General features: G+C 42.0%; 50 protein-coding genes, 2 tRNA genes, 2 rRNA genes and 1 other RNA gene (2 of these 55 running past the window's edge). 19 read left to right on the top strand and 36 right to left on the bottom strand.

Annotated features, from left to right (window positions below):
* The 11 genes from ACTW1R_RS11550 to dnaE form a co-directional block, all read right to left on the bottom strand.
* Positions 1 to 459: ribosomal RNA gene (locus tag ACTW1R_RS11550) — 23S ribosomal RNA — on the bottom strand; it reaches 2,456 nt to the left of the window's first position.
* Between the two features lie 179 nt (positions 460 to 638).
* Positions 639 to 711: transfer RNA gene (locus ACTW1R_RS11555), tRNA-Ala, on the bottom strand.
* A 76-nt stretch (positions 712 to 787) separates the two neighbouring features.
* Positions 788 to 2,347, bottom strand: a 16S ribosomal RNA gene (locus ACTW1R_RS11560).
* The 16S and 23S rRNA genes sit together here with 1 tRNA gene alongside, the layout of an rRNA operon.
* A gap of 614 nt (positions 2,348 to 2,961) precedes the next feature.
* Positions 2,962 to 4,467 (bottom strand): HAMP domain-containing sensor histidine kinase, encoded by a 1,506-nt coding sequence (locus ACTW1R_RS11565; RefSeq protein ID WP_034696083.1) that lies wholly within the window; start codon positions 4,465 to 4,467, stop codon positions 2,962 to 2,964.
* A 14-nt stretch (positions 4,468 to 4,481) separates the two neighbouring features.
* The gene (locus tag ACTW1R_RS11570) at positions 4,482 to 5,168 is read right to left on the bottom strand and encodes a response regulator transcription factor (RefSeq protein ID WP_005229193.1); all 687 of its coding nucleotides are present in this window, start codon (positions 5,166 to 5,168) and stop codon (positions 4,482 to 4,484) included.
* Positions 5,169 to 5,307: 139 nt separating this feature from the next.
* The gene (gene gndA / locus ACTW1R_RS11575; protein ID WP_005229192.1) at positions 5,308 to 6,729 is read right to left on the bottom strand and encodes an NADP-dependent phosphogluconate dehydrogenase; all 1,422 of its coding nucleotides are present in this window, start codon (positions 6,727 to 6,729) and stop codon (positions 5,308 to 5,310) included.
* A gap of 184 nt (positions 6,730 to 6,913) precedes the next feature.
* On the bottom strand, positions 6,914 to 7,093 hold the full coding sequence (gene rpmF, locus ACTW1R_RS11580) for a 50S ribosomal protein L32 (protein ID WP_005229191.1): 180 nt from the start codon (positions 7,091 to 7,093) through the stop codon (positions 6,914 to 6,916).
* A 56-nt stretch (positions 7,094 to 7,149) separates the two neighbouring features.
* Positions 7,150 to 7,710, bottom strand: coding sequence for a YceD family protein (locus ACTW1R_RS11585; protein ID WP_010749661.1), 561 nt, complete (start codon positions 7,708 to 7,710; stop codon positions 7,150 to 7,152).
* Positions 7,711 to 7,905: 195 nt separating this feature from the next.
* Positions 7,906 to 9,690, bottom strand: coding sequence for a pyruvate kinase (gene pyk / locus ACTW1R_RS11590; protein ID WP_005229179.1), 1,785 nt, complete (start codon positions 9,688 to 9,690; stop codon positions 7,906 to 7,908).
* Between the two features lie 83 nt (positions 9,691 to 9,773).
* On the bottom strand, positions 9,774 to 10,736 hold the full coding sequence (gene pfkA / locus ACTW1R_RS11595) for a 6-phosphofructokinase (RefSeq protein ID WP_005229169.1): 963 nt from the start codon (positions 10,734 to 10,736) through the stop codon (positions 9,774 to 9,776).
* A 161-nt stretch (positions 10,737 to 10,897) separates the two neighbouring features.
* Entirely contained in the window at positions 10,898 to 14,209 is a 3,312-nt protein-coding gene (gene dnaE / locus ACTW1R_RS11600; protein WP_489927281.1) for a DNA polymerase III subunit alpha, read from the bottom strand.
* A 147-nt stretch (positions 14,210 to 14,356) separates the two neighbouring features.
* Between dnaE and ACTW1R_RS11605 the strand changes: the two genes are divergently transcribed.
* Positions 14,357 to 14,539 (top strand): YjzD family protein, encoded by a 183-nt coding sequence (locus ACTW1R_RS11605; RefSeq protein WP_008377814.1) that lies wholly within the window; start codon positions 14,357 to 14,359, stop codon positions 14,537 to 14,539.
* A 47-nt stretch (positions 14,540 to 14,586) separates the two neighbouring features.
* Here ACTW1R_RS11605 and ACTW1R_RS11610 read toward each other — a convergent pair whose 3' ends face one another.
* Together ACTW1R_RS11610 and ACTW1R_RS11615 are read right to left on the bottom strand one after the other, a co-directional pair.
* Positions 14,587 to 15,792, bottom strand: coding sequence for a multidrug efflux MFS transporter (locus tag ACTW1R_RS11610; protein ID WP_005231893.1), 1,206 nt, complete (start codon positions 15,790 to 15,792; stop codon positions 14,587 to 14,589).
* A gap of 101 nt (positions 15,793 to 15,893) precedes the next feature.
* Complete coding sequence (locus tag ACTW1R_RS11615) at positions 15,894 to 17,333, bottom strand: NCS2 family permease (RefSeq protein ID WP_005237180.1); 1,440 nt, start codon at positions 17,331 to 17,333, stop codon at positions 15,894 to 15,896.
* A gap of 261 nt (positions 17,334 to 17,594) precedes the next feature.
* On the opposite strand from ACTW1R_RS11615, the gene ACTW1R_RS11620 reads away from it, so the two are divergent.
* A complete protein-coding gene (locus ACTW1R_RS11620; protein WP_005229159.1) occupies positions 17,595 to 18,398 on the top strand; it encodes a Cof-type HAD-IIB family hydrolase in 804 nt (267 codons plus the stop codon).
* A 54-nt stretch (positions 18,399 to 18,452) separates the two neighbouring features.
* Here ACTW1R_RS11620 and asnB read toward each other — a convergent pair whose 3' ends face one another.
* Positions 18,453 to 20,348, bottom strand: a complete 1,896-nt coding sequence (asnB, locus tag ACTW1R_RS11625; protein WP_010749664.1) for an asparagine synthase (glutamine-hydrolyzing) — start codon at positions 20,346 to 20,348, stop codon at positions 18,453 to 18,455.
* 466 nt (positions 20,349 to 20,814) lie between these two features.
* On the opposite strand from asnB, the gene ACTW1R_RS11630 reads away from it, so the two are divergent.
* The gene (locus tag ACTW1R_RS11630) at positions 20,815 to 20,964 is read left to right on the top strand and encodes a hypothetical protein (protein ID WP_005229155.1); all 150 of its coding nucleotides are present in this window, start codon (positions 20,815 to 20,817) and stop codon (positions 20,962 to 20,964) included.
* Positions 20,965 to 21,023: 59 nt separating this feature from the next.
* Here ACTW1R_RS11630 and ACTW1R_RS11635 read toward each other — a convergent pair whose 3' ends face one another.
* Positions 21,024 to 21,212: a hypothetical protein gene (locus tag ACTW1R_RS11635; protein WP_271812884.1), complete on the bottom strand. Its 189-nt coding sequence runs from the start codon at positions 21,210 to 21,212 to the stop codon at positions 21,024 to 21,026.
* A gap of 228 nt (positions 21,213 to 21,440) precedes the next feature.
* Between ACTW1R_RS11635 and ACTW1R_RS11640 the strand changes: the two genes are divergently transcribed.
* Positions 21,441 to 22,100, top strand: a complete 660-nt coding sequence (locus tag ACTW1R_RS11640) for an Ltp family lipoprotein (protein WP_271812886.1) — start codon at positions 21,441 to 21,443, stop codon at positions 22,098 to 22,100.
* A 214-nt stretch (positions 22,101 to 22,314) separates the two neighbouring features.
* Here the strand turns inward: ACTW1R_RS11640 and ACTW1R_RS11645 are convergent.
* A tRNA-Ser gene (locus tag ACTW1R_RS11645) sits at positions 22,315 to 22,402 on the bottom strand.
* 84 nt (positions 22,403 to 22,486) lie between these two features.
* The gene (locus ACTW1R_RS11650; RefSeq protein ID WP_010749693.1) at positions 22,487 to 23,053 is read right to left on the bottom strand and encodes a TetR/AcrR family transcriptional regulator; all 567 of its coding nucleotides are present in this window, start codon (positions 23,051 to 23,053) and stop codon (positions 22,487 to 22,489) included.
* Between the two features lie 278 nt (positions 23,054 to 23,331).
* Here ACTW1R_RS11650 and ACTW1R_RS11655 point away from each other — a divergent pair, with 278 nt between their 5' ends.
* The 4 genes from ACTW1R_RS11655 to ACTW1R_RS11670 all read left to right on the top strand — a co-directional run bounded on the left by ACTW1R_RS11655 (position 23,332) and on the right by ACTW1R_RS11670 (position 27,320).
* Positions 23,332 to 24,090 carry a threonine/serine exporter family protein gene (locus ACTW1R_RS11655; RefSeq protein WP_271812888.1) on the top strand — a complete coding sequence of 253 codons (759 nt, stop codon included), beginning with the start codon at positions 23,332 to 23,334 and terminating at the stop codon, positions 24,088 to 24,090.
* Positions 24,087 to 24,557, top strand: a complete 471-nt coding sequence (locus ACTW1R_RS11660; RefSeq protein ID WP_016608602.1) for a threonine/serine exporter family protein — start codon at positions 24,087 to 24,089, stop codon at positions 24,555 to 24,557. Before ACTW1R_RS11655 ends, ACTW1R_RS11660 begins: the two co-directional genes overlap by 4 nt.
* A gap of 188 nt (positions 24,558 to 24,745) precedes the next feature.
* Entirely contained in the window at positions 24,746 to 25,345 is a 600-nt protein-coding gene (locus ACTW1R_RS11665; protein WP_005229140.1) for a TVP38/TMEM64 family protein, read from the top strand.
* Positions 25,346 to 25,517: 172 nt separating this feature from the next.
* The gene (locus ACTW1R_RS11670; RefSeq protein ID WP_034858838.1) at positions 25,518 to 27,320 is read left to right on the top strand and encodes a glycerophosphoryl diester phosphodiesterase membrane domain-containing protein; all 1,803 of its coding nucleotides are present in this window, start codon (positions 25,518 to 25,520) and stop codon (positions 27,318 to 27,320) included.
* Positions 27,321 to 27,381: 61 nt separating this feature from the next.
* Here the strand turns inward: ACTW1R_RS11670 and ACTW1R_RS11675 are convergent, their stop codons facing one another.
* The 3 genes from ACTW1R_RS11675 to gdhA form a co-directional block, all read right to left on the bottom strand.
* Positions 27,382 to 27,591: a hypothetical protein gene (locus ACTW1R_RS11675; protein WP_005229136.1), complete on the bottom strand. Its 210-nt coding sequence runs from the start codon at positions 27,589 to 27,591 to the stop codon at positions 27,382 to 27,384.
* 352 nt (positions 27,592 to 27,943) lie between these two features.
* Entirely contained in the window at positions 27,944 to 29,290 is a 1,347-nt protein-coding gene (locus tag ACTW1R_RS11680; protein ID WP_005229134.1) for a glucose-6-phosphate isomerase, read from the bottom strand.
* Between the two features lie 102 nt (positions 29,291 to 29,392).
* Positions 29,393 to 30,742, bottom strand: coding sequence for an NADP-specific glutamate dehydrogenase (gene gdhA, locus ACTW1R_RS11685; RefSeq protein WP_271812890.1), 1,350 nt, complete (start codon positions 30,740 to 30,742; stop codon positions 29,393 to 29,395).
* A 160-nt stretch (positions 30,743 to 30,902) separates the two neighbouring features.
* Between gdhA and ACTW1R_RS11690 the strand changes: the two genes are divergently transcribed.
* Both ACTW1R_RS11690 and ACTW1R_RS11695 read left to right on the top strand, forming a co-directional pair.
* The gene (locus ACTW1R_RS11690) at positions 30,903 to 32,165 is read left to right on the top strand and encodes a BaiN/RdsA family NAD(P)/FAD-dependent oxidoreductase (RefSeq protein WP_128489341.1); all 1,263 of its coding nucleotides are present in this window, start codon (positions 30,903 to 30,905) and stop codon (positions 32,163 to 32,165) included.
* Between the two features lie 137 nt (positions 32,166 to 32,302).
* Positions 32,303 to 33,340, top strand: a complete 1,038-nt coding sequence (locus ACTW1R_RS11695; RefSeq protein WP_271812892.1) for a tagatose 1,6-diphosphate aldolase — start codon at positions 32,303 to 32,305, stop codon at positions 33,338 to 33,340.
* A 55-nt stretch (positions 33,341 to 33,395) separates the two neighbouring features.
* Here ACTW1R_RS11695 and ybaK read toward each other — a convergent pair whose 3' ends face one another.
* The 3 genes from ybaK to ACTW1R_RS11710 are packed head-to-tail and all read right to left on the bottom strand — an operon-like array spanning position 33,396 to position 35,865.
* Entirely contained in the window at positions 33,396 to 33,887 is a 492-nt protein-coding gene (gene ybaK, locus ACTW1R_RS11700; protein WP_015510105.1) for a Cys-tRNA(Pro) deacylase, read from the bottom strand.
* Between the two features lie 50 nt (positions 33,888 to 33,937).
* Entirely contained in the window at positions 33,938 to 34,690 is a 753-nt protein-coding gene (aroD, locus tag ACTW1R_RS11705) for a type I 3-dehydroquinate dehydratase (protein WP_005229128.1), read from the bottom strand.
* A 5-nt stretch (positions 34,691 to 34,695) separates the two neighbouring features.
* Complete coding sequence (locus tag ACTW1R_RS11710; RefSeq protein WP_334202376.1) at positions 34,696 to 35,865, bottom strand: class I SAM-dependent rRNA methyltransferase; 1,170 nt, start codon at positions 35,863 to 35,865, stop codon at positions 34,696 to 34,698.
* 237 nt (positions 35,866 to 36,102) lie between these two features.
* On the opposite strand from ACTW1R_RS11710, the gene ACTW1R_RS11715 reads away from it, so the two are divergent.
* From ACTW1R_RS11715 to ACTW1R_RS11725, 3 genes are all read left to right on the top strand, one after another.
* Positions 36,103 to 38,187 carry an LTA synthase family protein gene (locus ACTW1R_RS11715; protein WP_086338711.1) on the top strand — a complete coding sequence of 695 codons (2,085 nt, stop codon included), beginning with the start codon at positions 36,103 to 36,105 and terminating at the stop codon, positions 38,185 to 38,187.
* A gap of 181 nt (positions 38,188 to 38,368) precedes the next feature.
* Entirely contained in the window at positions 38,369 to 39,106 is a 738-nt protein-coding gene (locus ACTW1R_RS11720; protein ID WP_005229124.1) for a hypothetical protein, read from the top strand.
* Entirely contained in the window at positions 39,085 to 39,558 is a 474-nt protein-coding gene (locus ACTW1R_RS11725; RefSeq protein WP_074933571.1) for a hypothetical protein, read from the top strand. The genes ACTW1R_RS11720 and ACTW1R_RS11725 overlap by 22 nt, the downstream gene beginning before the upstream one ends.
* A gap of 117 nt (positions 39,559 to 39,675) precedes the next feature.
* Here the strand turns inward: ACTW1R_RS11725 and ACTW1R_RS11730 are convergent, their stop codons facing one another.
* Genes ACTW1R_RS11730 through ACTW1R_RS11740 form a run of 3 tightly spaced genes read right to left on the bottom strand, consistent with a single transcriptional unit; the run spans position 39,676 to position 42,180 of the window.
* Positions 39,676 to 41,136, bottom strand: a complete 1,461-nt coding sequence (locus ACTW1R_RS11730; protein WP_005229120.1) for a sensor histidine kinase — start codon at positions 41,134 to 41,136, stop codon at positions 39,676 to 39,678.
* Entirely contained in the window at positions 41,136 to 41,849 is a 714-nt protein-coding gene (locus tag ACTW1R_RS11735; protein ID WP_010749704.1) for a response regulator transcription factor, read from the bottom strand. Before ACTW1R_RS11735 ends, ACTW1R_RS11730 begins: the two co-directional genes overlap by 1 nt.
* Positions 41,830 to 42,180: an SdpI family protein gene (locus ACTW1R_RS11740; RefSeq protein WP_010749705.1), complete on the bottom strand. Its 351-nt coding sequence runs from the start codon at positions 42,178 to 42,180 to the stop codon at positions 41,830 to 41,832. Before ACTW1R_RS11740 ends, ACTW1R_RS11735 begins: the two co-directional genes overlap by 20 nt.
* 145 nt (positions 42,181 to 42,325) lie before the next feature.
* Here ACTW1R_RS11740 and ACTW1R_RS11745 point away from each other — a divergent pair, with 145 nt between their 5' ends.
* Positions 42,326 to 43,096, top strand: a complete 771-nt coding sequence (locus ACTW1R_RS11745; protein WP_270289940.1) for a Cof-type HAD-IIB family hydrolase — start codon at positions 42,326 to 42,328, stop codon at positions 43,094 to 43,096.
* 62 nt (positions 43,097 to 43,158) lie between these two features.
* Positions 43,159 to 43,522, top strand: a transfer-messenger RNA (tmRNA) gene (gene ssrA, locus ACTW1R_RS11750).
* A gap of 586 nt (positions 43,523 to 44,108) precedes the next feature.
* Here the strand turns inward: ssrA and ACTW1R_RS11755 are convergent.
* The gene (locus ACTW1R_RS11755) at positions 44,109 to 44,354 is read right to left on the bottom strand and encodes a hypothetical protein (protein WP_016608684.1); all 246 of its coding nucleotides are present in this window, start codon (positions 44,352 to 44,354) and stop codon (positions 44,109 to 44,111) included.
* Between the two features lie 491 nt (positions 44,355 to 44,845).
* On the opposite strand from ACTW1R_RS11755, the gene ACTW1R_RS11760 reads away from it, so the two are divergent.
* Together ACTW1R_RS11760 and ACTW1R_RS11765 are read left to right on the top strand one after the other, a co-directional pair.
* Complete coding sequence (locus tag ACTW1R_RS11760; RefSeq protein ID WP_010749708.1) at positions 44,846 to 45,214, top strand: ACT domain-containing protein; 369 nt, start codon at positions 44,846 to 44,848, stop codon at positions 45,212 to 45,214.
* A 510-nt stretch (positions 45,215 to 45,724) separates the two neighbouring features.
* Entirely contained in the window at positions 45,725 to 46,825 is a 1,101-nt protein-coding gene (locus ACTW1R_RS11765) for a mandelate racemase/muconate lactonizing enzyme family protein (RefSeq protein WP_489927282.1), read from the top strand.
* 50 nt (positions 46,826 to 46,875) lie between these two features.
* On the opposite strand, the gene ACTW1R_RS11770 is transcribed toward ACTW1R_RS11765, so the two are convergent.
* The gene (locus ACTW1R_RS11770) at positions 46,876 to 48,294 is read right to left on the bottom strand and encodes a glycoside hydrolase family 1 protein (protein WP_270289898.1); all 1,419 of its coding nucleotides are present in this window, start codon (positions 48,292 to 48,294) and stop codon (positions 46,876 to 46,878) included.
* Positions 48,295 to 48,309: 15 nt separating this feature from the next.
* Positions 48,310 to 49,614 carry a PTS sugar transporter subunit IIC gene (locus ACTW1R_RS11775; RefSeq protein ID WP_015510115.1) on the bottom strand — a complete coding sequence of 435 codons (1,305 nt, stop codon included), beginning with the start codon at positions 49,612 to 49,614 and terminating at the stop codon, positions 48,310 to 48,312.
* Between the two features lie 171 nt (positions 49,615 to 49,785).
* Between ACTW1R_RS11775 and ACTW1R_RS11780 the strand changes: the two genes are divergently transcribed.
* The gene (locus tag ACTW1R_RS11780; RefSeq protein WP_034869190.1) at positions 49,786 to 50,487 is read left to right on the top strand and encodes a GntR family transcriptional regulator; all 702 of its coding nucleotides are present in this window, start codon (positions 49,786 to 49,788) and stop codon (positions 50,485 to 50,487) included.
* Between the two features lie 53 nt (positions 50,488 to 50,540).
* Here the strand turns inward: ACTW1R_RS11780 and ACTW1R_RS11785 are convergent, their stop codons facing one another.
* The 4 genes from ACTW1R_RS11785 to ACTW1R_RS11800 all read right to left on the bottom strand — a co-directional run bounded on the left by ACTW1R_RS11785 (position 50,541) and on the right by ACTW1R_RS11800 (position 55,197).
* Positions 50,541 to 51,305: a serine hydrolase gene (locus tag ACTW1R_RS11785; protein WP_270289897.1), complete on the bottom strand. Its 765-nt coding sequence runs from the start codon at positions 51,303 to 51,305 to the stop codon at positions 50,541 to 50,543.
* A 35-nt stretch (positions 51,306 to 51,340) separates the two neighbouring features.
* Entirely contained in the window at positions 51,341 to 52,252 is a 912-nt protein-coding gene (locus tag ACTW1R_RS11790; RefSeq protein WP_271812899.1) for a C40 family peptidase, read from the bottom strand.
* A gap of 21 nt (positions 52,253 to 52,273) precedes the next feature.
* Positions 52,274 to 53,347 (bottom strand): dipeptide epimerase, encoded by a 1,074-nt coding sequence (locus ACTW1R_RS11795; RefSeq protein ID WP_271812900.1) that lies wholly within the window; start codon positions 53,345 to 53,347, stop codon positions 52,274 to 52,276.
* Positions 53,348 to 53,535: 188 nt separating this feature from the next.
* Complete coding sequence (locus tag ACTW1R_RS11800) at positions 53,536 to 55,197, bottom strand: peptide ABC transporter substrate-binding protein (protein ID WP_271812902.1); 1,662 nt, start codon at positions 55,195 to 55,197, stop codon at positions 53,536 to 53,538.
* Positions 55,198 to 55,905: 708 nt separating this feature from the next.
* Here ACTW1R_RS11800 and ACTW1R_RS11805 point away from each other — a divergent pair.
* Entirely contained in the window at positions 55,906 to 56,241 is a 336-nt protein-coding gene (locus ACTW1R_RS11805; protein WP_261224176.1) for an antibiotic biosynthesis monooxygenase family protein, read from the top strand.
* A gap of 74 nt (positions 56,242 to 56,315) precedes the next feature.
* On the opposite strand, the gene ACTW1R_RS11810 is transcribed toward ACTW1R_RS11805, so the two are convergent.
* The 3 genes from ACTW1R_RS11810 to ACTW1R_RS11820 all read right to left on the bottom strand — a co-directional run.
* Positions 56,316 to 57,089 (bottom strand): hypothetical protein, encoded by a 774-nt coding sequence (locus ACTW1R_RS11810; protein WP_156237056.1) that lies wholly within the window; start codon positions 57,087 to 57,089, stop codon positions 56,316 to 56,318.
* A gap of 158 nt (positions 57,090 to 57,247) precedes the next feature.
* Positions 57,248 to 57,475: a hypothetical protein gene (locus ACTW1R_RS11815; protein WP_271812903.1), complete on the bottom strand. Its 228-nt coding sequence runs from the start codon at positions 57,473 to 57,475 to the stop codon at positions 57,248 to 57,250.
* A 178-nt stretch (positions 57,476 to 57,653) separates the two neighbouring features.
* Positions 57,654 to 57,671, bottom strand: partial view of a GAF domain-containing protein gene (locus ACTW1R_RS11820; RefSeq protein ID WP_015510123.1) — the final stretch only. The gene runs 444 nt beyond the window's last position; 18 of the gene's 462 nt are visible here — the last part of the coding sequence; its start codon lies beyond the right edge, outside the window; it ends in the stop codon at positions 57,654 to 57,656.

Genomic DNA, 57,671 nt, shown 5'->3' on the forward strand with positions numbered 1-57,671 from the left:
GGAGATGGTCCTCCCGGATTCCGACGGAATTCCTCGTGTTCCGCCGTACTCAGGATCCTCCTAGGTGTTATCCAAATTTCGCCTACGGGGTTTTTACCCTCTTTGACATACTTTTCCAAGTATTTCGACTATCTGAATAGACTACCATATCGGAGTCCTACAACCCCAACAAGCAAGCTTGTTGGTTTGGGCTTTTCCCGTTTCGCTCGCCGCTACTCAGGGAATCGAATTTTCTTTCTCTTCCTGCAGGTACTTAGATGTTTCAGTTCTCTGCGTCTACCTCGACTGCGCTATGTATTCACGCAGACGTAACATCCTATAAAAGATGCTGGGTTCCCCCATTCGGAAATCTCTGGATCATAGCTTACTTACAGCTCCCCAAAGCATATCGGTGTTAGTCCCGTCCTTCATCGGCTCCTAGTGCCAAGGCATCCACCGTGCGCCCTTATTCACTTAACCTTTGACCTTACGGTCGGTTTTGAGTACTTCTTCTAGCGATAGAAGGTTGCTCAAGAAAATAAGCGTTGAACTTATTAAAAAACTCTTTTAACATTTCAACTCGGTGTGTGTTACTTGTTTTGATTATTTCTTCGATATCCAGTTTTCAATGAACAAAGCTTAACGACCATTGTCGTTAATGGAGCCTAGCGGGATCGAACCGCTGACCTCCTGCGTGCAAAGCAGGCGCTCTCCCAGCTGAGCTAAGGCCCCGGGTATTTACTTGAGAGTAGACCTCTCAAAACTGAACAAAGGCAAACGATGTGTAGTCTTCCGAAATATTCCTTAGAAAGGAGGTGATCCAGCCGCACCTTCCGATACGGCTACCTTGTTACGACTTCACCCCAATCATCTATCCCACCTTAGGCGGCTGGCTCCAAAAAGGTTACCTCACCGACTTCGGGTGTTACAAACTCTCGTGGTGTGACGGGCGGTGTGTACAAGGCCCGGGAACGTATTCACCGCGGCGTGCTGATCCGCGATTACTAGCGATTCCGGCTTCATGTAGGCGAGTTGCAGCCTACAATCCGAACTGAGAGAAGCTTTAAGAGATTAGCTTAGCCTCGCGACTTCGCAACTCGTTGTACTTCCCATTGTAGCACGTGTGTAGCCCAGGTCATAAGGGGCATGATGATTTGACGTCATCCCCACCTTCCTCCGGTTTGTCACCGGCAGTCTCGCTAGAGTGCCCAACTAAATGATGGCAACTAACAATAAGGGTTGCGCTCGTTGCGGGACTTAACCCAACATCTCACGACACGAGCTGACGACAACCATGCACCACCTGTCACTTTGCCCCCGAAGGGGAAGCTCTATCTCTAGAGTGGTCAAAGGATGTCAAGACCTGGTAAGGTTCTTCGCGTTGCTTCGAATTAAACCACATGCTCCACCGCTTGTGCGGGCCCCCGTCAATTCCTTTGAGTTTCAACCTTGCGGTCGTACTCCCCAGGCGGAGTGCTTAATGCGTTTGCTGCAGCACTGAAGGGCGGAAACCCTCCAACACTTAGCACTCATCGTTTACGGCGTGGACTACCAGGGTATCTAATCCTGTTCGCTCCCCACGCTTTCGAGCCTCAGCGTCAGTTACAGACCAGAGAGCCGCCTTCGCCACTGGTGTTCCTCCATATATCTACGCATTTCACCGCTACACATGGAATTCCACTCTCCTCTTCTGCACTCAAGTCTCCCAGTTTCCAATGACCCTCCCCGGTTGAGCCGGGGGCTTTCACATCAGACTTAAGAAACCGCCTGCGCTCGCTTTACGCCCAATAAATCCGGACAACGCTTGCCACCTACGTATTACCGCGGCTGCTGGCACGTAGTTAGCCGTGGCTTTCTGGTTAGATACCGTCAAGGGATGAACATTTTACTCTCATCCTTGTTCTTCTCTAACAACAGAGTTTTACGATCCGAAAACCTTCTTCACTCACGCGGCGTTGCTCGGTCAGACTTTCGTCCATTGCCGAAGATTCCCTACTGCTGCCTCCCGTAGGAGTCTGGGCCGTGTCTCAGTCCCAGTGTGGCCGATCACCCTCTCAGGTCGGCTATGCATCGTTGCCTTGGTGAGCCGTTACCTCACCAACTAGCTAATGCACCGCGGGTCCATCCATCAGTGACGCAAAAGCGCCTTTCAACTTTCTTCCATGCGGAAAATAGTGTTATACGGTATTAGCACCTGTTTCCAAGTGTTATCCCCTTCTGATGGGCAGGTTACCCACGTGTTACTCACCCGTTCGCCACTCTTTTTCTTTCGGTGGAGCAAGCTCCGGTGAAAGAAAAAGCGTTCGACTTGCATGTATTAGGCACGCCGCCAGCGTTCGTCCTGAGCCAGGATCAAACTCTCATAATGATTTGTTTGAATGACCAGATGGTCATTAAGCTCATAAAAATTAACTTTGCTAGCTATTGCTTGCATGTATTTGTTTCAATAAATTGAAACGTCCTACACATTGGTTCGTTTGCTTGCTTTGTTCAGTTTTCAAAGGTCTACCGTGCTGTGTTAGCAACTTTTATATCATATCAGAGCGACGTTTGTTTGTCAACTCTTTTTTAAAAGTTTTTTTCAAGAAGTTGTTATTTAACTTCTTTCTTAACCTCAGCGACTTTTTTATCTTACCATCTCAACCGTTATATGTCAAACACTTTTTTGAAAAGTTTTTTTGATTTATTAGGTTTTTCAGAGATGATATTTTTTCGACTTTGTTATAATAACACTTGTAAAATGTTTCGTCAACAACTAATTTCAAAAAAGATCAATCAGTGTTTGTTACAAATGCCTTAACAAGGACAAGTAATAATATAGCAATTCTTAAAGGAAAAATCAACTAAAAAAATAGGCTTTTTGGCAACTATTTTTATAAGCGAATTATTCATTGTCAAACGATTCGAACGTTCGTTTATAAGAAGTATTTTGCGGCTAAATCTATCATTAATGGATAAAAAAAGAGAACTTAAGCTTTTCGCCTAACGTTCTCTTTTCGTCCGATCTTCTGATTGAACGATCGGTATATAGATTCGAAAGATCGTTCCTTGACCGATGACACTCTCTGCTGAAATTTTTCCTTTATAGCTTTCCAATAACTGTTTCGCAATAGATAGCCCTAGCCCGTTTCCGCCTTTGGTTCTAGCACGGGCTTTATCTACCCGATAGAAACGATTAAAGATCTTGTCGAGGTCTTCTTTGGAGATTCCCTCACCAAAGTCTTGAATGGCAATTTCAAAGGATTGCCGATCCAACGAAATGGATAGATGAACTTCTTTTCGATCAGTGGAATATTTCACTGCGTTATCCAAGACAATAATAATGATCTGTTCAAAATGATTGCGATAGATTTTCAGCTTCAACTCATGGTATAAGTCATCATCCAATGTAAAAACAAAATCCGGATACAGTATTTTAAAGTTATTGAAGACTTGATAGACAACTTCTTTTGCATTGGTTGTTTCATTTGCATAATGAACATCCACTTGTTCCGCTCTTGAGAGATCCAACATTTCCTGTACTAGCGTCTTCATCCGACTGATCTCTTGCATACTGGCTGCCAGAGACTCATCCAAAATCTCTGGATCGTCTTTTCCCCAACGCTGCAACAGATTCATATGTCCTTCAATGATCGCCACAGGTGTTCGCAACTCATGAGAAACATCTTCGACGAATCGCTCTTGCTGTTCAATGTATAGGCGCATGCGATCCAGCATTTCGTTAAAGATATCTGCTAAATCAGACAGTTCATCGTTCGTATTTAATTCTGGCATATGCACCGTTGACTGTGGGTTTTTCCGAACGGTTTCCATCGTATCTCGCAAGACCTTTAACGGCTGAAGGAAATACGCTGATAAAAAGAACCCGAGCACACTACTAAGAATCAGAGAAACGACTTCTAAGATAATCAAAGTCAGCAGCAGTTTGCTGCGTATTTCGTAAAAAGAAGTCAATTCATAAAATGTTTGAGCATAGCCAATCCGCTCTCTGGTGCCTTTTGAATAGATGGGTTGGATCGAGAGAAAGCCTGTGATACCATCCAGCGTTACGATGGTTGGAGCTTTGCGCTGCGTGTCGATCAGTGCTAAATCATTCTCATGGGTTTTAAACACAAGATCCTCATTCAAATTATAAACAAACAAGCTCAACGGCGCTTGGCCTAATTCCGAAATAAAGGAATCGATTTTCATTAAGTTGCCATCGATCGTTGAAGTGCGATCATAAATGCTCGTCGTCCCCGCATCATTTTTGGTTAAATTACGATACGTCCGAACCAATGTTAGTTCTTGATCCGAATTGGCTAAACGAGAAGCGACCTCTGACATCGTCCGCTCCACATTGTTTTCTTCTTTAGCGACGATCAAATTCACCGATGTTTTATAGGTAATCACAGCAAAGATCGTAAATACGACGAATATAAAGAAAGAACTTGCGAAGGCCCACTTTACAGTTAAAGAAGGCCCCTTCAGTTCTTTTAATTTTTTCATTCTTTTTTTAAGGTTCACGACCGCATCACATAACCTGTACCACGAACGGTTTGGATATAGCTTTCCTCCCCTGGTACATCAATTTTATTACGTAAATAGCGGATGTAAACATCGACAACGTTGGTTTCCACTTCTGTCTCATAGCCCCAGACTTTGTTTAATAAAACATCTCTGGCTAAAACGACATTGACGTTTTCCATTAAAGTCAACAACAGCTCATATTCGCGTTTTGTTAGTTCAATGACATCTGTTCCACGACGAACGACACGGTTTTCTTTTTCAATCGTTAGATCGCGGTAAGTGATCGTAGTTTGTTTTGCGACGTTTTTGTCCCCTTCGATATCGATACGGCGAAGCAACGCACGTAAGCGTGCCAGCAATTCTTCAATTGCAAAAGGCTTCACAATATAATCATCAGCACCATGATCCAAACCTGATACTCGATCAATCACGGAATCTCTTGCGGTCATCATGATGATCGGGGTGTTTTTCGATTGACGCACGCGGCGGCAAACTTCTAACCCATTTAACTCAGGAAGCATTAGATCCAATAAGATCGCATCCCATTCATTATTCAGTGCCGCATCCAGTCCCGTCCGTCCGTTGTAATGAACTTCGGTATTGTACCCTTCATGCTTCAATTCTAATTCCACAAATCGAGCTAAGTTCTTTTCATCTTCAATGATTAGAATATTACTCATTATTGATAGCCCCTTTATTGATTATTCTGCCTTTAAATTAGACATTATCTGTCTTATTTTATCATGTATCTAAAAAATAAAAAAGAGATTGACCGAAAGTTCTCACTTTCGGCCTTTCTCTTTTGGATTCTCTTAAAGCTTACGCTTCGTCATACCATGAATAATGGAAAATTCCCTCTTTATCTGTCCGTTCATACGTATGCGCTCCGAAGTAATCCCGTTGTGCTTGGATCAAGTTCGCTGGCAAACGATCAGAACGATAAGAATCGAAATACGCGATCGCCGATGAGAACGTCGGCACAGGTACTCCTGCTTGGACAGCTAGTGCAACTACTTCACGTACAGAAGATTGATAACGTTTCGTAATATCTTTGAAGTAGTCATCTAATAGTAAGTTTTCAATGTCGGCATTCTTGTCATAAGCATCCGTGATTTTTTGTAAAAATTGCGCACGGATGATACAGCCTGCACGCCAAATTTTGGCAATTTCACCAAAAGGAAGATCCCAATCATACTCTTTTGATGCAGTACGTAATTGCGCGAATCCTTGTGCATAGCTCATGATCTTACTGAAGTATAAGGCTTCGCGGATCTTATTGATAAACTCTTCTTTGTTTCCTTCAAAAGCAACTGCTTCTGGTTTTGGTAAGACTTTGCTGGCATTGACCCGTTCTTCTTTGTAAGCTGAGATATAGCGAGCAAAAACAGATTCAGTGATCAATGGCAATGGAACACCTAGATCTAAGGCACTTTGGCTCGTCCATTTCCCAGTTCCTTTATTGCCTGCAGCATCTAAGATCACATCAACGATCGGTTTGCCTGTTCCTTGATCATCTTTACGTGTCAAGATATCCGCTGTGATCTCAATTAGGTAGCTATCCAATTCACCTTTATTCCATTCGGCAAAGATATCAGCCATTTCATCAACAGATAGACCTAAAATGTTTTGCATCAAGTCATAAGACTCCGCAATCAGCTGCATGTCGCCATACTCGATCCCATTATGAACCATTTTTACGTAATGGCCTGCACCATTTGGTCCAATATAAGTTACACAAGGTGTACCATCTTCAGCTTTTGCTGAAATTTGTTCCAAGATCGGTGCAACCAATTCATATGCTTCTTTTTGACCACCAGGCATGATCGAAGGACCTTTCAAGGCGCCTTCTTCCCCACCAGAAACACCCGTACCGATAAAGTTAATTCCTGAGTTTGCCAACTCTTCGTTACGACGAACAGTATCTTTAAAGAAGGTATTTCCGCCATCGATCAAAATATCGCCTTTGTCTAGATGAGGCAATAGTTCTTGGATCGTAGCATCCGTCGCAAATCCTGCTTTTACCATTAATAAAATACGACGTGGCTTTTCAATTGATTGGACAAATTCTTCTATCGTATAAGTTGCTTTAAAATTTTTATCTGGATGTTCTTTTACTACTTCTTCTGTCTTTGAACCAGTACGGTTAAATAAGGCAACTGAATAACCGCGGCTTTCGATGTTCAACGCTAAGTTTTTGCCCATAACAGCCATACCGACAACGCCGATTTGTTGTTTTGTCATCTTTCATCCTCCTAAGATTCAATTATCTTTTTCATTATAGCGCAAATGTACCTGCTTTTGAACTATTCTCTTTCGATGGACAAAAAATATTTCTGAAAAGTTCCATCTTTTCCAAAAAAACAAAAAAACCTCAGGCTCCATGGTTAGCCTAAGGTTTTAGAATCCTCTTTCTGAAAAAAAGGAATTATGCTTCTTTTGTTGCTACGTCTTTGCCATCGTAATGACCACAGTTAGAGCAGACATGGTGGCTTTTTTTCATTTCACCACAGTTTGCACATTCGTTCAAACCGTTGATTGTCAATTTGTAATGTGTACGACGTTTTGCTTTCTTCGCTTTCGAAGTTTTTCTAGCTGGTACTGCCATTTTGCTACACCTCCTTGTTAATGAACGCAACCTTGAGGCTGCAATTTATTCCAATCCTACGCGTTATCGTCATCTGATTCATTGAATAATTCGGATAATTTTGCAAGACGAGGATCAACTTGTTGAGCTTGCGCTTCTTTTTGATTTGCAAAGTCTTCTTCTGACAAAACAGCCCAATCGTTGCCAGATGGCATTGCTGAACCTTGTTTTTCTTCTTCTGTCAGGACTTGCAAAGGAATCGCAAGTAATAGGTTATCAGCGACCGATTCATCTAAGCTGATGGTTTGACCTTCAATGATCAAAACTTCTTCTTCGACGATCGTTTCATCGCGACGCTGAAATTGCTCTGGTGTCATGAATTGTTCATCCACTGAAAAATCAAAAGGAATCGCTACAGGTGTCAAAGAACGAGTAGATGGCAATGTCATCGTCGTTTCCACTTGATAGTGCAGCAAGTATCCTTGCTTATCAACACTCATCAGCCCTTTTACTTTTACAGGAGACAAATCAATGATCTGTCCATCGCGTTTTATCAGTTGACTTTTTAGGTCAAGTGTTTCTTCAAACATCAGCGGTGTCTCTTGGTATTTTTTTAATTCCAATAAAGACCATTTCATTTTTATCACCCCTAAGCAACAAAAGCAATTATACAGGGCTTCTGAGGCTTTGTCAATGAAATTTTCTTGACACCTTTTTCATTTTTGATCGTGTCATTTTAATGCCTTTTCTCAAGGGATTTCGACACTCTCAAAAAAACAACAGGAAGCGCACAACGTGCACTTGCCTGTTGCTTGATCAATCGTTAAAAATCATTAGATCGCTGTTGTTTCTCCACGATAAACGATACCGCGACGAGAATCAAGAGTAACCAATTCGCCATCTTTGATGGTTGTTGTTGCGTCTTTGGCACCAACGATCACTGGTAGATCTTTCGCGATTCCGACAACTGCTGCATGAGAAGTCAAGCCGCCATCTTCAACAACTAAAGCTGCTGCTTTTTCGATTGCTGGCATATATTCTTTATCTGTTGTTGGTACAACTAAAATCATGCCATCTTTTGCTTTCGCAATTGCTTCTTCGGCACTGTGAGCGATCACGGCATTGGCAACAACTGATTTTTCACCAATTCCTTGCGCTTCAAGCAATTTTGATCCGATCAATTGGATCTTCATTACGTTGGTTGTTCCGCGTTCACCAACAGGAACACCGGCTGTGATCAAGATTAGATCGCCTTCTTTAGCAAAGCCTAAATCCACTGCTTGTTTTGCTGCTAATTCAAACATTTCATCAGTTGTTGATGGTTTTTCAGCAACGGTTGGGTACACACCCCAGTTAAGCATCAAGCCGCGTTTTGTGCGTTCGTCAAATGTGACAGCTAAAATGTCAGCATCTGGACGATATTTAGAGATCATTTTTGCAGTGTAGCCAGATTCAGTGGCAGCAACGATTGTTTTAACCCCTAAGTTTTTCGCTGCACGCGCAACAGATAAACCGATTGTTTCCGTTACATCTGTTTTATCAAATTGGTTGATTTGGAAAGTGCTGTTTTCTGATAAAGCTTTTTCTGCTTCCACGTCGATACGTGCCATTGTTGCTACTGCTTCAACAGGGTAGTCACCGTTTGCTGACTCACCAGAAAGCATTGTTGCATCAGTACCGTCAAAGACAGCATTGGCAACGTCAGAAGCTTCTGCACGAGTTGGACGTGGGTTTTGTTGCATTGATTCTAACATTTGAGTTGCTGTGATAACTGATTTACCAGCAGCGTTACATTTTTTGATGATGCTCTTTTGAACCATTGGTACTTCTTCAGCAGGGATCTCAACACCCATGTCACCACGGGCAACCATGATACCATCAGAAACTTTGATGATTTCATCGATATTATCGATACCTTCTTGTGATTCGATTTTAGAGAAGATTTGCACATGCGTCATGTCTTTTTCTTCTAAAATTTCACGAATTTCTAAAACGTCTTGCGCTTTACGTACAAATGAAGCGGCAATGAAGTCGATATCGTTATCAAGACCAAAACGGATATCTTCTGCATCTTTTTCAGTAATACCAGGTAAGCTGATTGATACACCCGGAGCATTGACCCCTTTACGTGATCCTAACATTCCAGCATTTTTAACGACAACCACTAATTCACGGGTTGCTTCGTCTTTTTCTTTGATTTCCATGTCGATCAAGCCATCATCAAACAAGATGTGTCCGCCCACATGAACATCTTCAAATAAACCAGGATAAGTTACAGCAATTTTTTCTTTTGTTCCTTTGTGTTCTGGATCCATTGAAATACGTGTTTCATCGCCAACGTTGAATTGGATGTATCCAGCACGACCAAAGTCTGCTTCTGTCGTATTTTGTACAGTTGTACGGATTTCAGCACCTTTTGTATCTAAAAGGATACCGACATCTTTACCAGTTTTCTTTACGGCTTCACGAACCATTGTCATACGCGCTAATTGTTCTTCATGATCTCCATGAGAGAAGTTAAAGCGGAAGACATTCGCACCGGCTTCAATCAGTTGAGAAATAATTTCCACACTGTTACTTGCTGGTCCTAATGTACTTACGATCTTTGTTTTTTTCATTACTAAACGCTCCTATTCATTTATTTAAAATAGCTAATAAGCTTTTTTTACAAAATTACTGTTGCGTTGCTTTAAAAATCTCTTTAGAATGAGATTTCTTTGTTCAAGTTATACAAGCTAAGATCTGGTTTGTGACGATTGTTTTCAAGGGTATCGATGATATCAGAAGCAATCATTTCATTGTTTTCGATACCGATACATAGACCGCCTTTGCCTTGTTGCAATAATTCAACGGCATATGAACCAAATTTACTTGCTAACACACGGTCACGAGCGCTTGGTGAACCACCACGGACAACATGTCCTAGAATTGATACACGGGTATGGAAATCGCCGTATTCAGAAAGTTTGTCAGCAAAATCATTTCCGCCCATCACACCTTCGGCTAAAACGATCAAGCAATGTTTTTTCCCGCGGTCGCGTCCTTCACGGATACGATCAGCAACAACTTGCATGTCAAAATCATGTTCTGGGATGATGATTTCATCCGCACCACCAGCCACACCTGACCATAAAGCGATATCGCCAGCACCACGACCCATTACTTCGATCACGAATGTGCGGACATGTGATGTCGCTGTATCACGGATACGGTCAATCGATTCCAAGACAGTATTGATCGCTGTATCAAAACCAATCGTGAAATCTGTTCCTGGAATGTCATTATCGATCGTTCCTGGAATCCCGATCGCTGGGAAACCGTGACGAGTAAGTGCCATCGCACCATGGTAAGATCCATCTCCACCAATCACGACTAGCCCTTCGATGCCAAATTTCTTTAATTGTTCGATTCCTTTTAATTGTCCTTCTTGTGTCGCAAATTCTGGATAACGTGCTGAATATAAGAATGTTCCACCACGTTGAATTTTGTCACCAACATCAGCAACATCTAAGCGACGAATGTCGCCTGCGACTAGTCCGGCATAGCCATAGTTGATTCCGTATACTTCAAGTCCGTCAAAAATACCCTTTCTGACAACTGCGCGAATCGCTGCGTTCATTCCTGGTGCATCGCCGCCACTGGTTAGAATTCCAATGCGTTTCATTATTCTTTCACCTCATCAAAAGATTTTGTTTAGGGAAGCCCCTGTTTGCTAGTTTTCAAGTAATAACCACGAGACATATTCTACCATTATTCCATGAAAATGTCTTGAAATAGTGGGAAAAAGTTGAAAAAAGTGTAAGTTGAATTACCGTTTTCGGAAAATTACTTGAAAATTACATTTCCATTTCCTAATAATGCGATCAGTTGTTTGACAAAGTTCGGCTCATCCGTCACCCAGTTTTCTTCTGCTAATAACACTTTTTTGCCACTGCTTTCATAGAACATCACCACTGGAATATTTCCGTGATGCTGCTTCATTTCCTTCGACAATGCTTGCAGGTGCGACGTTTCAGCTTCAGCAGAAATCTTTAAGTAACAAGTTTGTGACGCAATTTTATTTTGAACGTTTTCTGCTAAGTCTATTTTATCAGCAATGAGTTGGATTTCACCATTGTAACGACTTACCTCGACCTTTCCTTCGATATAAAGAACAGCATTTTCTTCAATCAAGGAACGTACTTGTCGATAAACGATGGGAAAAATCGTTACTGACACTTCTTTGCTGGCATCTGTTCCTTCGACAAACGCCATTTGTTCGCCCTTTTTCGTTCGAATCTCTCGAATCTTGCGCACATATAAAAGGATACGCACCCGTTCATTCGGAACCAGATCGGCAATATCAGTGATTTGTTTTAATTGGTGCAATTTTTGAAACTGTTCCACGGGATGGCCAGACAAATAAACACCTAAGTATTCTTCTTCCAAAGCCAGTTTTTCTTCTAGTTTGTAATCGGCAACGGCTTCTTCTTTTAATGCCATAGTTTCTAAGAGATCCAAACTGCCGCCACTATAAGTAATGTTTTGGATCTTTCCTTCTAGCTGGATCAGTGCTTGTTTTCGATTGGGGGCGATCCCATCGAATACGCCGATGCTCAAAATCGGCAATAAATAATCCAATTTTAACCATTTGCTGTTCCGCTGATTTAAGCGAAGCAAAAATTGATCCATAGACGTGAAATTACCATGCTCTTTTCTTTCTGCCAAAATGTCTTGGATCATGTCGCGTCGGATTCCTTTGATACTGCTGAAACCAAAACGAATTTGTTTTTCATTTTGCAGTTGAAAACTAAACCCACTGGCATTGATCGAAGGCGGCAGTACTTCTACGCCATAACGTGCGGCTTCATTTAAATATTCTTTCATTTTGCTGGCGGTGTTGCGTACCGAGTGTAGGATCGAAGCAAAAAATGGTGCGGGATAGTGTACCTTCAGATAGGCCATTTGAAAGCCGATAAAGGAATAGGCAAACGCATGGGATCGATTAAACCCATAATTGGCGAACCGCTCGATATAGTCATAGACCAAATTGGCGGTCTTTTCATCGTACTGATTGGCTAAGGCGCCTTGCACAAAATGACGACGTTCCTCATCCAAGACGTCTTTTTTCTTTTTACTGATTGCTCGACGCAAAATATCTGCTTGTCCTAAGCTGAAACCAGCCATTTTGGAAGCTACCTGCATGATCTGCTCTTGGTAGACAATGATTCCGTAAGTGTTTTGCAAAATCGGAATCAAGCTGTCATCTGGATAAGAGACACGCTCTTGTCCTTTTTTCCGCTTAATAAAGGTATCGATATTTTGCATCGGTCCTGGACGATACAAGGCATTGACTGCGGCAATATCCTCGATGCTTTCTGGTCCTAACTTACGCAACACATTGCGTATCCCCGCTGATTCAAATTGGAAGATCCCTGCGGTCTCGCCTTTTTGAAACAAGCGCAATGTTGCTGGATCATCAAGAGGAATCTCCTTTTGGGTAACGATTTGTTGGCTGATTCGTTTAATGCCTTTCAAGGTATTATCAATGATCGATAAGTTTCTCAAGCCTAAAAAGTCCATCTTCAATAGGCCGATGGCTTCTACGTCATTCATGGTAAATTGGGTCAGCCAGATCCCATCGCTGCCTTCTTGTAAGGGAACCAGATCAAGCAAATTCTTGTCACTGATCACCACACCAGCGGCATGAGTCGATACGTGACGTGGCAAGCCTTCTAAAATTTTGGCGACTTGAAACATTACTTGGTTACGCTCATTAAACGACACCAATTCTCGCAGCTGATTGGATTGTTCATAAGCAAGATCTAAGGTCATTTTCAAGGCATTGGGGATGGCTTTTGACCAGCGATTGGCTTCACTTTGCGAAAGACCAAAGACACGAGAAACATCTCGCAGAACCATTTTGGCCGCCATGGTGCCAAACGTCGCAATCTGTGCCATATATTCTTGCCCGTATTTTTGGCGCACATACTGTAAAATCTCGTCTCTGCGATTGTCAGGAATGTCTAAATCAATATCAGGCATCGTGTAACGTTCTGGATTCAAGAATCGTTCAAACAAAAGATCGTATTTGATTGGATCTACGTCGGTGATCGATAAAACATATGCCACCAGTGCGCCAGCAGCCGATCCCCGTCCAGCGCCGGTAACGATCTCTTGTTGGTGGGCAAAGTCCATGACGTCCCAAATAATCAAGAAATAGTCATCAAAGCCCATCTTATGGATGACGGACAACTCATAATCCAAACGCTGTTCGTACGCCGATGTAACGTGGGCAACACGCTGAGGCAGACGCTCAAAACAAATTTTCCGCAAATAGTCCGCAGCACTTTCTTCGGCTGGTAGCGGGTAATGAGGCAACAGCCGCTGATGCAGCGGCAGCTCGACGACGCATTCAGCTGCAATCCGCTGATTATTCATCAATGCCTGCGACCATTCTTCAAATGCCGCGGTCAGTTGGTCTGCTGGTTGTAGAAAAAGCTGCGCAGCCCCTTGCTCTTTAGCCTGACGAAAGTCTTCAATTTGCGAGCCCTCTTTGATATGCGTCATCACTTTGACTGCAAAGGCTTCTTCTTGTGCTAAAGCCGCGATTGGTTGATACGCACATGGTGCAATGTTTTGCTCATTAAACCAAGCGATCGTTTCTGGATCTAACCCTTTGCTAGTAATACCTAAAAACAAGCTCTCAGAATCAAATTTATGGCTGATTGCTCGCAGTGCTTCTTGATTGGCTTCTAGATCATTGTGCTGAGAAGGCAGAAATCCCTCGCCTTCAGGCAGCAAACCAAAGAGGTCCTGCAAAGAATCACAAGCAGCCAAATTCAACTGCTCGGTGATCATTTTTTCACTTGATAAACGCATCAAGGTTTGATAGCCCTTGAGGTTTTTTGCAAATACGTACAACGGAAAGGACATTGATCCCTCTCCGAAGGTACAGTCGAACAAAGCGCCAAAAATCGGCTTGATGCCCTGTGCTAGGCATTGCTGATAAAACTCGACCGCGCCATAGAGAACATTATGATCGGTCAGACCCAACGTCTGATAGCCCATCTTTTTGGCTTGCTCTATATAGTGAGGAATTTTGATCGTACTTTGCAGCAACGAATAGGCGCTTAAGGTGGTGAGCTGTGAATACATTGAAATCCCTCCAAAAATGAAAATTCTCTTTCTTTCTGCTAGTAATTAGATTTGAAAAACAAAATGAAAAAGTGAAAATCTTTACAATAAATATTTTTGTGATAAACTAAAGTCGAAATGGAAGATACGCAGAAAAGAGGTGTCGTCATGCGTTACTTAGTCACTTTATTTTGGACTTTTGTATTAGGTCAAGTCGTTGGCTATCTAGGCAGCTCACTTGCTGGAGCAACTTATGATTTTCAATTAACTTCAATCATCTCTTTGGTCACAGGTGTGGTGATCATTCTTGTTGGTATTATCGCACCAGCGCCTGAAAAGACAAGCCATTAAAAAAAAACCAGTTACCTTTATTGTAACTGGTTTTTTTTTCTTTTCAACTATTCACTGATGTCCGTTTTACGCAAGCTTTTACGGAAATTAAATCCTGAGATAAAAATATTGATCAGTACAAACCCGCTAGTTACCCAAAAGACGGCGGGATAACCAAAGCCAGCTGCCACCGTTGAGCCGACCATCGGACCTAACACTTGTCCAAAGTTAGAGAACATTTGGTTGTAGCTGTAGATACGGCTGACCCCTTCCATCGGGGTGATCTTGCTGATCAGTGTGTTGATCGACGGCATCAACGCACCTGTCGAAAAACCAAGCAAGAAGCGCAGCACGCCCAACTGAAACGGTGTGGAGACAAAGCCCATCGGAATGAAACAGAAAAATGACAGCAATAAACCGCCTAACAACACCTTGTGATTGCCGTAACGATCACCGATTTTGCCTAAAAATGGCGAAGAGATGATTGCCGAAACACCAGCAACAGAGACGATCAATCCGCTGACAAACAAAATATTGCCACTGTTCCCGCTTAGATCACGAATATACAATGTAAGGATCGGGCTGATACTCGTTACACCTAGCTGTAAAATCAGTGACGTAATAAACAAACCGACAAGCAACTGCATATTTTTGATTTGACCAAAAATTTCTTTGATGGACAGCAAATCGCCCTTTTCAACCGGCTCAAAATCTTCTTGAACGAGAAAAATCGTAAGCAAGAGCGTAATTAGCAGCACAACACCAGTAATGATAAAAACATTTTTCATGCCGAACCATTGCGCCAACGCCCCACCCATCGATGGACCGATCAAATTCCCTGCGATGGCTCCTGTAGCCAATGTCCCAAGCGCCCAACCGCTTTTTTCTCGAGGCGCCTGCGAAGCAATCAATGCAGTCGCATTGGGAATATACCCCGATAAAATTCCGGTAAAGAAACGCATGATCAACAACCAATAGACATTCGGTACAAAAGCCAAAGACCCCATCGTCACTGTCATCCCCGCAGCCGCGCGAATCATCATTAAGCGACGACCTTTTTGATCTGCTAGATTTCCCCATACTGGAGCAATGATAGCCGCCGCAAACGCCGTTACTGAGATTGCTAATCCAGAAAACAACTCAATTTGACTCTCTGGAGCGCCTAACTCTTCTATATATAAGGGAATGAATGGCATGACAAGACTAAAACTGGCACCCGTAAAAAAACAACCTACCCATGAAATCAGTAGATTTCGTTTCCAATCAATCTTCATTTACAAACCTTCTTTCACAAATACTATACCGTATCGTGAGTAATAATCAAATAAAAAAATCTTTCTGCAGGTAACATACAGAAAGATTTTCTTCATTAAACTTAACTGATCAAAGCCAAAATGACAAAGTTTAGGATAAACAACGCATTGACGACCCAGATGATCGGAGATACTTCGTTGGCTTTTCCTTTCACTACTTTCACTAATGCGTAGAAAATGAAACCAACAGCGATCCCATTGGAAATACTGTAAGACAAGCCCATAAAAATAGACGCGAAGAAAGCGGGAACTGCTTCTTCTAGATCGGTCCACTTGATGTCTGCAAACGAAGCCATCATCATTACCCCAACTAAGATCAACGCTGGTGCTGTCGCTTGTGCGGGAACGATTGAGATCAGTGGAGAAAAGATACTGCTGATCGCAAAGAGTGCTGCCACTACAACAGAAGTCAAGCCCGTGCGTCCACCAGCACCGATACCAGCTGCTGATTCCACATAAGTCGTTGTATTTGAGGTCCCTACGATGGCACCTACAGAAGTGGCTACGGCATCTGCAAAAAGGGCTTTATCCATCTTCGTGTTCAACCCGTTACTGTTTTCAACCGCTTCTTCATCTTTTTTCGAAAAGATCCCTGTACGACGTCCAGTCCCGATAAAGGTACCGATCGTATCAAAGACATCTGATAAGCTAAACGCTAAAATCGTCATAATTACTTGAGGGATTTTGGCAGAATCACTGAATAGTGAGCCCATTCCTTCAGAGCCAAACGCAGCGCCAAATGTGATGCCTAGTTCGCTGATGGAACTTCCTAATGAATTCCCGTGCCAATCAATGGCACTTAAATCCACCACACCCATCAAAATACCGATGATCGTCGTTCCTAAAATACCAAAAATAATTGCCCCACGAACATTTTTCACCACTAATAAAGTAGTCACTACTAAACCAATCACTGCTAACAAAACAGGTGCATTATTGAAATTCGCCAAAGCTGGGACGATCCCCCCATTAAAATTGGCACTCACGATCGTCTCACCGTCGACAACTGAACCCGTCACTGCCGCAGTGTCTGCACTGAAGTTTAGCAAGTTGGCATTTTTGATCCCTACATAAGCCACAAAGATCCCGATCCCGCCGCCGATTGCATGCTGCATGCTTTCTGGAATCGCATGAATGATCATTTTTCTGATACGAGTGACCGTGATAAAAATGTTGATCAAGCCGCAGATGAAAACCATCGCTAATGCTTGCTGCCACGTATACCCCAAACCAAAAACGACGGTAAAGGTGAAGAATGCATTAAGGCCCATTCCAGGTGCTTGCGCGTAAGGCACATTTGCAAATAAGCCCATGATCAGGGTACCAATCACTGAAGCGATGATCGTTGCTAAGAAAACAGCTTGAAACGGCATGCCTGCAGCAGATAAAATCGTCGGATTCACAAACAAAATATAACTCATCGCGAAGAAGGTGGTGACCCCAGCCATCACTTCTGTGGAAACCGTCGTTTTATTCTCCTTTAATTTGAAAAACTTTTCCATGTTATGTTTCACTCCTGAACTTTAATCGTTTCTATGAAAAGAAAAAATGAATAATTGCGCTTTTCATCGAACAATTACAAATTATAAGGGAATAATTTTCGCTTTTCAAACCTTTTTCCGAATAAAACGAACCAAAAACGTTTAATGTTCGTGTTTTGCTTTGTAAATATTATGAAAACTTATCGAAAACTTACTTGTATTGTGAAATGACAGAAATATGTTACACTTAAGCCACTACCATAAGAGAATGGAGCGAGTCTTTTGAAACCAAAAATCATCGCCATTGATTTAGATGGCACAACCTTAAATACTGAATCCCAACTTTCCCCTCGCACACGTGAGGTACTGGTTCGCGCCACCAAAGCGGGACACTTTGTTACCATCGCTACAGGAAGACCTTTTCGTATGAGCGATCAATTCTATAAAGAATTGGCGCTCACAACACCAATGGTCAATTTTAACGGTGGGTTAGTCCATAAACCTCGACAAGTCTGGGCAAATGAAATGGAGCACTCGATCTCTCGAGAAATTGCGTTTGAGCTCATGGCGCAAAAAGAGCAGCTGGGGCTGACGTTTGTGGCAGCAGAAAATCGCGAAACCTTTTTCATCGATGACCTAAGCGGATTTGATCAGCACTTTTTCTTTTCGGGCAATGCTTCCGAAAAAAATCTATTAGCAAATTTAAAAACGGACCCCACTTCATTACTGGTGAAAACCGAAAATGAATTAGCAGAATCTGTTTCTTTACGTATCAAGGATCAATTTGACGATGCAGTCGATGTTCGAACCTGGGGTGGACCTCAAGCTATCTTAGAGATCGTACCAAAAGGGGTCCATAAAGCACTTGGTCTTTCGGTGATCGCGGATTCTTTGTCTTTGGATCGACAAGATATCATCGCTTTTGGTGATGAACACAACGATTTGGAGATGCTGGATTATGCGGGTTGGGGCGTTGCCATGGCGAATGGCACGCAACAATTAAAATCGATCGCCAATGATGTTACCGACAAAACCAATGCGGAAGATGGCATGGTCGATTACTTGGAAAAATATTTAGGTCTATAAAAAAAGCCGATGCGGGATGTCCGCATCGGCTTTTTTTTTGCTGCCATATTCAAATCAAAGTGTTTCATAAACGATTTCTTTGGCTTCTGGAATCGATTCATCAATAAAGAATACTTTATACCAGGTCAAGAACGTAAAGATCGTCCAGATTTTTCGCTGAAGATTCGGTTTTCCTTGGCGATGGTCTTCAAGCATTTGTAAAATTGCTGTTTGATCGAAGAAGGTTGCCGCAAAGTCTGACTCAAAAAGGCTCTTGACTGCTTCATACCCTGTTCCTTCTTTCAGCCATGCCTTGATAGGTACAGGAAAGCCGAGTTTTTCACGGTTTGCCCACTCTTTTGGCAAATGACGGTTTGACGCTTGTCGAAACACATCTTTGGTGTTGTTTTGATTGATCAAATATTTCGTCGGGATCGTTTGCGACAACTTTTGCATCTCAATATCCAATAAAGGAACACGTAATTCCAAGGAACTCGCCATGGACATTTTGTCTGCTTTTAACAAGATATCCTTCGGCATCCACTGATGAAGATCTAAATATTGCATCTTATTGACCTCGTCTTTGAGACCATTGACTTTCTCGTAATGAGGCGCAACGATTTCAGCAACAGAGGGTCCTTTTTGATAGGTTGGTTTTAAAAGCTGCAGTGCTTCCTCTTCTTCAAAGACGAGTGCTTGCCCGATAAAGAAGTCTTGGGCAGGTGCCGTGGCTTCATAAAGATGGATTCGACCATGGAAGTTTTTCATTTTGCCGATTTGACGTCCCAAACGAAAGCGGATGTTTTGTGGCAATTTTTTCAACCCTTGGGCAAAAACGCGTACCGCTTTAGAGTTTGTGTGGAAGCCATAGGCTGCATAACCGGCAAATAATTCATCTGCCCCTTCCCCGGATTGAACGACTCGCACTTGCTGTGCTGCCAGATTGGCTAAAAAGTACAAAGGGACACAGCTTGGGTTAGAATCTGGTTCGTCCAAGTGATACTGAATCAACGGGAATGCCTCAAAGGACATTTCACCATCGATAACCGCTGCTGTGTTGTTCAAACCAAGTTTTTCCGTCAATTTGCGGGCCTCGATCGCTTCGTTGTAGGTTTTGTCATCGAACCCGATTGAAAACGAGCGATCTGGTCGCAAGACAGAAGCTACGTAACTTGAATCGACACCACTGGATAAAAATGAGCCGACTTCAACATCACTGATTTGATGAGCGGCAATTGATTCCTGGACTGCTTGATCGATTTTGTCGACCCATTCTTCTCTTGAATGATTTTCTTTCACTGAAAAATCTGCATCCCAATACTGCTTGATCGTCAATCCCTGTTCATTAAACAAATAATAATGCCCTTCTTGCAAACGATGAACGCCTTTAAAGAAGGTTTCTCCGTTCAAAGGCGAGTATTGAAAAGTCAAATAAGGTTTCAACGCCTCTTGGTTCAACTCTTTCTTGAAATCTGGATGAGGCAAAAAGCTCTTGATTTCAGAACCAAACATAAAACTGCCATTCATTTGCGCATAGTAATATGGTTTGATCCCAAAGTGATCCCGTGCGCCGAAAAGCTCTTGTTTTTGAGTATCCCAGATGGCAAAAGCAAACATTCCCCGCAGTCGCTGCAAAACATCAATGCCCCACTCCTCATAGCCATGTAAGACTACTTCGGTATCCGCATGGGTAGAAAAAACATGACCCGCTTGGATCAATTCTTCCCGCAACACTTGAAAGTTATAGATTTCCCCATTAAAAATAATGACTTTTGTTCGATCCTCGTTAAAAATCGGTTGTGAGCCACCTTCTAAGTCGATGATCGATAAACGACGAAACCCTAACGCTACTTGGTCGTCGGTAAATTTTCCTGAACTGTTTGGTCCGCGATGAACGATCCGGTCCATCATGCGTTCAATAATGATTTCTTTTTGGTCTTTTGAATTGACAAAGCCGACAATTCCGCACATATTTTCACATCCGTTTTCATAATCCATTTTCATTTTTCTAAAGTAAATCATACCATAGAATTCAAGAGATACGATCTCTTTTTCAAAAAAATACAATCAATATATTTTTGCACAAAACATAATTTGGAGACAATCCTTATGATATCAAGGTTTCCAACCATCTCATACTCTCAATCTTACAAATTTGTTATCTAAGAAAATAGCTATCCTCAAAATTCTTAAGAAATTTTTTATGAATTCTATTTTTCTGAAAATATACAAAGATACTTTTCCCGAATTTACTGACTCCAGGAAACTTCTTTTGCTGCCATTCTCAGGCATTGATTTCTTGAAAAGGATCAGTCAGATTCGTTCGTTTGATAGTTTTATTGGACGAATGTGAAAAAAAGTGTTATTCTAACTATGGAATTTCGTTATCAACTAACCGTTGCCTTTCAATGACAAGTTTTAAGAAAGGAGAATGACTATGACATTCTATAACACAGATCTACAATATCGTGTAACTCTGGATACCAAATTGAATTTATTTATCGTTTTCGATAAAAAAGATGCGAATCATTTTGCGACTGGAATTACGATCGAGCAAGCTGTACAAGAATTGAAAAAAACTGCATAAGGAGTTTATCCAAATGAAGGATACCGATTCGTACTGAAAGCACCTCGCTAAGGAAAAAATTAGCTAGGTGCTTTCTTGTTTTTTGGCTCGCTTTTGTCTTTTGCAGTATCCGCTTCTTGCTTCTGTCCAATTTGCTGTTCATCCAGCTGTAAGATTTCATCAACAGATCCTTGCTTAATAAATTTGCTCAATCCCTGTGCCGCAATTTTTGTGTAACGCATAAAATAATCTTTTTCTTCAAAATCCATCTTCTTCCCTCCTACTGTTACAACTATACTTTCATTTCGTTTACTAGCGATTTTACCAGTAATTCTTGAGCGTCACTTCTTTAATACATATGAATGATCCATTAATAGCATACACGTTACATTTGTCAAATCATTCTTTTCCTCTATTCATGAAAAGACAAATCTGTTTTCTGATTCCAGACATAGTACTATTAACTTTAGAAAACTGTTTTATTAGGGGGGATGCTTATGGCTACATTTTTCGCTGGTTTGTTTTTTATCGGTTTGATCGGTTTCATTTTTGGCATTATCTTATTTTATATTGGGTTGATAACTCAAAAAAACAAACGAGATCGAAATGTTTTTCTCATTGTCGCTTCCGCCTTTATTGTCTTGTTTTCGTATGGTGGCTTGTCCTTCTACCAAGATGTGACGTCTTTCGATAGCATCACTGCGCAATTAAGCCTTTCTTTACGTAACGAAGCAAGGAAAAATGAATCCTTTGGCGATGCCACTGTTTCCATGGAACAACCACAAGGAGAACAAACAGCTGGCAACAACGAAGCAAGCAGCGCGCAACAAGAAGAACCCGCAAACAACGAGCAACATACACCTCAACTTTCTCGTGAAGAAAGAAATGCACTGAATCGTGCAGAAAGATACTTATTCAGCAATGCGTTTTCTCAGTCGAGCTTGAAACGGCAATTACTCTATGAAGATTTTTCTGAGAGCGCAGCAGACTTTGCCGTAGCCACCGTGGATGCCGATTGGAACGAGCAAGCTTTGAAAAAAGCAATTCGCTACTCGCAAAATTTATCCTTATCAGATGAGCGTGTGGCGAGCCAACTTTCTTTTGAAGGCTTTACTTCTGAACAAATTGAATACGCCTTAGCGCGTTTGCCCGATTGATTCTTTTCGTTTGTTGCCGCACCACAAGAAAAAATGGTCCAGCGAATTGGCGTACATTTCTGTTGATTTCCCGATTGAGTGTAAGCTGAGGGTTTTTCAGATGGTCATCGATCAAGCTCGGCAGTCAGTTAGCTTCTCTGCCCATTTTTCTGCCCACTACAAACAAAAAAGCCTATCTCGAAAGATAGGCTAAACGCTCCAAAGCGTTGATATAAGGAGAGTACAGGATTTGAACCTGCGCGCCGGGATGAACCGGGTCGGCGGATTTCGAGTCCGCTGCATTACCACTCTGCCAACTCTCCATAACAGTTATTTTCGCTAGTTTTATTAAAAATGTCAAGAAAAATCTGCACCCAATAAGTAATGGGATGCAGATTTTTTGTTCTTTAATCGAAGATGTAGCTATCTTTCTTTTCGATTACGCCTTCAATGGTCTCGTTGATGATTTTGATGATCTGGTCATCGGTGGGTGTGATGATACCCGCCGACATTAAGGAAGCCAAACCAGTCACAACGATCCATGCGCCATTATGTAATGCATTTACCGCATCTTCTGAAAGATCCGCATATTTTTCTTCTGATTTGATCAAGGATTTGAAATAGGTCGATGAAAAATCATGCATCAATTTCCCACCGCCATAGTCGTCGATAAAAAGGGCGATGTAGAGATTGTGCTGCTCTTGAGCGAAGCGTATATAATTCAGGCCTAAATCAACAAGTTTGTCTCCTGTTCGAACAACTGGAAAAACATTTTCCGATAAATCTTTGAAAACAGCCTCCACCAAGGTATTTTTTAAGTCCTGCATATTTTCGAACTCAAGATAAATCGGTTGAGTAGAAATTCCCATGTGCTTAGCGATATTCCGGGCCGTAAAATTGCCAAAACCTTCTCTATTGATCAGTTCATAAGCGGCCTTCAAAATGTGTTCTCTTGTATAGACCTTCCTTCGCATCAATAAATCCCCCTTTTTATATTTATTTAATTGTAACCGAGATATTCATTTTTTTAAAATAAAACACTCCATCCGTTATCTTATTTCTATTCACTTTGTTCATTAAAAACGAATGTTTACTAATTAAAAGAAGTGCTTCTCCTTTCATTTATCACAAAAAATCCTACGCATTGACTGCTAGTTATTTTTCAAATCTACTTTTCTTCCTTGTTGAAAACTCGCTGAAATTGTACACTAAGAATGTAGTGCGCAAATTCGATTGAAAAAGGAGTTTGGAAATGGCTAAATCAAAAGAGCTATTATTGGAGACCTGTTTGTTGGCAGGAAAAATCATGATGGAAAACGGCTCGGAAGTCTATCGAGTGGAAGATACAATGAATCGAATTGCAGCAAATGCCGGGGAGCAAGGCAGCATTAGTTATGTAACAGCAACTGGACTTTTTATGGGCTTACGCAGTAGCCACTATGCACAAGTAGAAAATGTTCATGATCGAGTCATCAATCTCGAAAAAATTGTTGCCGTCAACGGATTGTCTCGTGCCTATGCTGAAAAAAAAATCTCGTTAGTGGAACTGCACGAGGCATTAAAAAAGGTCAATCCAACGACACCAAGTTTTCCTTATTGGCTGCAGGTGTTTAGTGCGGGCGTGGTCAGCAGTACTTTAATGATTATTTTCGGCGGTACTTGGTTTGATTTTCTAGCAACGTTTGTCATTGGCTGTCTGGGATTTTTATGCGCCTATTGGGTCAAAAAAGTCATCGATATCCGCTTTTTGGATATGTTTTGCGCCTCTTTACTGATCGGTACTTTGTCTCTTCTAGCGGTCTCTCTTCATGTCGCACAAAACGTCGATAATTTGATTATCGGTGCCGTCATGCCCTTAGTTCCTGGTGTAGCGATCACCAATTCCTTTCGGGATATTTTGGCAGGCCATCTCATCAGTGGGACTGCTCGGGGAACTGAAGCTATTTTCACAGCTGCCGCGATCGGTGTTGGCATCGCCACGGTCTTCACCTTATTTGGAGGGATCTCATGACGATTTTTATTCACCTTTCCTTTAGCTTTTTAAGCACCGTGACCTTTGGTATCTTGACCAATATTCCTAAAAGAGCCTTAGTTGCAACAGGCATCGCTGGAACGGTTGGCTGGATGATCTATTGGTCATTGAAAACGATTGGCTACGGTCTAGGAAGCGCCAACTTCTTAGCCGCATTTGCCGTCGGTTGCGTCAGCATCTTTTTTTCCCGCAGAAAAAAAATGCCCATGATCATTTTTAACATTCCTAGCCTCGTTCCTCTCGTACCGGGTGGTCCTGCCTACAAAGCCGTTCGAGAATTCGCTTTGGGCGACAACTTTGTCGGCTTTGAAAATCTGATGATCGTTGTCATCACCGCTGGGGCGATCGCTGGAGGCTTCATGATGACGAGTGTGGTCGAAAAGATCGTTAATCGTTGGCAAATGAAGCGAACGAAAAAACATCCCTCAGATAAAAAAATCTCCTGAAACTATTGGTGCGCAGAAACTATAAATTTTTCTTATTTCAGACTTTAGTACAATGTTTTCTTTTCGGACTTCTTTTATAATAAAGGCATACCTTACAAAACTGTTTGACGTTTGTCATTTGTTTTACTGGATTTTTCTGGTCTCACCCCGTATAGTGGGATTATGAAACATAAAGGAGATGAAGTCCTGTGAGCATAGCAACTTCTCGTCGTATCATTAATACGATTTCTATTATTGGCTTAGGTTTATCTATCGCATTAACGATCTATTTTATCAATCTAGGTGTTTTCAAAGACATTAATGCACTGCGAGGTCTAGTTGGAAATTCCGTTATCTTAGGACCAATCGTCTTTATCCTTTTGCAGATCTTGCAAGTAGTGATCCCGATCATTCCCGGTGGTGTCTCCAGCGCTGCAGGTGTCTTGATTTTCGGTCCTTATCTAGGATTCGTTTATAACTATGTAGGAATCAGTATTGGTTCTGTCATTATTTTCCTGCTAGGCCGACGATACGGTAAACCATTCATTTTAAGTATGATCAGTGACAAAACTTACGATAAATATATTGGCTGGTTAGATAACCAAAGCCGATTTGAAAAACTTTTCGCCCTTGCAATCTTTCTACCAGTCGCCCCAGATGATGCCCTTTGTCTAATGGCTGGCTTGACCAACATGACAGTGAAGAAATTTACGCTGATTATTTTGTTGGCAAAACCTGCTTCAATTTTCTTGTACAGCATGGCTTTGATTTATGGTGGAACATTCTTAACTGGTTTGTTAGGCGGATAAGAAAAATAGGTAAGAAAAACGATCAATTCATTGAGCCGAACATGAAGGAGCTGCTTTTCATACAGGGATCTATACCTGTGGCGAATGTGCTTCTGAAACTGTTCGACTCTTTTTTTCCGCCTTTTTAGAATAAATAGGAACCAAAATACTTACTTTTGTTAGGATGACGACCATGAATTATTTAAAAAACAGCTTAGTCAACACTTGGGATTTTTTGAAAGACAGCAATGCCTACTTCCGTGATGTGTTACTGATGCACGGTGCTTTGTTGTTCTTAGTGATCCCAATCTTATCGGCTTCCACCAAGTTCGTCTTAAAACGTGGGGGCTTGCCTTACCTTTCTTTTGATAATATTGGCAGTATCTTTACCGACCACCCAGTCGTGCTGCTCTCATTAACACTGATTTTACTTTTGATTTTATTAGCCGTCTTTTTTGAGTTTACTTTTTTGCTGCTAAGTGTCTATTTTATTAAAAAGAAACAGCCGATCAGCTTGCGGCAATTGTTACGGATGACTGTTTTGCAGTTGCGTAAATTACGGCCGATGACCTTTTTATTTTTCCTGTTTTACTTCTTACTGATTTTACCGATCGGTGGGTTGAGTTTTAATTCTGATTTACTCGCAAAAATCAAAATTCCCGCATTTATCATGGATTTCATTTTTGCCAACCGTGTCTTGATCATCGGGGCAGTGCTGTTGGTTTATGTTTTGTTGATTTACTTGGGGATTCGCGTGATCTTTGCCTTGCCAGAAATGATATTACGTGATCTGCCCTTTCGAAAAGCGATCAAAGAAAGCCTCCAAGTAACAAAACGCCGTTTTTTTGCCATCGTTGGACAATTTGTCTTTATCGGTGGTAGCATCTTGTTGATTTCGACACTGGGCTTCACTTTGCTGATTACCATTCAGGCGGTGATTGAAGTTGTTACACCGGACTATGCGTTGTATAGTGCTGTTTTTATTATGACTTTCTTGCAGTTTATCTTGTTACTGAATGTCATTTTATCGACGGTAGCCATTTTTTACATCATCGTTGATTTCATGGATGATGAAGGCTTTTTACCAGAGATTCCTTCATGGTTCCACCAAGAGCCATTGAACCAGCGTCATTTCTTAGGTCTAAAAAGTTCGTTGTTTACCTTGGTAACGGTGCTTTTCGGTGTCGGTGTTAGTCTATATAATATGAACTATCTGACTTCAGCTGCTTCGATCCATCCGGTAACGATCTCCCATCGAGGGGTCAGCGACGGACAAGGGGTCCAAAATTCTCTTGAAGCACTACGCTTTACTAGCGAGAAGTACCAACCGGATTATGTTGAAATGGACGTCCAGCAAACCAGTGATGGTCATTTTATTGTCTATCATGATTTTTCTTACCGTCCGTTAACAGGTGGTCATGGCAAACCAGAGCAATTGCCTTTGAATTACGCCGAATCACTGACAGTTTCGGAAAACAATCAGACAGCGCGTATTCCAACCTTTGATGAGTACTTGGCACTTGCCAACCAATTGGACCAAAAACTGTTGGTGGAGATCAAAACGCAGCGAAAAGATACCGCGGAACTTGTAAATGCCTTTTTAGCAAGATATCAAGAGGACCTCCTTGCAAATGGTCATATTATGCAAAGCCTCTCCTATACAGTTGTTGAGGAGTTAAAGGCGCAGGCGCCTCAATTGATTTCAGGATACATCATGCCCTTCAATGTCGTGGGGCCACCACTGACCAGTGCTGATTTTCTGACGATGGAATACAGTACGATCAACCGCAACTTCATCGCTTCTGCCCGAACCGATGGCAAGGAAGTGTTCGTTTGGACCCCCAATGATGCGGATACTATCAGCCGGATGCGTTTTTACGGGGTGGACGGGATCATTACTGACCAGATGGAGATCTTAAATGAAGAGTTGAGTGTGACGGAAGAAGATATGACTTATTCAGACAAACTATTGAATTTTGTGATCGGCGTTGGCTGATCTCACACGAAGAAAAATGCTGCTCACGGTGTTCCGTTGAGCAGCATTTTTTGCTAGTTGGTTAGGCAACGTTCGTTTGCGTACAAATTTTATTGAAACTGACGATCATCCGACGATTACAAGCTTCTACTTGTGCTTGATCTTCTTCTTCATAACTTGAAACGACGATCAACGCCGTATTTACGTATAATTTTTCAACCACACCAATCACAGGCTTGCTCGCCCCGACAGGTTGGCAGACATATTTTTCACCGATCGTAATATTCTCCATATCCTCACCTCAACCGTTTTCTTTCTTAAAGATATAATAACAAAAAAGCATCAAATTGAAAACGTTTTATTTCGATTCATCACGCATTTGTCACCAAGAAATGACAGTTTCGTTCGTTGAAACCCACTGCTTTGTTCGTGCCACTGAATAGAATTCATTTTATACTAAAGAAAATCAAAAGGAGATGAGTCAAATGCCAATTATTCAAACCTGTATCTTTGGACTATTGTCTGCTGCGTTGCTTTGGGGATTAAAAGAAGACCGCTGATTTTTTGGATTACTGATTTGTTATTAAATAAAATAAAAACGCCTTGAGCAGATCAGAACTGGCTCGAGGCGTTTCTTTATCTTATTATAGACGTTCGTTCAATTCTTTTGCAAGATCTTCGAAACCTGGTTTGCCAAGTAAGGCGAACATGTTTTTCTTGTAAGCTTCAACTCCTGGTTGGTCAAATGGGTTCACGCCATTTAAGTAGCCAGAAATTCCTACAGCGATCTCAAAGAAGTACATCGTGTACCCTAACGTGTAAGCATCCATTGTAGGGATTTTTACTAACAGATTTGGTACATCTCCATCTGTATGTGCAAGTAATGTTCCCTCAAAGGCTTTCGTATTAACAAAATCAACTTCTTTTCCTTCTAAGTAGCCAAGACCATCAAGATCTGCTTCTTGTGTAGGGATCGCAATTGATTTGCGTGGTTTTTCAACTTTAACAACTGTTTCAAAGATATTGCGACGGCCTTCTTGGATGTATTGACCAAGAGAATGCAAGTCTGTCGAGAAGTTTGCACTTGAAGGATAGATCCCTTTTTGGTCTTTTCCTTCAGACTCGCCGAATAATTGTTTCCACCATTCTGAGAAGTATTGCATGCCTGGTTCGTAGTTGATCAGCAACTCGGTTACTTTGCCTTTACGATAAAGGATGTTACGCATTGCTGCATATTGATACGCTTCATTTTTTTCAAGGTCGTCACTTGCGTAAGCATCGCTAGCATCTGCTGCCCCTTGCATCAAGGCATCGATATCCGCTCCGCTGGCAGCGATTGGTAATAAACCAACAGCAGTCAATACAGAGAAACGGCCGCCGACGTCATCTGGAATCACAAAGGTTTCCCAGTTTTCAGCATCTGCTTCAACTTTTACTGCACCTTTCGCTTTATCCGTTGTTGCGTAGATCCGTTTGTTGGCTTCTTCTTTGCCGTATTTTTCAATCAAACGTTCTTTGAAAACACGAAAAGCGATCGCTGGCTCAGTAGTTGTTCCTGATTTTGAGATCACATTCACAGAGAAGTCACGGTCACCGATGATTTCGATCAAATCTGCTAAGTATGTTGAAGAAATCGAATTACCTGCAAAAAAGATTTGTGGTGCTTTGCGTTCTTCATTTGGTAGCAAGTTAAAGAAAGAATGATTTAAGAAATCAATCGCTGCTTTCGCTCCTAAATAAGATCCGCCGATCCCGATCACGACTAATACTTCAGAATCAGATTGAATTTTTTCAGCCGCTTTTTTGATGCGCGCAAATTCATCTTTGTCATAGTTTTTAGGAAGGTCGATCCAACCTAAAAAGTCGCTACCAGCACCTGTTCCTTCGCGTAATTGTTTGTCTGCTGCTGTAACTTGACTTTGCATGTAGCTCAATTCGTATTCGTTCACGAATGGTGCTACTTTCGAATAGTCAAACTTGATGTGTGACATGATTTGTCCTCCTTGAAAAAATAGTTTTTCATACACTACCTACTTTACGTTTTTTTTCAACTTTTTTCAAGTAATTCCTGATAGGTAGCCTGTTGGGTGATTTTAGACAAGTCCTTGAGCAAACATTGCTTTAGCAACTTTTTCAAAGCCTGCGACGTTCGCACCTAACATAAAATTATTTTTTTGTTCGAAGGTTTCAGCAGTATCACGGCATGCCTCATAGATCGACTTCATGATATCGTCCAATTTGGCATCGACTTCAGCTTTTTCCCATTGCAGTCGTTGGGAGTTTTGACTCATTTCTAACGCAGAAACGGCTACGCCGCCAGCATTGGCTGCTTTTCCTGGGCAGTAGAAAATTCCTTCTTCAATAAAATATTCTGCTGCTTCTAATGAGCTAGGCATATTCGCGCCTTCAGAAACGACCCGGACACCATTGGCTTTTGCACGTTTGGCTTGTGAGAGATCAATCTCGTTTTGGGTCGCGCAAGGAAAGGCTAATTCCGCTGGTGTATCAAAATCCCAGACAGATGCCCCTTCATGATATTCGGCTGATGGACGTTCCTTGGCGTAAGCCGTCAACCGTTCACGCTTCATTTCTTTGATCTCTTTTAACAAGGCCAGATCAATGCCGTCTTTGTCATAGATAAAACCAGAGGAATCAGAACACGTGACAGGGATCGCACCTAATTCTTGCAATTTATCAATTGCATAGATCGCAACATTGCCGCTTCCAGAAACGATCGCTTTTTTGCCTGCAAAGGTTTCACCTAGGTCTGTCAATAAATGCTTAACGAAATAAACGGCGCCATAACCCGTTGCTTCTGTGCGGTTTTTACTGCCCCAGAAGTCTAATGGCTTACCAGTTAAAATACCAGCATCGTATTGCTTCAATCGTTTGTAGGCACCAAACAAATAGCCGATTTCTCGGCCTCCGACACCAATGTCGCCAGCTGGAACATCTAAGTCAGGTCCGATATGTTTTGACAGCTCCGTCATAAAGCTTTGGCAAAAACGCATCACTTCGGCATCTGATTTGCCTTTTGGATCAAAATCACTTCCGCCTTTGCCGCCGCCGATCGGCAGACCTGTCAAGCTGTTTTTGAAGATTTGCTCAAACGCCAAAAACTTCAAGATACTCAAGTTTACACTTGGGTGAAAACGCAAGCCGCCTTTGTAAGGCCCCATTGCCGAGTTGAATTGAATCCGATAGCCACGGTTTACTTGCCAGTTGCCTTGATCATCTTGCCACGGGACTCTGAATTGGATAAAACGTTCTGGTTCAGTTAAGAGTGCAAGGATATTTGATTCAATATATTCTGGATGCTCCTCTAAAAAGGGAACGATCGTAGGCAAAAATTCGTCAATTGCTTGAAGAAATTCCGGTTGGTGTTGGTCTTTCTCATGAATCTTCGCTTGAATTTCTTTCACGTAAGCTGAAGCTTTGGTCATAGTGCATTACCTCCTTTAAGATATTTTCTATTTTAAAGAAATTTTCTGAAATTGCACGCTTTTTTTTAGAATTGTCAGAATTTTTTATTATTCGAAAAAAATCGACCAATCCTTTCAGCACTCATAGCCGATGTGTTACAATCCCAAAGAGGTGAAAAGAATGGAAAAAACCTATGATGTCATTGTTGTTGGTGCAGGTACGAGCGGCATGATGGCTGCGATCACTGCTGCCAAACAAGGTGCGCGGGTGTTATTAATCGAAAAAAACAAAAAAATCGGCAAGAAATTATTGATGACTGGCGGCGGACGCTGCAATGTAACCAATAATCGGCCGGTAGATGATTTAGTTGCTCATATTCCAGGAAACGGCAAGTTTTTGTATAGCACGTTTTCTCAATTCAATAATTATGATGTAATGGCGTTTTTCGCAGACTTAGGTGTCGTCTTAAAAGAAGAAGACCACGGACGGATGTTCCCTGTGACAAACAAATCAAAAACCATCGTCGAAGCGTTGCTTCAAGCAATCAACGATCATCACGTCACCCTATTGACGAACACGGTCGTCACAAAGCTGATCCATGACGGCAGTCAAATTCGCGGCGTGCGAACCGAAATCGATGAGTTCTCTGCCCCTAGTGTGATTTTGACGACAGGCGGCCGCACCTATCCTTCCACGGGCGCAACGGGGGACGGCTATAAGATGGCAAAAAAAGTCGGCCATACCATTACGCCACTTTATCCAACCGAATCGCCGCTTGTTTCAGAAGACTCCTTTATTCAAGAGCGGACGTTGCAAGGCATTTCCTTGCAAGACATCACGTTGAGTGTCTTGGATCAAAAAGGAAAGCCCATCGTCGCCCATACCATGGATCTTTTGTTTACCCACTTTGGGTTATCTGGTCCAGCTGCTTTACGCTGTTCCTCTTTTGTAAATCAAGAATTGAAAAAGCAGCAACCCGTGACGGTTGTTCTGGATTGTCTACCAGCAAAATCCCATGAAGCCTTGACCCAGGAATTGATTCAGTCTGCAGCTTCGAAGAAACAATTGCCGAATGCTTTAGCTGGCTTTTTGCCTGAGCGCTTGATGACCTTCTTTTTGCAGCAGCTAGACCTGCATGAGCTGGTTGCTGAAAAAGCCTCACCAGAACAGTTGGCTGCGCTCGCTTCCTTGATCAAAGGCTTTTCAGTCACTATCGTTCGCACGTTCCCGTTAGAAAAGTCTTTCGTGACTGGTGGCGGGGTCCATCTGAAAGAAATCAATCCAAAAACCATGGAGAGCAAGAAAATCAACGGCTTGTATTTTGCTGGTGAATTATTGGATATCAATGGGTATACAGGTGGTTTCAACATTACAGCAGCGTTTTGTACTGGACATGTTTCAGGGAAAAACGCAGCAGAAACAGCTAGTTATTTCAGTTATTGATCGATGACCCAGGTGTTGGCAGCAATATCCTTGCCGTTGCTACCAACACCTGGGTCTCCTCTCTTTTTGCTTATTAGTTGGGTTTTTCTCAAAGTAGGCGTAGACTAAAAATAGCAAGATCGAGGGAGGTTTTTTTAATGAAACGAATTTCAAGAGGTAAATTTGAACGAATGCAAAAACTTTCAAATGACGATGGTGTGATTGCCGCACTAGCGATCGACCAACGTGGTTCCATGAAAAAAATGATGAAGGCGGCAACTGGACCGGATGACTTTACGATGGAACACATTTATGAATTCAAGCAGTTGGTTTCCCAAGAATTGACCAAATATGTCAGCAGTATTTTGTTAGATGAGGAATATGGCTTCTTAGGGATCGAAGCAAAGAATCCCAATGCTGGCTTGATCCTTTCCTATGAAAAAACAGGGTATGATGTCAATACGCCGGGTCGTTTGCCAGAAATTTTACCCAATGAATCGCTGCAGCGCTTAGTGAAAAAAGGGGCAGATGCTGCAAAAGTCTTGGTTTATTATAATCCAGATGAACCGCAAGAGATTTTAGATACCAAACATGCGTTTTTAGAACGTTTAGGTACGGAGGCACAAGCGGCCGATATTCCGTTATTTGTAGAGCCAATCGTTTACGACGATGAGATCACAGATGACAAATCACCTGCTTTTGCCAAGATCAAACCGAGCAAGGTCATCCGAACCATTCAGGAACTGACGAAAGATCACTACCATATCGATATTTTGAAAGTCGAAGTACCGGTTCAGTTCGACTTAGTTGAAGGTTTCCAAAAAGAAGGCTTAGAGGCCGTCTATACGCAAGAAGAAGCCGCCAATTACTTCAAAGAAGCTAGTGACGCTGCGACGCGACCATTTATCTATTTGAGTGCGGGTGTCCCAGCGAATGTCTTTCGCGATGAATTGACCTTTGCTGGTCAACACGGTGCTAAATTCTCAGGGATCTTAGGTGGACGAGCAACTTGGCGCGATAGTGTGGAAATCTATGGGAAGCAAGGCGCCAAAGCATTACTGGAATGGCTGGACACCCAAGGGAAAGAAAATGTTGAAGAATTAAACGCCATTCTAAAACAATATGCCACTCCGTGGTTTGACTTTTATGGTGGTTTAGAAAATATTGAGGTTTTCGATATTGAAGTAATGGAATAAAATAGTACAAAATAATCCCCGTGAACGGCATTTCAAGATGGTTCACGGGGATTTTTTATTCGTGTTCAGGTGCCAACAAATCGGCAAAGATCGCCCTAGTCAATTGTTGCAACGCTTGTGGGGCAAGCCCCATCTGCAACCCGCGCTTTCCTGCAGAAACCACGATTTCTTCCAGTGTCTCTGCCTTATGATCAATATAAGTAGGAAAGAGCTTTTTCATCCCGATCGGCGAACAGCCGCCGCGAATATAGCCAGTCGTTTCTTCTAAATCTCTCAGATGCAGCATCTCTACTTTTTTGTTTCCACTGACTTTGGCTAACTTTTTCAGATCCACTTCTCTGTTTCCAGGAATCACAGCCACCAGCGGACCTGTTTTGTTGCCCACTGCCACCAGCGTTTTGTAGATGGCTTGCGGGCGTGCTAGTTGTGCAGCGACGGATTGCGCATCGAGATGATCTTCCGACCACTCATAGGTGTATTCGTTATAAGCGATTTTCTGTTGTTCTACTTGACGGATCGCATTGGTTTTTTGTTTCTTCTTCGCCATTTTATCCCTCTTTTGTTTTGGTTTCTTCTAAGAGAAGGCCTTGGCTGGTCTTACTCATTGAGTGAAAATTCTTGTAAGTAGTTGGTCATTCGTTCGATCGGTATTTGTCCAGGTGCTGAAGCACCTTGCAACGAAGCAAAAGTAAAGACCGAACCAGTCAATGCCCCACTAACCCGGCTGATTTTCCCCAGCTCCCCCATCGACATGATCGCCAACGGCAGTTGGTTGAAGCCACGCGCTTTAGTAATGATCCCCATCAAACGCAAAACATCTTGGACTTGCTTAGGCATCATCGCTAACTTACCAACATCGGCACCAAATTGATTCATTACGCCGATCTTTAAAATCAACACAGCATCTTCTGGCGTTTTCTCAAAATCATGATTGCTCAATATCAGCTTTACCTGTGCCTTTTTGATTTCTTGAATAAAGGCTCGACCTAAAAATTCAGCTTTCTCTAATTCGACATCGATCCAATCGATCAAACCTGAATCAGCAGCAGCTAAACACAATTCTTTGTACTGGGTCAATGTGAACGCCCGCTCGCCCCCTTCTTCCAAGGTTCGAAAAGTGAAGAGCAGCTCTTTGTGCTTTAATGTCGTGCGAATATGTGATAACGCATCTAAGACCGCTTGCTGGTCTTCGACATGTTTGTAATGATCAACACGCCATTCGACGATCTGTGCCTCTGATTCCTCAGCAGCAATGGCTTGTTTCAAGATCTCTTCATTGGTTTTCCCAATCAATGGCACACAAATCAGCGGTGTTTTCCCGTCTAACGTTACTGGTTTTGATCGGCTCATCTACTTCACTCCTTTTTCATTTGATAAAAGAATACTTTCAGATAGTTCCCTTCGGAAAAATGCTTATCTACCGCAAAATCAGCTGGTAGACGATAACTTTGAATACATTCATAAGCAACGTGTGCTTTCTCTAAGGATGCTTCGATCATTTCTTGAAACTTTCTCGGTGAAAGATTGGCCGCATTCGTTGAGGCGATCAATAAGCCATCCGGCGCTAAAATCGCCAAACTATCAGTGACTAAGTCGCCATAATTTTTCGCAACCGAGAAGACCTTTTTCTTGTTGCGGGCAAAACTCGGCGGATCTAAAACGATCACATCAAAGCGCAAGTCTTTTTTGCTGGCATAATTAAAGTAATTGAAAACATCCATGACATGGATACGCTGGGTATCTGGATCAATGCCGTTGACTGCAAATTGTTCGCGGGTCTTTTCTAGACTGCGTTTTGCCAAATCGACGCTCGTTGTTTGAGCAGCGCCACCGACAGCAGCAGCGACAGAAAACGCCCCCGTATAACTGAACATATTTAAAACCGACTTGCCAGCTGCCAAGCCATCAACAAGTTGCCCACGAACTTCTTTTTGATCCAAAAAGATGCCCGTCATTAGTCCTTCGTTCAAATACGTCGCATACGTGACGCCATTTTCCTTCACCAGTAAGGGTTCAGGTGCCGTTTTTCCATAGACCCATGCTGATTCAGGCAGTTCAGACGTAAAGCGGATTTTTTCATATGCCCCTTTGATCTCGGGAAATATTTGACGAAAAGCCGCCACGATCGCTTGTTTATGTTGATAAAGGGTGGCATTGTACCAAGAAAAAACGACATACTCGCCATACAAATCTACGGTAAGTCCCCCCAATTGATCCCCCTCGCCATTAAACAGACGAAAGGCATCTGTCAGGTCATCTTGATAGTAAGCAATGCGTTTGCCTTTTGCTTTCGCAAAGCGTTGCGCAAAGAATGCTTGGTCGATCACTGTTTCTTCAAAGGATACGACCCATCCGATCCCTTTATTTTGTTCCCCAAGATAGCCGACACCTAAGAAATGGTTGGCCTGATCAATAAAGGTGACCCACTCCTTCGTCTCGATTGCTTGTTGAAGATCTTCTCGTTGGATCAACGGATTCTTTTTGCGAAGCTTCGCTGATCCTTGCTTCGTTAGTTTTATTTTCATGTTCATCTGCTCCATTCATTCTCCTTTTTAGTATAGCAAAAAGCGACTGTATTGTCTGTATCCTTGAAAGTAAAGAAATACTTAATTCCGCGTCTTGACAAGGAATTCATTTGACACGTCTTTCGCAGCCTAGTAAAATGTACTGTGATGTAAAATCGTAATTTACCGGTTATACTGGAAAAAGAGAGGACGATTCCTTTGAAAAAAAATAAAGTATCCACCTTTGTGAATACAAGAATGGGCTTTTTTTTCCTATTAGCCCTATTATTTTGGCTAAAAAATATCTTTGCCTATATGGTGGACTTCCACCTAGGTATTGAAAGCAGCATTCAGTACTTCATCTTATTCATCAATCCGATCGCAACGACTTTGTTGCTGCTGTCGATCGCATTGTACGTAAGAAGAACCAAAGCAGCTTATATCACGATGCTTGTGATCTATTTCTTGATGACTCTGCTGTTGTTCTCCAATGTTTCGTACTATCGAGAATTCACTGACTTTATCACCATCAACACGATGCTTGGTGTAGGAAAAGTGGCAAGTGGTCTAGGAGAAAGCGCAATTCGCTTGTTCCGTCCCTACGATGTGTTGTACTTCATTGACTTTATCGTGCTGATTGCAGCCTTTTCAATGAAAAAAATCAAAATGGACACTCGTCCTGTGCGGGCACGGATGGCTTTTGCGATCTCAACCTTAGCTGTCATGGTCTTTTCTGCCAATCTTTTCTTAGCAGAAGCGGATCGTCCTGAACTGCTTACTCGAACGTTTTCTCGTGACTATTTAGTGAAATACCTTGGGATCAACGCCTTTACGGTTTATGATGGCGTGCAAACCTATCAAGCTTCGCAAGTACGTGCCGAAGCAAGTCCCAACGACATGAACGAAGTAGAAAGCTATGTCAGAGAACATTACGCGGAACCGAATGACGATCTGTTCGGTATCGCAAAAGGCAAGAACGTCATTTATATTCACTTAGAAAGTGTTCAGCAATTCTTGATCGATTATAAATTAAAAGATGAAGATGGTGTTGAACATGAAGTTATGCCATTTATCAATAGTTTGTATCATAGCGATAGCACCTTTAGTTTCGATAACTTCTTCCATCAAGTAAAAGCTGGGAAGACCAGTGATGCGGAAACGTTATTCGAAAATTCCTTGTTCGGATTGAATCAAGGGGCATTATTCACTCAACTGGGTGGGAAAAATACCTTTGAGGCAGCGCCAGATATTTTAGGTCAAACCCAAGGCTATACCAGTGCGGTTTTCCACGGAAATACGGGTACCTTCTGGAACCGAAATGAAACCTACAAACGGTTTGGCTATGATTATTTCTTCGACGCATCGTATTATGATGTCAATGATGAAAATTCATTCCAATACGGTTTACATGACAAACCGTTCTTTGAACAATCGGTACAATACTTAGAACGTCTGCAACAACCGTTCTATTCAAAATTCATTGCAGTTTCTAACCACTACCCATATTCTGAATTTACCAATGAAGAAGGCGGCTTCCCGCTAGCGAACACTTCTGATCAAACGATCAATGGGTATTTCGCAACCGCGAATTATTTAGATAAAGCCGTAGAAGAGTTCTTTAATTACTTGAAAGAAAGCGGCTTGTACGAAAACTCAGTCATCGTTTTATATGGTGACCATTACGGAATTTCCAATTCTCGGAACCGCAACTTAGCAGAATTGCTTGGAAAAACAAGTTCGACTTGGACCAACTTTGACAATGCTTCATTGCAACGTGTCCCTTATATGATCCATATTCCAGGACAATCAAACGGCGGCATCAATCATACGTATGGTGGCCAAGTTGATGCGTTGCCAACCCTCTTGCACTTACTCGGTGTAGATACATCGAACTATATTCAATTGGGACAAGATTTATTCTCTGATCAAAATGAACAACTGGTTGCCTTCCGCGATGGCGACTTTGTGACACCAGACTACACTTACTATAGCAGTACATTGTATGACAATCGTACCGGCATGCCGATCAACGATCCATCCGATGAACTGCAAGCGAAAGTCGATGAGTGGAAAGCCAAAGTTGACAAACAGCTGTCGGTTTCTGATCAGATCAACAATGGTGATCTCTTACGTTTCTATGCGAAGAGCGGTTTAGAAGAAGTCGATCCTTCGACCTATAATTACAAAGACGCCCTTCAGCAAATGATGGCTATCGAAAAGAATCTAGGCAGTGATTCAACCAGCGCCTTTTCTCAAAACGGCAATCAATCGACCGTCGATCTGTACCAAACAAAAACCTTCCAAGAATACCAGCAGATGACGGAACAAGATAGCGGAGAATAACCTATAAGTACTACAAGATCGATCCAGCAAGGCGGATGCTTTGCTGGATTTTTTTAAGCTGTTTTGTTCGTAAAAACCCGATTTTTTCTATTGCTTTTTTAGCTTCGATATTTTACTACAAGAACTTCATACTTTATTCAAACTCCCCTTTTATACTATGAAATAGGATGAGGTGAACTAGATGAAAACTATACATTTTGCGATTGCCAGCATATTTTATCATAAAAAAGCCATGGTGCTTTATACGCTTGTATCCTTCTTTGCCGTGATTGGCTTGATCGTGACCTTCGCCTTGATCTACTCAATGGATCAAGTGATCGCTCAAACCAGAGATCTCTTAACAACAGAAGATTTGCAAACGAAAGTAGCGGAAGAGATCCAACCAGTCACGACAATCTATCATCAACTGTTCTATTTGATTTTTAGTGCCTTTACACTGGTATTTATCGGCTTTCAAGTTTATTACCAATTATCGAAACGCTCAGAGTACACTGCCTGGTTAGCAAGCGGTGCCACCACCAGACAATGGGTGGCGATGCAGTTGCTTGAAATGCTCTTGCCGCTTTTAGCAGCTGCCGTGATCGCCTTTGTGTTGTTGCTGCTCTTCCAGCCTTATTTCCAGCGAGAATTGCTTAGCGGGCATATCATCGCTCTTGATCGTGAGCGTGCTTCGGATCACTTTTGGGAGGCTGTTCAAAGTCTTCCTGGTCAAGAATTCGCCATTACGATCCCGCAAAACAGTCAAATTCTTGTCCAAAATGTTGACTTGAACAGCACCACTTGGCTGGCTATTTTATTTGAGAGTACGCGCCACACACTTATCGTATTGCTTGCTGCTGTTACCAGCTTTACTGGTCTGATTGCTAGCGGACATAGTCTGTATTGGAGGAAAAAACAATGGAAAAATCAACTCAGCTAACGAAATCAATTGGTTTCTTTTATGTTGCGAAAGACAATGAAACAAAAACATCTGAATTAAGTTTGCTGCTTTCACAAAAAAAAGCAATCTTGATTCGCGCACAGTGGCCCTCCGTCCCCTTTTTATCGGTCATGGACAATGTATCTCTTGCAAATAAAAAGGGGGGCGATTTAGAGGATGTGCTGCCTTATGTGCAGCTTCCCTTATCGGCTTTGAAAAAAGATCGAACAGAGTTAACACCCTTTGAGGAGCTCAAAATTCAACTGCTCTTAGCTTTACTTTCAGAAAGAGAAACCCTTTTAATCGAAAATGTCTTGAGCACATTAACAACGAAAGAGGTTCAAACCCTGCTGCCCTTGTGTCAAGAAATCGCCGAACAGTTTGCTGTTGCCATCTATTTGATTCATGAAGACGAATGCTTTGCCCATACCCCTTATACTACTTATCTATAGTTTACATAGCCCCCAAACAAGAAGGCTTGCTTGCAAAAGCAGGTCTTTTTGTTTGGACTGCTGCCACTGAACCGCAAAAAAAATCGACCGGCTAAGCGAATTGCTGCCGGTCGATTGCTATTCTTCATTTAAGTCGATATCAGGAAAAGAGATTTTAAACGTCGTGCCTTTGCCAAGTTCACTTTCTACACTGATCTTTCCTTTGTGCAGGCGTACGAGCTGTTCAACGATCGATAGGCCCAAACCTGATTCACCAAATTGACGGTTTTTACGGGAAGGATCGACTTTGTAATAACGATCCCAAATATTCTTGACTTGTTCTTCAGACATGCCGATTCCCGTATCACTGATTTCGATGATCGTTTCCAAGTAGCCTTTTTCGATTCGAACCCGAATTTCTCCATCTTCCGTAAACTGGATCGCATTTTGTAAAATATTGACCATGATTTGGACGAAACGATCGTAGTCGGCATAGACGTCAATTGGCTCTGTTGTTTCTAAAATCAACACATCTTTGGCGATTTCTGCCTTGCTCTCAAGTTGCGTCAGTAGATTTTTAATGGTTTGCGTTGCATCGAATTTTTTGATGACCATCGAGATTTGATTGGTTCGGATTTTTTCGTAGTCAAGGTTTTCGTTGACTAATCGAATCAAGCGATTGGTTTCATTTTTCATCAAACGGATCGCATTGTCCTTTTGATTTTCAGGAATCGCGTTGTACTCTAACCCTTCCAATAAGCCATTGATGGTCGTCAAAGGCGTACGCATCTCATGCGAAGCGTCTGCCATAAATTGTCGACGACGTTCTTCTTGTCGTTCAATTTCCTCTTGCGACTCTTTTAAGGATTTCGTCATTAAATTAAAATCTTCGGCTAACTCATCAAATTCATCCCGATTATGCACTGGCAAGAAGATATCAAAATTGCCATTGGTGATCTCCTTGGTTGCTCGTTTCATGCGATTGATCCGCCTTACTTGGAACGTAGCAAATAGGTAACTGATCAATAAGGAAACGACGATCGAGATCAAACATACTTTAAACAAGTTTTGGTTAAAAGCACTGACAAGATTCAAGATGCTGCTTGCCGATTGCGAAACCACCATCACCCCGTAAAAATCCGTTCGGTTGACAGAAAAAGGAATCAAAACATAGGAAGTCAGTTCTTTTTCCCCATATAGATTCGTGGGTGATGTCAGTTGCAGACGCGCCCCGTTTTCTAAGGATTGCCAGTCTTTTTCAGAAATTGGAAAATCTACCGCACGAGTCGTATCTAATGGATAAATGATGTCATCGGGGCTTTTAAAGAAAGCAAAAGAAATGTCTTGGTTGCTCAAAATATTTTCAGCCAAATGCAGAGAATATTGCAGATAGCCATCTCGCGTCATATTTTGCTGCAAATATTCTGAATCGCTGATTTGCGAAATCGTCGCGACCGACGAAGCATACCCCATTAACTGCTCATAATTTCGTTCTTGTAATGTTTGGCGCGTCATTTGTGTAAACGCAATACCAATCGTCATCAAAATCACGAAGATCACAACAAAAAACGCAATCAGCTGTTGATACAAGTAGCGCATTAAGCAGCACCTGCATCGTCAAATTTATACCCCACACCCCAGACGGTTTGAATGATCTGAGGTCCCACTTTTTCTATTTTTTGTCTTAGTTTTTTGATGTGCGCATCAACCGTCCGTTCATCACCAAAATATTGGTAATCCCAAACTAGTTCTAACAATTGCTCTCGTGAAAAGACTTGCCGCGGTTTTTTCGCTAACGTATAAAGCAAATCAAATTCCTTCGGCGTCAACCCATCGATGGGTTTGCCATTTAAATAGGCTTCCCGTGTTTTTGTGTTCATTTTGAAATGATCGGTCACAACATCAAAAGTTGCATCGGAAGCTTCAGGCGTTGTTTTTTCAACCAACTCACTGCGGCGGTGTAAGGCTTTGATCCGCGCGATCAAGGTCAGTGGACTAAAAGGTTTCGTCACATAGTCATCTGCCCCCATCTCCAACCCGATGACTTGATCGCTTTCTGAATCACGGGCCGTCAACATAATAATAGGTACTGTACTGGAGATTTTGCGAATTTCTCGCGCCACCATCATGCCATCCATGGAAGGAAGGTTCAAGTCAAGGGTGATCATGTCCCATTTGTCTGGTTCAGCAGCAAAGGCTTCCAGTCCTTCTTTGCCGTCGTACTTAAAAGCCGCTTCCCATCCTTCATTCAAGAAAAACATTTGCATCATTTCAGAAACAGATTCGTTGTCTTCAATCATTAATATATTCATTTTCTTCACCTCTATGTTCTTTATCAAATCGTTGCAGATTCTCTTCGATCAGGCCAAAGATCGGCACGATGAACCAAGGGATCGCGATCATTTCAACTAGGAAAAAATTGGTCCATTCTTGCCATTTCAAGACAAACCCAATGAGCGCCATGATTCCGCCAAAAAGCAGAAAATAACGGGCGCATAGTTTCTGAGCATGCCGCCAGTTGCGTTCATTTTGTTTTGCTAAATAGGAACGGTAGCCATAAATAAGGTTCATTTTTTTTGATGGAAAAAGAAAAAAAGTGAGACCAATCAAGAAAAAAATGATACCAATTACTAAAAAAATCATCGTTTCACTCCATTCTTCCTATAGTATACTCGAATTTCTTTCTTCTACCAACAACTTCACCGATTATTCATAAAGGTTTGCCTTTTTTTCAATCTTTGATAAGATTGTGAGTGGACTATGACTATAAACCTTAGGAGTAAGATACATGACCTATAAAGCATTAACTTTTTTTGATCTTGACGGTACGCTTTTAGATGAACACTCGCAAATCACATCCGAAATCGCTGAAGCGATGGCGATGTTGCGAAAAAACCAAGTACTGCCGATCATTGCAACAGGAAGAACCGAACCTGAAGTTACCGCCATTCGTGAAGCAGCTGGGATCACCTCGAACATCGTCATGAACGGCGCCTTTATCCGTATTGACGGCAAAGAAGTTTTTTCCGATACCCTTGAACCCGAACTTTGCGCACGGATGTTCCAAGCAGTCAAAGACAATGGCGATGAACTGTGCTATTACAATGAGAAAGGCTATTGGGCGACTGGATATACCGAGGAAATGATTGGTGCGTACAACTATGTCCGCAGCCCTTTACCAGAAATCGATCCTCTGCATTATGAAACAGATCGGACCAATATGTTGTTGGTTTTAGGTGTCGGCAACGATGCTTATTATCATGAGCGTTTTCCAGAATTAACTTTTTATCGTAATACCCCCTTTTCCATCGATGTCGTAAAATCTGGCACCTCTAAAGGGACGGGCGTAAAAACCTTGGTAGAATTGTTGGGTCTAGAAGATGTACCTACCTTCGGCTTTGGTGACGGCAGCAACGATTTCGCTCTTTTAGAAGCCTGCGACCACAAAATCGCAATGGGAAATGGAATTCAAGAGTTGAAAGAGTTGGCAGACTTCGTGACCCTGAAAAATACCGAAGGCGGTATCGTGCACGCCCTGAAACACTTTGACTTAATCTGATTCTTTGCATACAGGCAAAACTATGGTATACTAATGAATGGTAGCGATACCCCTTTTATCAAGGGGATGTTACGGATTCGACAGGCATAGTTGAGCCTGAATTGCGCTTCGTAGGTTACGTCTACGTTAAAACGTTACAGTTAAATATAACTGCTAAAAACGAAAACTCTTACGCTTTAGCTGCCTAAAAACAGTTAGCGTAGATCCTCTCGGCATCGCCCATGTGCTCGAGTAAGGGTCCTATTCTAAGTGGGATACGTTTTATCTTTCCGTCTGTAAGATAAAAAAGAGAGCATCAGACTAGCGATACAGACTGCCTGTCACTCGGCAAGCTGTAAAGCGAACCTTCAAATGAGTTGACTATGAGCGTAGATTTTTAGGTAGCAATATGTTTGGACGCGGGTTCGACTCCCGCCATCTCCATAAAGAAAAATCGATTAGATTTTCGTAGTTTTTCCTAAGTGTTCAAAGCCTTGATTTAAAGAGGTTTTGAACACTTTTTTTGTATTTTCAGTTCCACAATGTTTTTCGTAGTTTTCTTGTTTGGTAGTCAAATGGTGGTTAATTATCAGCTTTAAACCGATGTGCTATTCCTCGCTTTTCTTAGATTGTATTTCTTATACCGATTGAACCTACATTAATTGTTCAAGTGAAGTCAGATGCTTTTTTTAAGCAATCAATGCTCTTCAATGGCGTACCTTTTCACCAAATTGTATACGAATCTCTTTTTTGCGAGTTTTTCTTGGGCTGATTTTTTTACTCTATTTTTGATTTAAGGCTTTTTACTCCTTAGTATCTTTAGATACACTTTTTTTCACTCCTGTTTTGCGTTCTCAACGGCTTTCTTTGCTTCTACAATAGTTATTTTCCCTGCCTCATCGCATGAAATTTTTTGAAGATGTTTCTTATCATCAAAGCTTGATGTAAGTTTCATAATCTGCTTGATCATCAACAATCTATGATAGTTCGTTGCTGGCTTGATCTGACTCTGCCTCAGCAAAAAAAGTGCTAATTAAAGTGTTTTCGATTTCTCTACAATTTCCTTTACTCGTTCACAAAAACTATCTGGATTCATTCTAGGTTCCATTTTCTCAGCCTCATCAGGAAGTAAATCATTCAGGTACAATGTAGCTTCTTTGTTTTCGGTATACATTTCCTCGTAGTGATCGACTAAATAATGTTCCAAATCTATGGAAAACATAAAAAAATTAATTTCTTCGGAAAGTCCTTTTTCAATAAAGTTGAAAAATTTATCCATTTATCACACCTCCTTGACTAAAGTTTATCAAAATATTACAGAGCGTTCTTTACCTTCTCCTTGAATCTTGTAAGGTCTTCATAAAATTTAGCATGTTCCTTCTTCTCTTTATGATCCTCAGTATCAATTTTTCTTCCAATCAAACAATTAGTGATTTATATTCCATTCCTCTGTCCACCATAATTTTATGTACAATAATAGTACTCAACCATTGATTTATGATTGAGTGCTATTTATCTTCTATTAACTCGATTGATTTCAAATCTGATTCAGCATAGATTGCGGATCCAATTGATATTTCTTCTTCTCCAGAAACAGAGGTATACCCATCAGTTTTAACCGTTTATTTTCTTCTGTATAGAATCTACCCGTCTGTTACGTCTCGCAGAAACGACACAACGCTTAGAATCGTACGTGATCAAATGATAATCGCCTTCCCTTCTTTCTTATCCTTTGATATGATGTTTGCATCAAACGAAGGACGTGATTAGATGAAACTAACCTTATTGGCACCCTCTTTTTCTGTCATCCAAGTAGAGCGTATTGATCCTTCGATACTGAAGATCGTTCCTCTATTTTTTGCCCATACGTCAGAAGAACTTTCTTTGGTGTTACCAACGGCAAAGGTTCCAGCTGAAACACTAAACAGAGAAGATGGATGGAAAGCGATGAAAATAATTGGTGTGCTGGATTTTAGCTTAATTGGCATTATTGCCAAAATCTCTTCCCTTCTAGCCGAGGAGTCAATCAGTATTTTTGCTGTTTCTACCTTCAATACTGATTATATTTTAATCAAGGAGCATCAGGTAGAACAAGCTCGTACTGTTTTAACCGCCAATGATTATTCCTTTGTCAATTGAGAAAAAACTTTTTCTTCCTTACGACAAGTTACTTTCGCTCGCTTTTTGAAATACAAAAGAACGACTGAACCAAAGAAGTTCAGTCGTTCTTTTGTATTTCACTTGTCGTTTAACAAAGATAAGAGTACTGGGTATCCCAAATAAAAGACTTCCCCAAGCTTTCATTTGCCCCAGTACTCTTCATTGCTCGTTGTTAAGATAATCATAATACAAAAATGATTTTTATTCAATAACTATGCTTTAAAAATAAACAAAATGCTATTTTGTGACAATTTATAGGGGTTTCACTTCATTTCTAGCTAATATTCCCTATATCTGTTTATATTCTAAATGGTTCCGTGAAGCATCAGTTGATGAGATGCGATCCCTTCGATAGCGATCCTCCTTCTTTTAAAGTTTTTAAATTTGAGAAAATTCAGCCTTGTCAATCTCGCCTTCCCATGCTACCATGATTATGCAAACGTTAACATTAAAATGCACACGTGAACATTAATTTGAGGAGGATTTTTAATGGCAAAAATTACAGATGTACAAACAGCGTATTATCGGATACCTCTTCCAGAAATCATGGAAGATGCGAAGCACGGCTTACACACCCACTTTGAAGTGCCTATCGTCAAGATCGTTACTGATGATGGACGTGAAGGGGTCGGCTATACGTATACTGGTGGCTTCGGTGGCGAATCGATCGCCAAACTGATCGATAAAGAACTAAAAGCGATCCTTTTAGGGAAAGATCCAGCATGTGTGGAAGCCTTGTGGGATCAGATGAACTGGGGAATCCACTATGTTGCCAGAGGCGGTTTAGCAAGTTTCGCCATTACGGCTTGTGATATCGCCTTGTGGGACTTACGTGCGAAAAAAGCACAAGAACCCCTCTACAAACTTTTAGGCGGCGCAAGCAACAAAGTAAAATGCTATGGTGGTGCGATTGATCTAAACTTTCCTCTTGAAAAACTCTTAGCCAATAATCAAAAATATTTAGACATGGGATTAAAAGCGGTCAAAATCAAATTGGGACAAAAAACACTTGCCGAAGATATTGCTCGAATAAAAGCGGTCAGAGAATTGATTGGTCCCGATGTTGTCTTTATGGTGGATGCCAACATGAGCTGGTCTGTTGAAAAAGCGATCAAAGCCGCCAAACTGATGGCGCCTTATGACATTTTGTTCCTTGAAGAACCAACGATCCCCGAAGATTACGAAGGCTACGCTCGTATCGCTAAAGAAGGGCAAATTGCGGTGGCAGGCGGAGAAAACTTGCGCACCCCTATCGAATTTGCTCATATGATCAAATATGGCAATGTCGATTTTCCGCAACCCGACGCTTCCAATTGCGGTGGGATCACCGGCTGGTTGAAAATTGCTGCCTTAACACAAACAAGTAACTTATCTGTTTCTACACATGGCATGCAAGAATTGCACGTTAGTCTACTAGCAGCGATGCCTAATGCTGGGTATCTCGAAATGCACAGTTTCCCAATCGATCAATACACCACGAGACCGTTAGTGATCGATCCATCCGATGGATGTGCGATTGCACCAGAAGAACCAGGGATTGGCGTCACCTTTGACTGGGAGAAACTTGCTCCTCATAAACAACCCTTTTAACTGAAAACCCACGCTGATTTCCTTTAGGATGAGGAAATCGGCGTGGGTTTTTATTTCAGAATCAATGGTTTTTCTTCAAATGGAAGCCACCGTTCATCAATCAGGGAACGATACCAAGCGGCTGATTTTTTTAATGACCGAGTCCGTTCTTCATTTAGCTCGACTCGTACAAGACCATAGCGGTTTTTGAACGCATTCATAGGTGAAACACAATCGGTAAATGCCCAAAGCATATAGCCTTCGCAGTTGGCGCCTTCCTCGACGGCTTTTAGCAGCCAGTAAAGATGTTCGGTAATAAACTGAATCCGATAGTCATCTTGGACTTGACCTGTGGCATCCATATACTGTTCTTCATTTTCCCGCCCCATACCATTTTCAGTGATCAGCCATGGAATATTGCCATAATTCTCCTTAAGATAATTTGCCATATCGTACATGACCTTCGGATAGATTTCCCAGCCACGGGAGTTATTCATTTGTTTTCCTGGCAAATCAAAGGTCTCATAAAACATTTCTGGATGAAATGGTGTATCCGAATGCCATTGATATCGTGGTGCCCGCACGCGTTTCGGGTAGTACTGATTGACACCTAAGAAATCCACCGTATGGGTGCGGATCGTTTCCAAATCTTCTTCTGTCGGATCAAAGTAGATGTCATAGGTTTGGCAAAGTGTGATAAGTTCATCTGGATAATGCCCCTTAACCATTGGATCAAAAAAGATTCGGTTGAAAAAAAGATCGTACATTTTTTGCGCGTTTTGATCCTCTGGTGAGGAAGAGCGTGCGTAAACCATTTCTGGATTTAGCACACAACCGATGCGCCCCTCGTAGCCCTTTTCATGATAGACAGCCACCGCTTGGGCGGACGCCAATACTTTGTGATAGTTCCAAAGCATCCATTTTTTTGTGTTTTGCTCATGGGGCCAGCGGATCGCATCGAGATAGCAACGAGTCTGAATAACGATCGGCTCATTGAAGGTAAACCACTGTTTGACTCGATCACCGTAACGCTCGAAGGCGATTTCGGCATAACGGGTATATAGATCGACCACTTTCCGCGAGCTCCAGCCATCATAGGCATCCATCAAACTAGCTGGCAGTTCATAATGTTCCAAACAAAGCATCGGTTCGACCCCAGCCGCAAGCAATTGGTCGATAAGCTGATCGATATGAGCAGCATAATCTTCATCAACGATCAGCTGTTCATGGTCGGTAAAGAAGCGCGCCCAGTTGATCGATGTTCGGTAATGGGTCAAATGAACCTCCTGCATCAGTTCAACATCCTCTGAAAACTTTTCCATAAAATTCGTCGCAACAGCCGGCCCGTAGCCATTATGCCAGACAAAGCGTTCTTCTTTGTACCAGCGGTCGAGATACGAATCTTGCCCTTCTTTCTTTCCTTGCCAGCCTTCTGTCTGCCAAGCAGACGAAGCAGCCCCTAAAATAAATGTTTCAGGTATTTTTACCATTTTTTTAAAACTCCTTTATGCAACTTCATTGGTCGTACGATTCATTACCAAAACAAAAGGTAGATAGATCAAAATTGCCACGACAATACAGATAACTTGCGTGATCACAGCCCCGATATCCCCAGCAGTAGCTAGATAAGCATTGACGATCGGTGGCATCGGCCATGGGACCATTACCACCGCTTTAGCGGCAAAGCCTAGACTTGTCGCCACGTACCCAATCGTTCCTGTTACTAACGGTGTCAGGATAAAGGGAATCGCCAAAATGGGATTCAGCATAATTGGCATTCCGAAGATCACTGGCTCATTGATATTGAAAATCCCAGGTGCTAATGACAATTTAGTGATTTGGCGCATGTCCTCCCGCTTGCCAACGATCAAAATCGCAATCAGCAACCCAATCGTAACCCCAGAGCCGCCCATACTCATATACATATCCCAAAACGGCATCGTAATAATATTGGGTACTTCTTTTCCAGCTTCAAAAGCTTCCGTATTAACAGCGATCGCTGCCAGCAACAATGGTTCGCGAATGGGTTTGACCATCTGGTTCCCATGAATCCCGATGACCCAAAAAACTTGTGCGATAAACATCAACAACAAGATACCTGGCAATCCTTGGACGATTCCTTCCAGTGGTCGTTGGACGACATTGTAGATGATATCGTAAGCATACATCCCTGTGAGTGCTTTGATAGCAAAACCAGCGGTGGCGATGATGGTCACGGTGAAAATCGTTGGAAACAATGCCGAAAAACTTGCCGAAACATTCCCAGGAACACTATCAGGCATCGTGATCTGCAGCCGTTTTTGTCTTCCTAACCACGCATAAAGCTCGATGGAAACGATCGCAACGAACATGCCTAAAAATAGGCCTTTCGTGTCAGTATATTGCTTAGCCAGCACGTTTTCGGCAACCACCGTCGCATCTTCGTGCAAAAATTCAAAGATCATTGGATTAACAGAAAGATAAGACATTACTGCGATGATTCCTGGAAAGACCCCAGAAATCTTATTTAATTTTGCTAGCTCAATCCCAATCAGAAACACTGCATAGATCGTTAAGAAACTCAACGTCACATAACTGACCGCAGATGAGATCGGTTTTAAACTTTCTAAAAAGCGCAGTGCCTCGATTTGTGCCAATCCATTTTCAGCATCAAAAACCATTGCTGAAAACAATGTACCAAACGCCCCTGTAATGATTACTGGAATCAAAGCAGCAAAGGCATTTTTAATGACCATGATGTAGCGTAAATTGTTGATCCTATTGGCAAACTTTCCTAAAACGTCAGCGAGTCGATCCATAAATCCTTGCATAAAACTCCCTCCTATACCCCTATTCTTCAATTGTTAGAAAACGATTACATTACAAATGTAATTCATTTTCTGAAGAATGTAAACGCAGGAAAAGCCTTCAAAACAGGGTATGTAAAGCTCCAAGTTTACATACTTCGTTTTATCACTTATTATTATTTTGAGGTGAAGCAAATGGCGAACTACCATGACATCGCTGCCGATTTACGGAGCAAAATCAATCACGGGTTTTACGAAGAAGAGAAAAAATTGCCGAAGCAATCCGAACTGGCTGCGGATTATCAAACGAGCCGCGTGACAATTCAAAAAGCATTGAATATTTTACAAATGGAAGGCATTATTTACGGTAAAAAAGGCACGGGTACGTTTATCAGTGATTCCTATTCAACCTTCGATTACAACGCCAAGATCAATCGCGGGCTGACGAAGCGCCTTGGAGAGACAGGAAAAATCACCAGCAAGATCATTTCTTTTGCCATTCTTTTTCCCGATGAGAAAGAACAAGAAAAACTAAAAATTCGCAGTGACCAGCAAATTTATGATATCGTTCGTCTGCGTCTATTTGACGATGTACCTGTTGTTTTAGAGTATACCATCATGCCGCTTCATGTCATTCCTGGGATTACCGAGGAAGTCTTAAACTCATCGGTCTACGGTTATATCACCAACCAACTCCACTCCTCGATTGGAACATCTGTCCGTCGTATCAAAGCGGATCGTGCAGACACCTATGACCAGCAATACTTAGCTTGTGCTGCCACCGATCCCGTTTTAGAAGTTGAGCAAACGGTTTACCTCGGCGATGGGACGCCTTTTGAATTTTCCCAATCACGGCACCGCTATGATATGGGGGATTTTATTGTTGTAAATAATTAATACGCTGCGGATCGAGTGCCTCTGAGTGAGGAGCGATACGCAGCGCATTTTACTTAAAAATATTGCTGATAGACTGTTTGACCAATTTCTCTTAGCCAACTGATCCCTTGACCACTACCGGTTTTATCATAGGAAAACGCCGCAATGATGATCGTCGTTTCATTGGCTTGTAAATACGCTACATCGTGTTCGATGCGGTCAAGACGGCCTGTCTTATTAAAAATGCGGCAAGCAGGCTGCGCAGTTTCCGCAAAATTTCCCGCTAATCCTTCTTGAAATTGCTGCTGATTTAAGGGTGAAAATCCTAGTCCAGCTTCTTCTCTTTTAACACACCTTAGTAGTAGTTTGGCAGCCGCCGAGGGGGTCAAGCGGTTCTCTTTGTCTTTGATCGGTCGCATCATATACCGTTCAAATTGAATCTCTGGCTTCTGAATCCAGGCCTGAAGCGTGGGCAACCCTACTAAGTCCAATAGTACATTGGTCGCAGTATTATCAGATACGGCGATCATCGCCGTGAGAAGCTCACTGATGGTCCAACCTTTCTTCTGAGGAAAAAGACGGATCACCCCAGCACCCCCTGTCAGATCAACGGCGTTCACACCGATCAGCTGTTGCGGATCGATTTTTTCTTCGATAATCTGTTCAAGATAATAGGCATACAAAACAAGCTTACTGATACTCGCTGCCGAAAACGACTTTTGACTCTGATAGTCAATGAGACATTCCGTTGGCGTACCGATCCATAAACCCATTTCCAAGGTTGTCTGATAGTTTTTTAGAATAGGCTCAATTGCTACACGCAAGTCATCTTTTCCCATCAAATGCTCCTTTCCTTACGATCATGAAAGAATGTTCATGAGCGTTCCTGTGATGCATTCGGCTGGTTTTGCCAATAACGCGCCACAACTGCGAGTTCTGGTTCATAATTAGAGCCAGTGATTTTGGTTTTCATGACCCGTGATCCAGGTGTTATTGAATGAATCATTTCGTCATCCCCCAAATATAGACCGACATGATGGACTTCGCCTTTTCCTTCTTCATAAGCAAACAGCAGCAGATCCCCTGGTTGTGCCTGACTGTATGGTACGATGTTTGCTTGTTGTGCTTGCTCGATTGTATCTCGGGGGATTAAAATACCATGAAGTCGATGCAGCGAATACATGAATCCAGAACAATCAAAGCCACTGCCGCTAATGCCTGCCCAGACATAGGGCTGGTTTATAAATTGTTCTGCCAAGGCTATTATTTTTTCTGGGAGCTTTGCCCATGTGTCCGATAGGACGTGAGCAAAAGCTTTAGCGATCGTTGCTGGTCCATTAGGCGTAGCCACTTGATAGGAATCTGCGGTTTCCCCAACAAGTGGTAAAACTGTTCCAAAAGAAACAAGTCGTGTGGTCGAGTCAAAAACAAGCACGGCTTCTTTTGCAATCACCCCAATCCTTCTTTTAGCTGGTGCATAATCTGGTGGCAATGGCTTCAATACCTCGTTCGGCAGATAACCGGGATACCCGAGTGGGTGTTTATTGCTTTTTTGATCCAAGACGATCACCTGGGACCAACCATCCGTTTGGGTGATGACTTCTACTATCGTCCCATATAATACTTCGGAGTCCACTAAGCTTTCCTGATAAAGCCGCATCGTATCTTCATCAGTCAAAAAAGTGTGTAGCGCTTCTAAAGGAAATGCTTTGATTTTTGCTAGTACTTTGTTTTCTTTGGGTTCCTTCCATAAGAAGGAAGAGCCAGCCTGAACAATTTGTTTCATCTTTGCTCCTCTCATAACTATCTATTCGTTGATTCCTAGACCGATGCGTTCGGTGACGCTCAAGCTTCCTGGACGCTGAAGAATCCCTTGCATTTCAGGGGAAGTCGTTTGGGTCTCCCACATAAAAGGAACGTCCAGATCATAAAATTGGACGTTGGCCATCCCCAAGGCAAAATGGGCGGCTGCCGCCATTCCCCCATACCCTTCAATCATCGAACCGACCATCACTGGCATTTGATGCTCTTTTGCCAAGTGATAAATTTTTTGTCCCTCTTTGATCCCGCCGCTTTTCATCAATTTAATGTTCAAATAATTGCAGCAGTTTTCAGCAATCAAACGCTTGGCATCCTCATAGGAAAAAAGACTTTCATCGGCCATGATTGGAATCGTCGTACGAGCAGTCACATAGCTGAGTCCAGCAAAATCATGGGCTTTTACTGGCTGTTCAACAAACTCGATCGGAATGTCTTGCCATTGGTCTAAAATCTGCACCGCTTCTTCTTTGGTCCAGCCTTGATTTGCATCAATTCGAAAGGGAATCTTTCCTGCCAAGCGTTCATTGATGCGGCGAATTTTCGCAACTTCCTCTTCGATCGTTCCTGCCCCTAGTTTGATTTTCAAGGAGCGAAATCCCGCCTGGACTTTCGCTTGGGCATCATGCAGCATCTGCTCCTGTGAACCAACACTGATCGTATAGTCGGTTGTCAGTGTATTGGCAGAACCACCTAAATAGCGGTAAAGAGGCAAGTTGGCCGCTTTTGCCAGTGCATCATGCAACGCGATATCAATCGCTGCTTTAGGGCTCGTATGATGCTGGATCAACGCATGAAGCTCATCCATTACTAGCAATTGGGCATCTACCTTTCTGCCTAACAGGAACGGGGCAAAGACCGTTTCGATATCTTTTAAAATACTTTCTTTTGTATCACCGGTGATGACTTCGGTAGGTGCTGCTTCTCCGATGCCAACGATCCCATTATCAAAAAAAAGCAGCACTCGAATCACTTCGACGGCGTGCACTTCTCTGAGCGCCGTTTTAAAGGGTGCATTCAGCTGGATCGGAATTCGTTTGGTTTCAACTGCTGTGATTTTCATTGGTGTTCCTCCCAAAAAGAAAAGCAGTTCTTATCTAGCTAAAATGAATACGTCATTGTTCGCTGCTAGAAAAAGAACTGCTTTATTCCTTGTTATCAAGTTGCTAAACATTCTAGTAACGTTTTTCTCGTCTGCTGCCCTCTTTAACGAAGTCAGACAATGAATAGACAAACGGAGCTTTTTTCTCCTTATTCTTCGACAAAGACATTTTTATAATCATAGGCCGCGCCAACACTATGAACGATGAGGCCTTTGATTTTTGGCGACCGTAGATGTGCTTCAGCACTTTGGAAGAGTGGAATAACGCCTAAGTCGTCGTTTAAGATTTTTTCTGCTGCTACCATATTTTCCCAACGGGCTTCTGGATCGTTAGCATTTTCATTGGAGGCTTGTTCGATCAATTGATTGTAGTCATCATTTAGCCATTTTCCACGATTATAGGAACTGTCTTTTTTGAACAATTCCAAAAAGTTGATTGGATCTGCATAATCCCCGATCCAGTTATTCATGACCATCTCAAAATCGCCGCTATTTGAACGATCCAAGCGCACAGAAAATGGAACGTTTGTGACTTCGACAGTCAGCCCATCCAGTGTTTGCTGCAAGGTGCCTTGAATGTATTCTGCCATTTTTTTCGATTGATCGGTATCTGATGTCAACAGTTCAAAAGACAATGTATCGATACCCAGTTCAGCTTTTGCCTTTTCCCAATATTCTTGGGCTTTTTCTTCGTCAAAGGCTAACGTGGTTGCCGCATCCTCGACAAAATCAGCCTTTGTCTCTGGATTAAACGCTAGGTCAGAAGGAACAAAACCGACCGCCGGTAAGGAGCCGTTGCCTAAAATATTGTCAACGATTTGTTGTCGATTCATACTATACGAAATGGCTTGGCGCAGATTTGCATTTCGAAAAGGCGAATCTTCTGGTGCTTGATTCATTTCTAAATACTGAGTGGTTGCACTAGGCTGAACAATGTAATCAGGATGATTCACATTCTGCATCGCCAATTCACCGCTTAAAATAATGTCATCGGCTTGTCCGCTTTCGTACAAGTTATAAGCGGTCGATGAGTCTTTCACGACATCAAAGTTAATTGTTTCAAGTTTGACCGAATCGGCATCCCAATAATCGGGATTTTTCGCCAATGTCCATTGGATGTCGGTGCCTGGTCCAGCATAATTGGTCAATAGGAATGGTCCATTGTACGCCGCGTTTTCACTGGTTAAGGCATATTGGTCACCGAACTCTTCCACGACACGCTCGTTTTGCGGGAAGAAAGTTGGAAAAGCCAGTAAAGATAAAAAGTAGGGCGTCGGTTTTTCTAACGTGATTTTCAATTCATGATCATTGACTGCTTCGATCCCTAACTCGCTTTTATCTAGCGTCCCATCTGAAATAGCCGCAGCGTTTTTAACGGGTGCCAGCATATAAGCATAATTGGAAGCTGTAGCTGGATCAACGGTTCGCTGCCAGCTAAAAACATAATCAGCTGCAGTAACTGGATCGCCATTGGACCATTTTGCCTCTTCCCGCAATGAAATGGTGTAAGAAAGCCCATCTTCACTAACTTCAGCGTCTTCGCTTGCACCAGCAATCACAGGAACATTGTTTTCATCCAAGCGATAAAGACCTTCATAAGCATTGTTCAGAGTAATAAAGCTGTAAGAGTCGGTTGCTAAAGAAATATCTGCACTGCCCATCTCTGCCGAAAATTGCACATTGATCACTTGCTCTGCAGAAGAAGCTGCTGATGAATCCGTCTCGTTATCTTGATTGCCATTTTGACAAGCTGCTAAAAATAAGCTGCCTAGTAACACAAGCGATACTGCATATTTGCTACGTTTCCCCATTTCTACTCATCCCCTTCTAACATTCAGATAATTCAAAAAATTCTGTTTGTTGTACCGAGTTTACCGCATGTTTATGCAGCCTGTCAATTTAACACGACCAAAAAATGTAAGAGGTTACATGGTTGTGTCAGAAACGCTCTTCTGAATGTAAAAAGTAGAAAAGAGCGACTTTATGCTGAATATCGTTGAAAGGTGTTATGCCAAGAAAGCATACAAAAAAGTCCTGATCTTCTAGTAATCAGAACTTTTGTTACTTTCTTATACATCATTTCGCAGGTAAAATGGATAAAAAAACTTTCTTACTTTTCCTTTCCTTTCACACAAAAAAAGAAGACATAAATTTCGTCTTCATAGCGCTTTCTCAGAACCTTCCCACTTTTTTGCCTTTCAACTCAAGGAATAAAAGAAATCTCCTCAGAAAGTAAAAAAAACGTATCTATTTTAAAATGGGAGTGGTACACTAAACAAACGAAGAGTATTGCACGTGAGAAAAGAAAGACTTCCCCAAGTATCCATTTTCTCCAATACTCTTCGGACTCTTCAGTACGTATATTAATTATACGTACTTTTTTCATTTGTACAAGGCTTTTGAAAGATTTAATCAAAAAGTGAAAATCGATAAAAACGTACAAATCCCTTACGCTAATTGACAATGATTCTCAATTAGCGCTATACTAAATGAAATCACTCACAGCAAGGAGGAATTTCATGTATATCCGTACCGTCGCATTTGAAGTAATTCCTGAAGGTAAAGAACGATTTCTAGCTAAAATGAAAAAAGATACCGCCTCAATGAAAACATTCGCTGGCTGTCAGTCTGCTGAAGCTTGGTTTTCAGAATCAAAAGACCACCTCGTTTTCCAGTTGGTGTCAAAATGGACTGAGAAAAAAGCATTTCAGGCTTGGTTAAAACGCCCCGAACATCTGCAAAAGCACCGAGATGCGTATCGAGCAGAAAAGGAAGGAACTGCAAAACCGAGCCTTGTTTTGTCCAAAACAGGTCAAGAATTTGTCTTGATCGATGAAGAGCTTACTCCTAGTTAAACGATACGAGCGATCCACCAAAGCTGATTCCGTTCGCTTTGGTGGATCGCTTTCTTGTTCAGTATCGCTCTTTTCTATTCCACCGTTCGCTCGTTCAGGGTTCTTCCTTGCTGATCTTTTAATTGAAGCCAGCCATTGGTCCCCCCATAGTAAAGAAACATGCCGACCTCATTGACACTTTTTAATACGACGTCTTCAATCGTTCGTCCCTCTTTGATCGCTGATTGATTCTCTTGCCGCATCTTTTCTGCTAATCGAGCTGAAAAGCCCACCGAGCCGTCTTTGTTCAAAGGAACCTCTTGACGCAAGGTAGCGCCTTTTTCAATTCGAACCTCGTTGCGTTTCTGCCAATAAACCGTTGCTGTACTTCCTTGATAGTCCACCATAAAGGGTTCATCTTGTAATTCTTTTGACCATTTATGACGAGGCTTGCCCCCTTTTTTCACCACTTTCGTTTCCTTTTTACTGGTGGATACATACCCCAGAAAATCGATCAAGCAATCAAATGGTTCCGCACAAACAGCGACCCCTTGTTGCAGTTCCTGTGGAATCACGATAGGTGCGTTGGAAGCATTGGACAAATGATATTTCTCTTGGTAATAAGCTGCTAAGTATGGCGCCATGATCTCCCAAGGTGGTGTAAGGATCATTAAGCGATCATATTCTTGCTTGTCATCAAATGATTTCTCATCTGCTACTGATAGTAATTGGCCTTCTTTTATGGCTAAGAGGACGGTATTGTCTTTTGTTTCAATAAGTTTTCCTTTAACAATTTGCAGTTGCCCTGCTTCCTTCGGCAATTCAAAAAGCATCTGTTTGTCATCAATGACCGTTTTTTCTAATTCCATTTCGCTCCCTGCTTTCTGCTAGTTTCTCGCCCATTATAGCATGTATTTTTCTACGCAGCGGTGTCCAACAATCAAAAAAAGAGGCTGCTTCCAAGAAACAGCCCCTTTGTTAAGGGAATTGGTTTACGTGCATGGCTTCGTTTGATTGGGATTAACCCTTAGCTAGAAAAGCATTCAACCAATGCTGGTTGATAGATCTCGTTGTATTTTGCCACAACTCGTCCACAACGTTCTTCAAGCTCGTCATGATCAGTCTCTTCATAACGGATCACATGCAAAACGGCACAACGTTCCAATTTTCTGACCACTTCTCCGATAACGCGGCTTTCTAAGCCGACTGGTTTACATTCATATGTTTTACCTAATACAATTGTTTCTGCTTCCATAATGCGCTCCTTACTACTCGTTTCTCTAATTGTATTATAATCTTATCATCTAATTATAATAAAATAAAGCGATATGCATGTCCATTTAAAACAAAAATGAAAAAAGTGCCCATTATTCAATGAACACTTTCCTTTTAAACATTATATTGTTTTATGTTAATTATTAAGAAATGACGATTTATTTACGACTCGCTAC

The sequence above is a fragment of the Enterococcus sp. R12 genome (genome assembly GCF_058135755.1).

Bases quoted from the DNA above. Each gene is read 5' to 3' on its own strand.
- gndA (WP_005229192.1), bottom strand. From the start codon at position 6,729: ATGACAAAACAACAAATCGGCGTTGTCGGTATGGCTGTTATGGGCAAA.
- ACTW1R_RS11740 (WP_010749705.1), bottom strand. From the start codon at position 42,180: ATGATTTTTTTAGTAATTGGTATCATTTTTTTCTTGATTGGTCTCACT.
- ACTW1R_RS11775 (WP_015510115.1), bottom strand. From the start codon at position 49,614: ATGCAAGGATTTATGGATCGACTCGCTGACGTTTTAGGAAAGTTTGCC.
- ACTW1R_RS11630 (WP_005229155.1), top strand. From the start codon at position 20,815: ATGACATTCTATAACACAGATCTACAATATCGTGTAACTCTGGATACC.
- ACTW1R_RS11730 (WP_005229120.1), bottom strand. From the start codon at position 41,136: ATGCGCTACTTGTATCAACAGCTGATTGCGTTTTTTGTTGTGATCTTC.
- ACTW1R_RS11790 (WP_271812899.1), bottom strand. From the start codon at position 52,252: ATGAAACAAATTGTTCAGGCTGGCTCTTCCTTCTTATGGAAGGAACCC.
- rpmF (WP_005229191.1), bottom strand. From the start codon at position 7,093: ATGGCAGTACCAGCTAGAAAAACTTCGAAAGCGAAGAAAGCAAAACGT.
- ACTW1R_RS11655 (WP_271812888.1), top strand. From the start codon at position 23,332: ATGGCTAAATCAAAAGAGCTATTATTGGAGACCTGTTTGTTGGCAGGA.
- ACTW1R_RS11675 (WP_005229136.1), bottom strand. From the start codon at position 27,591: ATGGAGAATATTACGATCGGTGAAAAATATGTCTGCCAACCTGTCGGG.
- ACTW1R_RS11710 (WP_334202376.1), bottom strand. From the start codon at position 35,865: ATGAAAATAAAACTAACGAAGCAAGGATCAGCGAAGCTTCGCAAAAAG.
- ACTW1R_RS11815 (WP_271812903.1), bottom strand. From the start codon at position 57,475: ATGGAAGCAGAAACAATTGTATTAGGTAAAACATATGAATGTAAACCA.
- ACTW1R_RS11805 (WP_261224176.1), top strand. From the start codon at position 55,906: ATGTATATCCGTACCGTCGCATTTGAAGTAATTCCTGAAGGTAAAGAA.
- ACTW1R_RS11585 (WP_010749661.1), bottom strand. From the start codon at position 7,710: ATGAAATGGTCTTTATTGGAATTAAAAAAATACCAAGAGACACCGCTG.
- ACTW1R_RS11680 (WP_005229134.1), bottom strand. From the start codon at position 29,290: ATGTCACACATCAAGTTTGACTATTCGAAAGTAGCACCATTCGTGAAC.
- ACTW1R_RS11695 (WP_271812892.1), top strand. From the start codon at position 32,303: ATGAAACGAATTTCAAGAGGTAAATTTGAACGAATGCAAAAACTTTCA.
- ACTW1R_RS11615 (WP_005237180.1), bottom strand. From the start codon at position 17,333: ATGGAAAAGTTTTTCAAATTAAAGGAGAATAAAACGACGGTTTCCACA.
- ACTW1R_RS11690 (WP_128489341.1), top strand. From the start codon at position 30,903: ATGGAAAAAACCTATGATGTCATTGTTGTTGGTGCAGGTACGAGCGGC.
- ACTW1R_RS11715 (WP_086338711.1), top strand. From the start codon at position 36,103: ATGGGCTTTTTTTTCCTATTAGCCCTATTATTTTGGCTAAAAAATATC.
- ACTW1R_RS11800 (WP_271812902.1), bottom strand. From the start codon at position 55,197: ATGGGGAAACGTAGCAAATATGCAGTATCGCTTGTGTTACTAGGCAGC.
- ACTW1R_RS11635 (WP_271812884.1), bottom strand. From the start codon at position 21,212: ATGGATTTTGAAGAAAAAGATTATTTTATGCGTTACACAAAAATTGCG.
- ACTW1R_RS11735 (WP_010749704.1), bottom strand. From the start codon at position 41,849: ATGAATATATTAATGATTGAAGACAACGAATCTGTTTCTGAAATGATG.
- ACTW1R_RS11810 (WP_156237056.1), bottom strand. From the start codon at position 57,089: ATGGAATTAGAAAAAACGGTCATTGATGACAAACAGATGCTTTTTGAA.
- ybaK (WP_015510105.1), bottom strand. From the start codon at position 33,887: ATGGCGAAGAAGAAACAAAAAACCAATGCGATCCGTCAAGTAGAACAA.
- ACTW1R_RS11765 (WP_489927282.1), top strand. From the start codon at position 45,725: ATGGCAAAAATTACAGATGTACAAACAGCGTATTATCGGATACCTCTT.
- ACTW1R_RS11780 (WP_034869190.1), top strand. From the start codon at position 49,786: ATGGCGAACTACCATGACATCGCTGCCGATTTACGGAGCAAAATCAAT.
- ACTW1R_RS11670 (WP_034858838.1), top strand. From the start codon at position 25,518: ATGAATTATTTAAAAAACAGCTTAGTCAACACTTGGGATTTTTTGAAA.
- pfkA (WP_005229169.1), bottom strand. From the start codon at position 10,736: ATGAAACGCATTGGAATTCTAACCAGTGGCGGCGATGCACCAGGAATG.
- dnaE (WP_489927281.1), bottom strand. From the start codon at position 14,209: ATGTATTCACAGCTCACCACCTTAAGCGCCTATTCGTTGCTGCAAAGT.
- ACTW1R_RS11720 (WP_005229124.1), top strand. From the start codon at position 38,369: ATGAAAACTATACATTTTGCGATTGCCAGCATATTTTATCATAAAAAA.
- gdhA (WP_271812890.1), bottom strand. From the start codon at position 30,742: ATGACCAAAGCTTCAGCTTACGTGAAAGAAATTCAAGCGAAGATTCAT.
- ACTW1R_RS11725 (WP_074933571.1), top strand. From the start codon at position 39,085: ATGGAAAAATCAACTCAGCTAACGAAATCAATTGGTTTCTTTTATGTT.
- ACTW1R_RS11755 (WP_016608684.1), bottom strand. From the start codon at position 44,354: ATGGATAAATTTTTCAACTTTATTGAAAAAGGACTTTCCGAAGAAATT.
- ACTW1R_RS11745 (WP_270289940.1), top strand. From the start codon at position 42,326: ATGACCTATAAAGCATTAACTTTTTTTGATCTTGACGGTACGCTTTTA.
- aroD (WP_005229128.1), bottom strand. From the start codon at position 34,690: ATGAGCCGATCAAAACCAGTAACGTTAGACGGGAAAACACCGCTGATT.
- ACTW1R_RS11785 (WP_270289897.1), bottom strand. From the start codon at position 51,305: ATGGGAAAAGATGACTTGCGTGTAGCAATTGAGCCTATTCTAAAAAAC.
- ACTW1R_RS11760 (WP_010749708.1), top strand. From the start codon at position 44,846: ATGAAACTAACCTTATTGGCACCCTCTTTTTCTGTCATCCAAGTAGAG.
- ACTW1R_RS11770 (WP_270289898.1), bottom strand. From the start codon at position 48,294: ATGGTAAAAATACCTGAAACATTTATTTTAGGGGCTGCTTCGTCTGCT.
- ACTW1R_RS11610 (WP_005231893.1), bottom strand. From the start codon at position 15,792: ATGAAGATTGATTGGAAACGAAATCTACTGATTTCATGGGTAGGTTGT.
- pyk (WP_005229179.1), bottom strand. From the start codon at position 9,690: ATGAAAAAAACAAAGATCGTAAGTACATTAGGACCAGCAAGTAACAGT.
- ACTW1R_RS11660 (WP_016608602.1), top strand. From the start codon at position 24,087: ATGACGATTTTTATTCACCTTTCCTTTAGCTTTTTAAGCACCGTGACC.
- ACTW1R_RS11570 (WP_005229193.1), bottom strand. From the start codon at position 5,168: ATGAGTAATATTCTAATCATTGAAGATGAAAAGAACTTAGCTCGATTT.
- asnB (WP_010749664.1), bottom strand. From the start codon at position 20,348: ATGTGCGGAATTGTCGGCTTTGTCAATTCAAAAGACCAAAAAGAAATC.
- ACTW1R_RS11640 (WP_271812886.1), top strand. From the start codon at position 21,441: ATGGCTACATTTTTCGCTGGTTTGTTTTTTATCGGTTTGATCGGTTTC.
- ACTW1R_RS11650 (WP_010749693.1), bottom strand. From the start codon at position 23,053: ATGCGAAGGAAGGTCTATACAAGAGAACACATTTTGAAGGCCGCTTAT.
- ACTW1R_RS11605 (WP_008377814.1), top strand. From the start codon at position 14,357: ATGCGTTACTTAGTCACTTTATTTTGGACTTTTGTATTAGGTCAAGTC.
- ACTW1R_RS11795 (WP_271812900.1), bottom strand. From the start codon at position 53,347: ATGAAAATCACAGCAGTTGAAACCAAACGAATTCCGATCCAGCTGAAT.
- ACTW1R_RS11565 (WP_034696083.1), bottom strand. From the start codon at position 4,467: ATGAAAAAATTAAAAGAACTGAAGGGGCCTTCTTTAACTGTAAAGTGG.